This window comes from Ruminococcus sp. J1101004sp1_RTP21198st1_B9_RTP21198_201120 (assembly GCF_040924245.1).
GTDB lineage: Bacteria > Bacillota > Clostridia > Lachnospirales > Lachnospiraceae > Blautia_A > Blautia_A faecis.
Genome location: NZ_JBCOMI010000001.1, coordinates 1 through 57,671, shown reverse-complemented (window position 1 = coordinate 57,671; position 57,671 = coordinate 1). Strand labels below are relative to the sequence as shown.

Below are 57,671 nucleotides of genomic sequence, written 5' to 3'. Positions count from 1 at the left end.
CATTAAGAACATCGGAATTATCCACAACCGTGAATTTGAGCAGGGTGTTCTGAAAATCGAATTTTATGAAGAAGACGCTATGGAAAAGGCCATTGCACTTTTGAAAAAGCGCAATTATATTGTTTATGAGCGATAACCTGCGTACCGACAGTTGTTTATTGGATACATTACAATTAGTTTTTCAGACAAACTCTGTATCAATACAGCAAATATGAAGTAAACGCCATATTGACTCGTCTAATTCTTTATAAGTAATATAGTCGATACCTGTTTTTGCTGTATGAAACTTTATATTTAAGGAACGATTATTATGGAAATAAAAAAACTTACAAATCTCCACGGAGAACTTACAGTCCCAGGCGACAAATCCATCTCCCACCGTGCCGTCATGTTCGGTTCCCTTGCCAAAGGAACCACAAAGATCACCCATTTTCTGGAAGGAGCTGACTGCCTTTCCACCATCTCCTGTTTCCGCAAAATGGGCATTGATATTGAGAATAACAGCGGAGAAATCCTGGTTCATGGAAAAGGACTCCACGGATTATCTGCCCCTGTTGATATTCTGGATGTTGGAAACAGTGGCACAACTACCCGCCTGATTTCCGGTATTCTTGCAGGACAAAATTTTGTATCGGAGCTTACCGGCGATGACTCTATCCAGAGCCGTCCCATGAAACGGATCATGACGCCTCTCCTTTCCATGGGCGCTGATATTGCAAGCATAAAGGGAAATAACTGTGTTCCCCTTCGGATTGCAGGTCATCCTCTGAAGGCCATTCACTATGATTCACCAGTTGCCTCTGCTCAGGTAAAATCCTGTGTACTTCTGGCGGGAATGTATTCTGACGGAATTACCAGCGTCACCGAACCGGTTCTTTCCAGGAACCATACAGAAATCATGTTAAACTACTTTGGAGCTCAGGTAACTTCTGAGGGAACTACCGCTTCCATTGCTCCGGAACCATCTCTTTTTGCCAGAGAAATTACAGTACCTGGGGATATTTCTTCTGCCGCTTATTTCATCGCTGCCGGACTTCTGGTGCCAGGCAGTGAGATTCTTCTGAAGAATGTGGGAATCAATCCCACAAGAGACGGACTGCTTCGTGTGTGCAAAGATATGGGGGCTGACATTACGCTCTTAAATGTAAATATGGAAGGAGAGCCTACCGCTGATCTTCTTGTTCGCACCAGTTCTCTTCACGGTACAACAGTAGGCGGAGAAATCATTCCGACTCTTATCGACGAGATTCCGATGATTGCAGTTATGGCCGCTTTCGCAGAGGGAACCACCGTGATCAAGGATGCAAAAGAACTTAAGGTAAAAGAATCTGATCGTATTCTGGTTATGGCCGAGAACCTTTCCCGCATGGGTGCGGATATTACGCCTACAGATGACGGAATGATCATACATGGCGGCAAACCGCTTCACGGCGCAGAGATTGATTCTTATCTGGACCACAGAGTGGCTATGTCTTTCGCTGTTGCAGGACTGCTCTGTGATGGACCGCTATCTATTAAGGGTGGAGATTGTGTGAAGATTTCTTATCCGGAATTTTATGAGGATCTGTATCGGTTAGGAGAATAATCTGAACCGCAGGAACTTAAATGAGAACAATTTTCGTTACTGTGAACGGAGTGAGAAGTGACCATTTTTCCATTTAGGTTCCTGTTTTTTTGCCTTTTTAGATGTGTATTCCTCTTATTTTATGTTAAATAATAGTCAATGTTAGTTTAGTGTAACTGTCATATTTTGCCAGATTATATGCTTATATTTTCTTTTAAAATATACATATTGCACATTTTGCCATGTATTAATTTCTGTGCAATTTTAAAATTCGTTTTAATCTCATTTCTATATTGATATTCTTTTAACGATTTCGACGAAGTTAAAAAACTTTCCGTTTTCCTCTTTTTTTCTTCAAAAAAATAACGTATAATCCCACTGTAAGTTGAGGAACACTAAAACAAACAAAGCGAAGGTGAACAGCCCAGACAAAAGAGCGGCTGCCACAAGAAAGGAGCCAGAAATAATGAAAATTTTATTTTACGGAACCAAAAATTATGACGAGCAGTTTTTTGAAAAACTTTTACCTGAATTTCCAGATATTAAGATTAAATTTATTGAAGCAAATATCCACGAGGAGACCGCTTCTCTTGCAAACGGTTATGAAGCCATCTGTGCTTTTGTAAATGCAGACCTTGGCGCTCCTGTTATTGAAGAATTACATCAGCAGGGTGTAAAACTAATCCTTATGCGCTGCGCTGGTTACAATAATGTGGATCTTAAGACAGCTCACAAATATGGCATAAAAGTTCTGCGTGTTCCAGGGTATTCTCCGGAGGCTGTTGCAGAGCACGCAATGGCGCTGGCTCTTACAGCTAACCGTCACACTCACAAGGCCTATATCAAATGCCGTGAGAACAACTTTACTTTAAGCGGTCTTATGGGCGTGAACCTTTACAAGAAAACAGCCGGTATTATCGGTACTGGTAAAATTGGTCAGGCTATGGCAAGAATCTGCAAGGGATTTGGAATGCGGGTCATTGCATATGATCTTTTCCCAAACAAGAATCTTGACTTCCTGGAATACGTTTCTCTTGATGAGTTGCTGGCTACCAGTGATCTGATCAGCCTGCACTGCCCGCTTACAGATGAGACGAAGCATATTATCAACGAAAAGACAATTGCCCAGATGAAGGATGGAGTTATCCTTGTAAACACTTCCCGTGGCGGTCTTATCAAGACGGAGGATCTGATTTCCGGTATCCGCGACCATAAGTTCTTTGCGGTTGGACTGGATGTTTATGAGGAGGAATCTGATTATGTATTCGAAGATCTGTCTGAGAGCATCATGCAGACTTCCCTGATCCAGAGACTTCTCTCCTTCCCGAACGTAACCATGACCTCCCATCAGGGATTCTTTACAGAAGAAGCGCTCACTAACATTGCAGAGACAACTATGGAGAATGCGCAGGCTTATATCAATGGAGATGAGCTGAAGAACGAGGTTCTTTCATAATTCATAAATCACTATAGAAAATACGGTGTTTCAATGCATAGGTATTGAAACACCGTTTTGCTATTTAGTGTGTTGAAAGTTGTTCAAGGCGGACGCATTCGGACAATGGTGATTGCTCACTCGCCGGCGCAACGCTCCAGCGAACTAACTGCTAACTGCGACTAAATCGTTCAGGAGAGCCTTCACGATTAAGTCTCCGTAAGCAGTGGATTTCGCCTACGCTAAAACCGCGCCTGAAATGGCTCGCTAGAGCAATCACCATTGCCCGAATACTGTGTACTGGCTGGGACTTATTTGTACGTAGGAACTTTCAACAGGTGGAGAGGGGGAGTGACTGGTTTCCCTATACTGTATCACAAACGAAAGTTTATAAGGATTTTGCCGAAATTAGCGGCTTTTACAATTTCGATGAAGTATTTGCACATTTTTAGGGCTGTTTTGCAAGTAAAAAACTTGACATATTATTTTATGTGCCTTCGATATCCCATTTAGATGGTTGATACTTCGCAGCTTTATTAGTTTTACCTAATCTATCATTGCCAAGAAAGTATCGGGAAACCAATCACTCCCACCACCTCCTTGTTAAAAGTTCCTAAACAGCATCAGTTTCAGCCGACACACAGCATTTGGGCAATGTGTATTACTCCAGCGAGCCATTTCAGGCGCGCTCTTAGCGTAAGCGAAATCCAGCGCTTACGGAGACTTATGCGTGAGGGCTCTCCCGAACGCATTAGTCGCAGTTAGCAGTTAGTTCGCTGTAGCGTTGCGCCGGCGAGTGAGTAATACACATTGTCCAAATGCGTCCGCATTGAAGAACTTTTAATCAACTAAATAGCAATTTATTCTGAATATCTTTCCCTAAGAAGTGCAATTTCTCTTGTCCAACCCTCATCATCATTAGGCGTTTCCAGAATAAAAGGCTTACCCTCCAATGCCGGGTGCCGGATGACACGGACAAGGGCATCAAGACCAATCTGGCCTTCCCCGATTCTGGCGTGGCGGTCTTTGTGACTGCCAAGAGGGTTGAGGCTGTCGTTCAGGTGGATGGCTTTTAAGTGGTCGAGACCGATGATGCGGTCGAATTCAGTTAAGACACCGTCCAGGTCGTTTACAATATCGTAGCCACCATCCCACACATGGCAGGTATCCAGGCAGATTCCAAGTTTATCGCGTTTTTCTACAAGGTCCATGATGGCACGAAGCTCCTCGAAGTGGCTTCCCACCTCTGAACCTTTTCCGGACATGGTTTCCAGAAGGACTGTGGTGGTCTGATCTTCGGTAAGGACAGCATTCAGAACTTCTGCAATCTTTTGGATTCCAACTTCTATTCCTTGTCCTACATGGCTGCCAGGATGGAAATTGTAGTAGTTTCCAGGTGTGGCTTCCATACGTTTCAGATCGTCTGCAAAGGTCTCCCGGGCAAAATCCCGCAGATTTTCTTTGGCCGCGCAGGCATTTAAGGTATAAGGCGCATGGGCTACAATTTTCCCAAACTCATGCTCCTTTGCAATCTCCAAAAATTTTGCCACGTCCGCCGGATCAATAGCCTTGGCATTCCCTCCTCTTGGATTTCTGGTAAAAAATGCAAACGTGTTGCCGCCATTTTTCACAATCTGGCGTCCCATGGCTGCGTAGCCTTTGGATGATGAAGTATGATTTCCTATATATAACATGTCATTTTCCCTTCTTATTTATTATGAAAGTCTCGTACAGCAGCCAAGAATGAACCATGCTTGCACGAGCGAATTCCTGAATATCGAATGGGCCAGGCGATGGCCCTGATTACGAATGCGGTCGGCAGCTGTGGGAGCGCCATAGGCGCGAAACAGCTGACCCTCAAATACACTTCAAGTATTATCCTATATATTTTAGCATTTCCCCCTTCTTTTTCAAGATATTTATTGACGAAAACTCATTTTATTCTTATACTGTTAAAAGGTGTGCTCTTCTGTAAAAAAGACTTTTGTCCCATACTTTTTCACAGAATTCATACATAGAAAAAAGGAAGGAAATCAACATGAAAGAACGTGAAAAGTTTTCATCCCGGCTTGGATTTATTCTCATTTCAGCCGGCTGCGCCATTGGAATCGGCAATGTATGGCGCTTCCCTTATATAACAGGACAGTACGGAGGCGCAGCATTTGTACTGATCTATCTTCTGTTCCTTGTAATTCTTGGACTGCCTATTATGGTTATGGAATTTGCTGTCGGACGCGCAAGCCGCAAGTCCGCTGCCAGAAGCTTCCATCTCCTTGAGCCAAAGGGCACCAAATGGCACATTTACAGCTATGGAGCCATGCTTGGCAACTATATGCTGATGATGTTTTACACCACTGTAGGCGGCTGGATGCTGGCTTACTTCTTTAAAATAGCAAGCGGCACCTTCACAGGTCTTGATACAGAAGCGGTAGGAAACGTATTTAACACCATGCTCTCCAATCCTGGAGAAATGACCTTCTGGATGGTAATCGTAACTGCATTCGGTTTTGGTACCTGCTGCATGGGACTGCAGAAAGGTGTTGAACGTATCACAAAGGTTATGATGGTATGTCTTCTTACTATTATGGTAGTTCTTTGCGTTAAGAGCTGTACGCTTCCAGGTGCCATCGAGGGTATTAAGTTCTATCTTCTCCCGGATTTTGGCCGTCTGAAAGAGAACGGACTGCTTTCCGGTATTTATGCCGCTATGGGACAGGCATTCTTCACCTTGAGCCTTGGGATCGGCGCAATGGCAATCTTTGGAAGTTATATTGACAAAGACCGCAGCCTTATGGGCGAATCCATCCAGATTGGTATTCTGGATACTTTCGTGGCACTAATGGCCGGACTTATTATTTTCCCGGCATGCTTTGCTTACAATGTAAGCCCTACACAGGGTGTTGGACTTGTGTTCGTAACACTGCCGAACATGTTTAACCAGATGATGGGCGGCCGTTTCTGGGGCGCACTGTTCTTTATCTTTATGACATTCGCAGCTCTCTCCACCATCATTGCAGTATTTGAGAATATCTTAAGCTTTGCCATGGATCTGTGGGGCTGGAGCCGTAAGAAGGCAGTTCTGGTAAACGGAATTGCAATCTTTGTTTTATCCATGCCATGCGTACTTGGTTTCAACGTATGGAGCGGATTTCAGCCACTGGGTGCAGGAAGCACCATCCAGGATCTGGAGGACTTCATTATCTCCAATAACCTGCTTCCGCTTGGAAGCCTTGTTTACCTGCTGTTCTGCGTAACCCGCTACGGATGGGGATGGGACAATTTCATCAAAGAAGCGGATACAGGAAACGGCATTAAATTTCCGAAGTGGGCACGTCCATATCTTACCTATGTACTGCCGCTTATTGTACTGTTGATTTTCGTAATGGGTTATTACGACAAGTTCTTCAGATAAATATTATTGTAATGTAAATCAAAGGCAAAAGTTCACAGGGCTATTCACTCAAAACATGACCTATGGATTTTTGCCTCAATGTTTATACGGAACAAACACATCGCCTGTCGGCGACATCATATACAAAAAGCCATATGAGGATAGACGTATGCAAAAGAAAAAGAATTTATACAAAAAATCCAAATATTACCGCCAGCGCCAGAAAAAGATCCGACAGATCTGTATGGCCGCGGGTGGTGTCCTGCTGCTGGTGGTACTGATCCTGATCGTCCGGGGATGTGCAGGAAAGGCAAAGAGTGTAAACTCTTCGAATGTAAACAACGCAACCGACGAAAAGACAACTGGTTCTGCTCTTTCTTCTGACAATGAAAAGAACGATTCTTCATTTGCCGATGGAACTAAGCAGACTGCCGAATCTTCCAGCGACAGCTCAGATTCATCTTCTGATTCCGAAAGCAGCGATACTGTTTCAACAAAATCGAAGCACGACACCCCAGTCACCCTTACTATAAACGTTGTGGGCGACTGTACCCTTGGCACAGATGAAGCCTTCGATTACAGTACCAGCCTGAATGCATATTTTGAAAATTATGGAAAAGAATACTTTTTACAGAATGTAAAGAGCATTTTTGAAGCAGATGACCTGACCATCGCCAACAATGAAGGGACCTTCACAGACAGCAGCAGCCGCGAGGATAAAACCTTCGCATTCAAAGCCCCTGCGTCTTTTGCAGGAATTTACTCCAGCAGTTCTGTGGAAGCAGTAAACACAGCCAACAACCACAGCCATGATTACGGCGAGCAGAGCTTTCAGGATACCATGGACGCCCTGGATGCCCAGGGAATTGTTCATTTTGGCTATGATGAGACGGCCGTAATGGATATAAAAGGGGTAAAAGTAGGTCTTGTGGGAATCTATGAGTTATACGATCATCTTGAGCGTGAACAGCAGCTGAAAGACAACATTGCCAAGGTAAAAGAAGATGGTGCAGAGCTGATCATCGTTATCTTTCACTGGGGAAACGAAAAAGAAACCGTTCCAGACTCCAATCAGACCACACTTGGACATCTTGCCATTGACCTTGGCGCTGACCTGGTGTGCGGACATCATCCTCATGTACTTCAGGGAATTGAAGAATATAAAGGAAAAAATATTGTATACAGCCTTGGAAACTTCTGCTTCGGCGGAAACAGCGCCCCAAGTGACATGGACAGTATGATTTTCCAGCAGACCTTTACCATCTCAAATGACGGCGTAAAAGCAGATAATGTAACAAATATCATCCCATGTTCCATCTCCTCCGCTTACGGCTATAACAATTACCAGCCAACGCCTGCTGAAGGGGATGAAAAGACCAGAATTATGGAAAAAATCCAGGAAAGAAGCTCCTGGATCGGATAGAAGAAAATATGTTATTCAGCCCCCCAGAGCGAAAGCTCCGGGGGGTATTTTTTGATTATAATATCAGCATCGCATCCCCAAATGAAAAGAACCGATACTTCTCCTGCACTGCCACCTCATAGGCATGCAGAATATTCTCTTTTCCAGCCAGTGCAGATACCAGCATAACCAGTGTGGATTCCGGCAGATGGAAGTTGGTGATCAGACCGTCGATCATCTTAAATTTATAGCCTGGATAAATAAAAATCTCTGTCCAGCCGCTTCCAGACTTCAGAACACCATCAGCGCCAGTTGCAGATTCCAGTGTACGGCAGCTGGTAGTTCCAACTGCGATCACACGGCCGCCATTTTTCCTGGTATCGTTGATCAGCTTCGCCTGGTCTTCTTCCACAATGTAGAATTCAGAATGCATGTGATGCTGCTCCACATCATCTACCTTAACCGGACGGAATGTGCCAAGACCTACGTGAAGAGTTACATGGGCAATATTTACCCCTTTGGCTTTCACCTGCTCCAGAAGTTCCTTTGTAAAATGCAGACCTGCTGTAGGCGCTGCTGCAGAACCTTCATTCTTTGCATAAACAGTCTGGTAGCGATTCTTATCCTTTAATTTATGAGTGATATATGGAGGCAGCGGCATCTCTCCCAGCTGATCCAGAATCTCTTCGAAAATACCCTCATAATGGAACTGGATCAGACGATTCCCCTCGTCCACCACGTCAATAATCTCTCCCTTTAAGATACCATCTCCAAAAGTGATCTTAGCACCTGGGCGTGCCTTTTTACCTGGTTTTACCAGGCATTCCCAGATATCGTTCTCTCTTCTTTTCAGAAGAAGGATCTCGATCACTGCGCCAGTCTCTTCCTTGTGACCGTAAAGTCTTGCCGGAATAACCTTGGTATCATTGATAACCAAAGTATCACCTTCATTCAGATAGTCCAGTATATCCCTGAAATGGCGATGCTCAATACTGCCATCTGCCATAGAAAGATGCATAAGTCTGGAAGAACTTCTGTCCTCCAGCGGATCCTGGGCGATCAGCTCCTGAGGGAGCTCATAGTAAAAATCAGATGTTCTCATCTTTGGATTCCTCCTCTTTCCACTGCTTTTTCAGCTGCCGCACAAAATTCCATTCTTTGTTGGTGAGATCTGCCTTTTTCAGCAGATCCGGGCGCCTTCTGGCTGTACGAATGATAGACTGCTCTCTGCGCCACTTCTCTATATTTGCATGATGACCGGACATAAGAACCTCCGGAACCTTTTTACCATGCCACTCTTCCGGGCGGCTGTACTGGGGATATTCCAGAAGATTTCCTGCAAAGGACTCGGTCTCGCCAGACTCCTGATTGCTGAGCACGCCTGGAACCATGCGGGAAATAGAATCCATCATAACCATGGCCGGAAGCTCGCCGCCTGTAAGCACATAATCTCCGATAGACACATAATCCGTCACAATTTCCTCCAGAACACGCTCGTCAATCCCCTCATAGTGACCGCAAAGGAAAACCAGGTCTTCCTCTTTCGCCATGTCTCTTGCCATCTGCTGATTAAACACCTGTCCCTGCGGGGTGAGATAAACCACACGGGGGCGCTTCCCGGCTTTCTCGGCAATCGCTTCATAAGCCAGGTAAACCGGTTCTGCCTGCATCAGCATTCCAGCACCGCCGCCGTAAGTATAATCATCTACTTTCTGGTGCTTGTTAAAAGCATAGTCGCGGATATTTATGGCCTCCACAGAAAGGATTCCTGCATTAATAGCACGCCCTGTAATGCTGGTGTTCATTCCATTCCGGATCATTTCCGGAAAAAGGGTCAAAACATGGAAATTCATTTATAAAAGTCCTTTCATCAAATGTACCGTCATCACATTCTCTTCCAGATCAACGTCAAGGATGCATTCCTTGATTGCCGGGAGAAGTACTTCCTGATGATCTGGAAGCTCTACTACGTAAACATCATTGGCTCCTGTCTCCATAACATCTTTCAGGGTTCCGAAATGGGTGTTGCCCTCCAGAACCACTTCCATGCCAATCAGGTCGCCGATGTAATATTCATCTTCATCCAGTTCCTGGGCTTCTTCTCTGGGAACCCACAGGTCTCTGCCTTTGTACATTTCAATATCATTTATATTATCAATCCCATTAAATTTCAGGATCACAAGATTCTTAAAAAATTTCACGTTACGGATTTCCAGCTTTTTCATCTCTCTGCCGGCATCCAGAATCACGTATTCAAGATCCAGGAAACGCTCCGGATCTGTGGTAGGGAATACTTTTACTTCTCCCCGCACGCCATGAGTGGTGGTAATTACTCCAACCTTTAATAAATCTTCCATTCAAAACTCCTCTACAAAAAACGAATATGTCTGCCGTCCAGGACTTTCATAAGTAAAAACAGGAGCCATGTCTCCACAGCTCCTGCATCCATATATCTTGCTTATCATTGCAGAATATCTACAATCACTTTTTTGCTGCTTTTGGAAGAAGCCGCTTTTACTACGGTACGGATGGCCTTGGCGATTCTGCCCTGACGTCCGATCACCTTACCCATATCAGATGGTCCTACCTTCAGTTCGATAACAACAGCGTCATCCTTTTCTGTTTCGGTAACGACTACTTCGTCCGGATTTTCAACAAGAGATTTTGCAATTACTTCTACTAATTCTTTCATTACACACCTCCCTGATCCCGCCCCGGAGCATATTCAAAAAATGCCCTCATCTGGACGTCACAGAAATACCCCCTGAAAATTGCCGATTACAGTTCACGACTTTCACAGGAAATACTGTGCAGTCTGAACCATTCTGGCAACCTCTAAGATACTCCTTAAATTATTTCTCGATTCCGGCCTGTTTAAGGATCTTAGCAACAACTTCTGTAGGCTGAGCACCGTTTGCAAGCCATTTCTTAGCTGCTTCTTCGTCAACCTTGCATACGCTTGGCTCCTGGTTCGGATCATATGTTCCGATCTCTTCGATACATCTTCCGTCACGTTTGCTGCGGGAATCTGCAACAACGATTCTATAGTAAGGTGCTTTCTTCTGTCCCATTCTTCTTAATCTGATCTTAACTGCCATTTTAATTTTCCTCCAATTTACTTTCTCTTTATTAGTTAATTTAATTATTTTATGTTAAAAAGGGAGCTTAAAGCCGCCTCTTTTACCACCCATTTTGCCGCCGCCCATGAGACCCGGCATCTGCTTCATCATCTTCTTGCTCTGCTCAAACTGCTTCACAAGGCGATTGACTTCTGCAACATCCACACCTGCGCCTCTGGCAATCCTGTTCTTACGGGAAAGGTTCAGGATTCCTGGATTGGAACGCTCCTGTGGGGTCATGGAAAGAATAATGGACTTGGTTCTGTCCATTGCTTTCTCATCGATCATGCTCTCCACATCTTTCATCTTGCTTCCCACACCAGGGAGCATGTTCAGGATACTGGAGATTCCGCCCATCTTATTCATCTGTTCAAGGCTGGTAAGATAGTCATTGAAATCAAAATCCATCTTCTTCAGCTTCTTGGACATCTCCTGGGCTGCTTCCTGATCTACGGCTGCTTCTGCCTTTTCGATCAGGCTCATTACATCTCCCATACCAAGGATACGGGATGCCATTCTCTCCGGATAGAACTGTTCCAGATCGGATAACTTCTCTCCCATACCTACATACAGGATTGGCTTGCCAGTTACGGACTTGATGGAAAGAGCTGCACCACCACGGGTATCACCATCCATCTTGGTCAGGATCACTCCATCGATTCCAACCTTCTCTGCAAAAGTCTGGGCTACATTGACTGCATCCTGTCCGGTCATGGCATCTACTACAAGGACTGTAGCATCTACCTCAATATTAGACTTAATATCAGCAAGCTCCTGCATCATATCCTCATCGACATGAAGACGACCTGCTGTATCAATGATCACTACATTCTGCTGATTCGCCTTGGCATGTGCAACAGCCGCCTTGGCTATGTCTACCGGGCTCTGTTTATCACCCATGGTAAAGACTTCCACGCCTTGTTTCTCACCGTTTACCTGCAGCTGAGTGATCGCTGCGGGTCTGTAAACGTCACAGGCTACCAGAAGAGGTCTCTTACCTTTAGACTTGATCTTACCTGCAAGCTTGGCTGCTGTAGTGGTCTTACCAGCTCCCTGAAGACCTGCCATCATAATGACAGTCAGATCATTGCCAGGCTTGATCGGAAGCTCTGTAGTCTCACTTCCCATAAGATTAACCAGCTCTTCATTTACAATCTTGATGACCATCTGGCCTGGGTTCAGTCCGTTCATAACGTCCTGTCCAACTGCACGTTCCTGTACAGATTTCGTGAACTGTTTCACGACTCTGAAGTTAACGTCCGCTTCAAGGAGTGCCATCTTAACTTCTTTAAGAGCAATCTTAACATCCTCTTCGGTCAGACGGCCTTTGCTTCTCAGCTTCTTGAATACATTCTGAAGTTTATCTGTTAAGCTTTCAAATGCCATGAATTATAACTCCTCTAAAATCACATTGGATATTGCCTCAATATCATCAGCGTGATATCCGGATGCAAGCTCATGTATCTTCTGTACCTGTCCCCGGATATTCACAAACTTCTCCACCAGATGCAGCTTCTCTTCATATCCTTCCAGTGCCTTGTCACAGCGTCTGATCATATCATGTACGCCCTGACGGCTGATATTCAGTTCCTCTGCAACCTCACTTAAAGAATAATCCTCCAGAACTACACTCTCGTAGATCTGCTGCTGTCTCTTCGTAAGAAGCTCTCCGTAAAAATCATAGAGCAAAGTACGTTCTACAAACTTTTCCATTCGTTATCACCTTGGGTATCATACCGTATTTTGTGGTGTGTGTCAAGTGTTTTTTCTTTACATTGTATATACTATTTATATGTCCAAATTTATTATACGCTATTTCTAATTGTCCGCCCTTATGCTATACTATAAAAGCTGCCGAGCCTCCAGCAGAAAGGAGGTGAATCACATGGAAGAAATTTTCACCGCATTTCTTGTTTCCGTTTTAGCAAGTGTAGTTAGCTACTACATATGCAAATGGCTGGACGGTAAACAATAGGCAGCAACAGCCTAAACGGATTAGCTCACCGTAACGAGCAAGAAAGCCCTCAGAGCTGCAACTCTGAGGGCTTTCGTTTCGTCGCATGGAATTTCACCGCATTCCTTAGCTACTATTAGCATATGCCATAACCAACGAAATGTCAACTTAAAATCCACATATTTTACTGAATCAAACTATCATCATCAAAATAATTAATTTTCATAGAAGCCTTTACATCCCTCAGAGTCTCAGCTGCCTTTGCCTCAGCCACCTTACTGCCCTCTCTTAAAATATCATAGACATCCGGAATGCGCTGCTCCCACATTTTACGGCGCTCGCGGATCGGGCCAAGCTCAGCCTGGAGAACGTTGTTCAGGAACTTCTTAACCTTAACATCTCCAAGTCCGCCTCTCTTATAATGGTCTTTCAGCTCGTCCAGGTTCTGATAATCCGGAAGAAATTCCGGGAAGTATTCTGGTTTGCAGAAAGCATCCAGATAAATAAATACCGGATTGCCATCAACATTTCCCGGATCCTGAACACGAAGATGATTCGGATCCGTGAACATGGACATAACCTTCTTCTTAACCTCATCTGCCTCATCGGAAAGATAAATGCAGTTTCCAAGAGATTTACTCATTTTTGCCTTACCGTCAATACCTGGCAGACGCAGGCACGCCTTGTTGGAAGGAAGTACGATCTCCGGCTCTGTAAGCGTCTCACCATATACTGTGTTAAACTTGTGTACGATCTCTTTGCACTGCTCCAGCATAGGAAGCTGATCCTCTCCAACCGGAACTGCTGTTGCGCGGAATGCTGTAATATCAGCTGCCTGGCTGATAGGATAGCAGAAAAATCCAACCGGAATGCTGGCTTCGAAATTACGCATCTGGATCTCAGCTTTCACAGTAGGGTTACGCTGAACACGGGCCACTGTAACCAGATTCATATAATAGAAAGTAAGCTCTGTAAGCTCCGGAACCATGGACTGGATGAAAATTGTGGATTTGTCCGGATCAATCCCGCAAGCCAGATAATCAAGTGCTACCTGGATAATATTCTGACGAACCTTCTCCGGGTGCTCCGCGTTATCAGTAAGCGCCTGGGCATCCGCGATCATAATATAAATCTCGTCATAATTTCCGGAATTCTGAAGCTTTACACGCTCAGATAAAGAGCCCACATAATGTCCCACATGAAGACGTCCTGTAGGGCGGTCTCCTGTTAAAATTACTTTTTTCATAGTTTGCTACTCCTTATATTCACCGCCATGCCGGCCCTTTTGTAAAACCAACACAGTTGTATTTATTTATAATCAATTCAGCAAACACTCCCCATTTTTTACATGAATATACAAAACGCCCAAAGCACATAGACTAACTTTAGTTACTGTTCACTGGTAACATTCCGCGAGGTGTTTTTTGTGAACAAAGTTCACAGAAAACCCGAGAGTTGCGGCGCGAAATCATGCAAAGCATGATTTCTGTGCATCGCGAAGCGTGTTACTGTGAGCGGAGTGAACAGTAACTAACTTTATTCATACCATTTGTGATGTTGCTTCAGTTATTAACTGCAAGGTAGGGAAATGCTTCTGTTTTTCAATTACAGACTTGCGCGAATTACTTTCGGTCTGCATCCGGCAGTCTCCAGTGCTTTCACGATCTGATTCTTATGATCTGTACCAAATGCCTCCAGAGTGATCTTCAGTTCTACAGCTGCATTACGGTTTGTGCTTACAAACTGATTATGATCCAGCTTGATAACATTTCCCTGATTCTCTGCAATAATAGAAGCCACACGTACCAGTTCACCAGGCTTATCCGGGATAAGAACAGACACTGTAAAGATTCTGTCTCGCTGGATCAGACCATGCTGTACTACAGAAGACATGGTAATCACATCCATATTTCCACCACTTAAAATGGACACAACCTTTTTATTCTTGAAATCAAGATGACGAAGTGCAGCCACTGTCAGAAGTCCTGAATTCTCAACAATCATCTTGTGATTCTCTACCATATCCAGGAAAGCAACGATCAGCTCATCATCCTCAACCGTGATGATTTCATCCAGATTCTCCTGGATATATGGGAAAATATGAGAGCCCGGAGTCTGAACTGCAGTACCATCTGCAATGGTGTTTACATGGGGCAGTGTAACAACCTCCCCTTTCTCAAGAGAAGCCTTCATGCAGGCTGCACCTGCCGGCTCTACACCAATTACTTTAATATGAGGATTAAGAAGCTTGGCAAGTGTGGATACACCTGTTGCAAGTCCGCCTCCACCGATTGGCACCAGAATATAATCTACAAGAGGAAGCTCCTGAATGATCTCCATGGCAATGGTTCCCTGTCCGGTAGCAACTGCAGGATCGTCAAAAGGATGAATAAAGGTATAGCCCTTTTCTTCAGCAAGCTCCAGCGCATAAGCACAGGCCTCATCGTAAACATCACCATGAAGAATAACCTCTGCGCCATAACCTTTTGTACGCTCTACTTTAATAAGCGGTGTAGTGGTCGGCATTACGATCACGGCCTTCACACCGTATTTGTGTGCTGCATATGCCACACCCTGTGCATGGTTTCCAGCGGAAGCTGTGATCAGGCCTTTGCCCCTCTCTTCATCGGAAAGAGTACTGATCTTATAATAAGCTCCACGCACCTTATACGCACCTGTTCTCTGCATGTTCTCTGGTTTGAAGAAAACCTTGTTTCCAGTGAGTTCAGAGAAATAACTGCTCTTCACCAGCTTGGTCTCCTGGGTTACCTGCTTAACTATTTCTGCCGCTTCTTCAAAACTCTCTAATGTAAGCATTTTTATTTTTCCTCCTGTAGTCTGTGGGGTTAGTTTTCATCCGGACGAATATCAAACAACGCATCCACAAAAGAATTTGCATCGAATTTCTGTAAATCGTCAATGCTCTCACCAACGCCGATATATTTCACCGGGATATCAAGCTCAGACTGGATTGCCACCGCAATACCACCCTTGGCTGTACCATCAAGCTTGGTAAGAATGATACCGGTTACATTTGCCACCTCTGCAAACTGTCTTGCCTGCACAAGTGCGTTCTGTCCTGTCGTTCCATCCAGAACCACCAGAGTTTCCAGATACGCTTCCGGATATTCCTTCTCCAGAATGCGGTAAATCTTGCGAAGCTCTTCCATAAGATTCTTCTTATTATGAAGTCTTCCTGCGGTATCACAGATCAGAACGTCTGCATTGCGGGCCTTGGCTGCTGCCACTGCATCATAGACAACTGATGCCGGGTCTGCTCCATCCTGGCCGCCAATGATCTCCACTCCTGCCCGGTTCGCCCACTGGGTCAGCTGTTCCCCTGCTGCTGCACGGAAAGTGTCCGCAGCACCAAGAATAACCTTTTTGCCCTGGTCCTTCAGCTTGCCGGCAAGTTTTCCAACGGAAGTTGTTTTTCCAACACCATTGACACCAATCACAAGAATAACGGATTTACGGTTTTCAAACTCGTACTCTGTGCTGTCTACCGTCATCTGCTCCTTGATGGTATCAATAAGAAGCTGCTTGCACTCCTTGGGATCCCTGATATTTCGGATTTCCACCTGGTCTTTTAATTTGTCCAGAATGGCTGTGGTAGCATTGATTCCAATGTCACCCATGATCAGGATTTCTTCCAGTTCCTCATAAAAATCATCATCTATTGTTGAATAGCCGGTGAAAAGAGAATCAAATCCTGCCACGATGTTGTCTCTTGTTTTTGTCAGGCCACTGACAAGTCTTTTAAAAAAGCCTTTCTTTTCCTCTGCCATTTCCTCTCCTCCTTTTACTGCGTAAGCTGGTTTTCCACAAGATCAACGGAAACCAGCGTGGAGACTCCTTTCTCCTGCATGGTAATACCATAAAGCCTGTCTGCGGCATTCATAGTACCACGCCTGTGTGTTATTATAATGAATTGCGTGTTCTTCGTCAACTTCTGAAGATAGCCTGCGAAACGACCTACATTCGAATCGTCAAGTGCCGCCTCGATCTCATCAAGAAGACAGAATGGCGACGGCTTCAGGTTCTGGATTGCAAACAAAAGAGCAATTGCAGTAAGTGCCTTCTCTCCACCGGAAAGCTGCATCATATTCTGAAGCTTTTTGCCCGGCGGCTGGGAAATAATGCGAATTCCTGCTTCCAGAATATCCACGTCTTCCTCAAGCTCCAGAGTGCCCTTACCGCCTCCAAACAATTCCTTGAAAGCCTTGTCAAACTCTCTCTGGATATCCTGGAATTTCTCCGTAAACTGTTTACGCATTCCCTCATCCAGTTCCTGGATAATGTTCTCCAGCTGCGCTTCTGCGGTTTTCAGATCCTCATACTGTCCGGAAAGGAAAGCATGACGCTCTGAAATCTCCTTATATTCCTCAATTGCATTTACATTAACGTTACCAAGCTTACGGATTTCATCCTTCACCTGGGCAATTTCTTTCTTCATGGCTTTCAGATCGTTCAGCTCTTCTTTTTTGTACTGAAGGGCATTGTTCGGGGTGATCTCATACTCATTCCACATATAGGAAATCTGAGATTCCCTGTGCTCTTCCAGCTTCTCGATCTGACTTTTCAGACGGTAACACTCTTTGTCCAGAAGTGAAATCCTGCCGGACAGCTGATCCCGCTTCTCAAAAAATGCCTTATGGCTGGCATTTTTTTCATCCTTCACACTCTGCCAGCTCTCCATCTGAGCCTTCGCCTTGGTTTCATCCTCTTCCAAAGTCCGGATCACTGCCTCCAGGTTCTCTACAGACTGGCGCTTTCTCTCATTCTCTTCGCCGCCAAGCTCCAGCGTTTCATGAATATCTGCTTCCTCCTGGCGAAGAGCTTCCATCTCATGGGTCAGACGGCCCAGAGTCTCTGCTGCGAAGCTTTCTTTCTGCTGGGCTGTACTTGCTTCCAGACGAAGAGCCTCCAGTTTCCTGGAAACCTCCTGCTCAGAAGCCCTCCAGGTCTCTAATTCTTCCTGTTTATTCTGGATAAAAGTCTCCAGTTCTTTCTCATCCTGCTCAGAAGCCTTCAATTCTTCGGCAATCCTGCTGTGATCAGCCTCTGCCTCCTCGATCTGACGGCGGATTTCCATCTGCTCTCTCTGAATCTCTCCGTAGCCAGCCTGGATTTCCTTTGTTTTGGCTTCTACCTGGTTAATGTTCATCTTCGCCGTGTTCTGGGCAACATACTGCTGACGCAGTTTTTCCTGCAGATCTGCAATGGTGTCACGCATAACATTGCGCTTGCTTCGATTATCATTAATAGCCGTCTGCATGTCATCCATGTCTTTTCGAAGAGCCTTCACACTGGATTCCAGTTCTTCGATCTCACGGCGGCGGCCAAGAAGGTTGCTGTTATTCTTAAAAGAACCACCTGACATAGAACCGCCCGGACTGAAGGATTCACCCTCCACAGTTACCATGCGAAGACTGTGCCGGTACTTTCGCGCAATGGCAATGGCATTGTCAATGTGATCCACCACAAGCACACGACCCAGAAGATAAGTAGCAAGTCCGGCATACTCCGGACCTGTAGTTACCAGTTCACTGGCAAGCCCGATCACTCCCGGCTCCTGCAGCGCATCCCTCTGGGTAAAACCACTTCTAGTATTGATACTGTTAAGTGGAAGGAACGTAGCACGGCCGAAACGGTTTTTCTTCAGAAATTCGATCATATGCTTGGCAGTCTGTTCATTGTCTGTGACAATGTTCTGAATACTTCCGCCAAGAGCCGTCTCAATGGCGATCTCATACTCCTTATTTACCTGGATCAGATCCGCTACAACACCCTTAATTCCCGGTACCCGGTCCTTCTGTTCCATTACACGGCGGATACTGTTTCCGTATCCGTCATAGCGCTCTGTAATATTTTTCAAAGATTCCAGCCTGGAAGCCTCACGGTGATATGCACTCTGGCCGATTTCCATCTGGCCGTTCTGTTTCTTTAATTCATCTGTAATTTTATGTACTTCATTATCCAGGCGCTGACACTCTGCATTCATGTCCTGGATAAGTGTGGTAATTCCCTGAAACTTCTCCTTTGCCCTCTCCAGCTCACTCTGCTGCTGGGCTTCCTCTGTTTTCAAATGAAGCTGTCTCTGACTGATTCCCGCTTTACGGATATCGATCTGCTCCATCATGGTATCGAAACGCTGGGCTTTTCCCTTGGTAGTGGCACGGGTATTGAGAAGCTCGATAATCTCGTTCTTGCCATTCTCCACTGCCTGGGAGCACTCTTCGATCTGTGCCTGAATATTGGAAATCCGGTCCTCTTCTGCCTCCTGGCGCTTCCTTGCTTCCAGAAGAGCTGCATGGAGCTGGGATTTCTCCGCCTCCTGACTCTCCAGAGACTCCTGGCGTTCCTTCAGGTCCGCCTCAATGGACTGCAGACGGCTCTTGTAATGCTCTTCACTCTGCACTCCGGACAAAATCTGTTCCCGAAGTACCTTGGTCTCGCCATCCAGCTGCTGCCTGCGGATTGCCTTATTCTGCGTCTCTTCACGCAGCTGATCCATCTGGGAATTCAACTGTTCCAGTTCCTCTTCAAGACGGTCATATTCCACTTTTGTCTGCTCGTAGGCCTTCTGATTCTCCTCCAGCTCCTCAGCGGCCCTGGTATTCTTGGTATCCAGCTCTTTTAATTCACGGCTGGTCTCCTCGTTTTCCAGAAGAAAACTGTTCACATCCAATTCCCGCAAAGTGTCTCTTTTGGCAAGATAAATTCTGGCTGTCTCGGACTGGCGCTCCAAAGGACTCAATTGTCTGGTAAGCTCACTTAAAATATCGGTAACACGCACCAGATTTCCCTGTTCGTCCTGCAGCTTCTTAATGGTAGTTGCCTTTCTTCGCTTAAACTTTACGATTCCGGCAGCTTCGTCAAAAAGCTCACGGCGCTCTTCCGGCTTACCGCTTAAGATCTTATCGATCTGTCCCTGCCCGATGATGGAATAGCCCTCTTTCCCAATACCGGTATCGTAAAACATCTCATTAATATCCTTCAGACGACAGGCACTTCCATTAATAAGATATTCACTTTCACCGGAACGGTAAAGTCTTCGGGTAACCGTAACCTCATTAAAATCAACCGGAAGCTTGTGATCGCTGTTATCCAGAGTAATGGCAACAGAAGCAAAGCTAAGGGGCTTTCTGGTCTCCGTGCCGGAAAAAATAACATCCTGCATGTTTCCGCCTCGAAGCTGCTTGGCGCTCTGTTCTCCAAGGACCCAGCGGACCGCATCACCTACGTTGCTTTTCCCACTGCCGTTGGGGCCAACGATTCCCGTAATTCCATTATGAAATTCGAAATTGATTTTCTGTGCAAAGGACTTAAACCCGTGCACTTCAATATTTTTTAAATACATGTATTCGAATCCTTGTTATTATTTTCTCATCTTCCGGATAGCCTGGTAAGCAGCTTCCTGCTCGGCAGCTTTCTTGGTATGTCCTACTCCGGTACCCATCACATGACCGCTGACAAGCACATCCACGGTAAAGCTTTTATTGTGATCCGGGCCTTCTTCTTTTATCAGATGGTACTCCACAAGATGGGTTCCCTTCTCCTGTACGATTTCCTGCAGGATGGTCTTGCTATCATAAAAGAGCTGTTTGTTCTCAAGATCGTTCAGAATGAATTTCAGAACAAACTCCTTTGCGCTAGCAAAACCACCGTCCAGATAGATAGCTCCAAGCAGAGCCTCTGTTGCATCGGAAACAATAGAGTCACGGTTTCTTCCACCAGTCATGTCCTCACCTTTTCCAAGGAGCAGATACTGCGGCAGTCCAAAATCTCTTGCACAATAAGCAAGACTGGGTTCGCAAACCAGGCTGGCTCTCTTCTTGGTCAATTCGCCCTCTGGAATCTGGGTGAACTTCTTATAGAGAAAATCACTGCTGATCAGCTCCAGAACTGCATCTCCAAGAAACTCCAGACGCTCGTTGCAGCCTGCCTTACCAAGCTTCTTCTCGTTTGCATAGGAACTATGTGTCAGTGCAAGGATCAGAAGGTTCCTGTTCCTGAACTCATAACCGATCCGGTTCTCCAATGCTTTTAACTTTTTTTCCATGATAAACTTCCTTCCCTCTGACTAGCTGGCAGACCCCCGGCAGGTCTTTGCCGAAGAGTCTGCTGCAATGCATGGATGATCATGCTTTTTCTGGTGTCTCTTCCACCATATGGGCAGCGATTTTCTCATTGATCTTCTGCTGTCTGAACTGAACACACTGAAAAATAGCGTGGCGGATTTCAACCGCCCTGGCACTGCCGTGTGTCTTCACAACCAGTCCCTTAAGACCCAGAAGAGGAGCTCCGCCGTACTCACTTGCATCAAATGCCTTCATGGTTTCTTTGACGGCCGGTTTCACCAGAAGAGCTCCAACCTTGCTGCGGGTGTCTTTCATAAGGCCGGTTTTAAGCATCTTCATAAAGGTACTTCCAAGTCCTTCATAAAGCTTCAGGATCACGTTCCCGACAAAAGCCTCGCAGACAATCACATCTGCATAACCAGCCGGAATATCCCTTGCTTCAATACTTCCAATAAAATTGATCCCCGGGCATTCCTTCAAAAGAGGGAACGTCTCTTTCACAAGGGCATTTCCCTTCTCCTCCTCTGCACCAATGTTTACAATGGCAACACGAGGGTTCTTGATTCCAACCACGTCTTCCATATAGATGGAACCCATCTTCGCAAACTGTACCAGATGCTCTGGTCTGGCATCTACGTTCGCACCGCAGTCAATAAGAAGTGACACACCATTCTGGGTGGGAATCAAGGGTGCCAGCGGCGGACGCTGTACTCCTTTGCTTCTTCCTACGATCACCTGACCACCTACTAAAATAGCGCCTGAGCTTCCAGAGGAAACAAATGCTTCTGCTTCCTGCTTCTTCACAAGATTCAGTCCTACCACAATGGAAGAATCTTTCTTCTTACGGATTGCCAGAACCGGAGGCTCTGCTGTCTCGATCACCTCTGTGGTATTCACGATCTGGATTCTTTCCTTGGGGTAATTCTGAAATTTACTCAGCTCTTTCTCAATTACATCCTGCCTGCCGGTAAGGATCACATCAATGTCTTCCCTCTCGGCAACAGCCTCTACAGCTGCTTTCACTGGTTCTGCCGGAGCGTTGTCTCCGCCCATGGCATCTACTACAACTCTAACTGTCTCTGCCATATTTTTCTCCTCTTCGGATATTCTTCAATACTGTAATCTGGTAATGTGAAAACATCCATTATAAACGGGATACGCAAAACACAGCCCTGTTCAACAGCTCCGCCATACCAGAGCATGTTTGAAAAAGGCTACAAGGTACACTATCCCGAATAATACTATTCTACTTTATCTGCCCCCTCTTAGTCAATAGGGAATCAAAGAAAGGTTTCGGACCCAAAGACTGTGGTTGACGAAGCTTCCAATCTCCGCTATACTCTCACTGGGAGCAGATAGGTGCCGGTGTGCCTCCTGGTCTTCAAAACCAGTGTGGGGCGCTAATCCCGTCCCGGATGGGTTCGATTCCCATATGTTCCCGCCAAAAACGTACCCAACTTTCCATTCTTACTCTTCTCATTGAGACCGGTCTGCCTGCTGCAAGTTTCGTTTTAACACTCTTCCTCCATTTTCCATAACTGTAATCCGCTCTCTGTCAAACCTCTCCAGCAGTATGATCGCACATTTACGGGATATTCCCAGACGGTCACGAAATTCTCCAGTCTGGATCATACCCTTTTCTTCATATAACAGATACGCCATATCCAGAGCTTTCTGCCGCATTTCCCAGTGCATATAATGCTTCTCGTCAAACCGTACAAGAACACCGTCCCGCACCATGGCAAAGAACACTTCTGAAAAATCCCGCTCACCGGAAAATACTTTCTTCACTTCATCTGTCAGCGGAGGCATAAAGCCCGATTTCAGATATAATTCCTGCAGCTGCAAAAAGACAGAATTCCCACATATTTCTTCTGTTATTTTTCCTGAAGCATGTGCTTTTTTTCTTTCCTTTCCGGTACATGCACAATGAACAACAGCATCTGCATTCTGTCTTTTTTTCCTTTTTACCCCATTGGGATTCAGCACAACTCCACCGCCGATGGTTTCTACTGGCGAATAAAATCTTATAACAAAATGATCCCCTGCTTTCATTGCCGTCATCTGCTCCATCCGAAGCTGGACTACGGCCTCTTCACCGGGCTTCAGCACTACTCTGTCAAACAGAATTATTTTACACACCAGTTCTGCTGCCCCATGATAAAGATGAACACGGGTACCGCTTTTTAAAGTACGCTGTCCTGACTTCAACAGCTGCAGCCGTACATCTGCTATCATGGTACCTTCCATACTTCCTGCTGCTGCCAGAATTTCTCCCCGGGAGATCTGCTCTTTTCCAATCCCCGGAAGGTTCACTGCCACCCGCTGTCCCGGAACAGCTTCGGATACTTCCTGACCATGCACCTGAATCCCTCGAATTTTTACCCTTTCAGTTCTGGGATAAAGCATGGCGTCATAATTCAAGCCTAAACTGCCATCAAGCAGCGTCCCGGTCACTACAGTTCCAAAACCCTTTAGAGAAAACACACGATCTATGGGCAGGCGAAACGCAGATGCTTTTGTCCCCATTCTGCCTGTGCAGCTGTCACCTTCTTTTTGGGAAGGCTTCTGATTTCCCGTGTTTTTTCCGGCTGTGCACAGTTTCCACAACACCCTGCGCAGTTCCTCAATCCCACGCCCATCCACAGCACTGGTCACTACCACATCCGCATTTTCCAGAAACGTTCCCTCTGCAAATTCCCTGATTTCCTGGTCAAGTCCCTTTTTCCATTCCAGGTCACCTTTGGTGAGCACAAGCACACCCTTTTGAATACCAAGCAGGGAAAGTATTGCCAGATGTTCCCTGGTCTGAGGCATAACTCCCTCATCTACTGCGATCACTACCATGGCAATATCAATTCCGCCAGCTCCAGCCAGCATATTCTTTATAAACCTTTCATGGCCTGGCACGTCAATAATCCCAGCTTCCCTGCCATCCGGAAATTTCAGAAACGCAAAACCATTTTCAATTGTAATCCCCCGCCTTTTTTCCTCTGCCAGGCGATCCGTATCCGTGCCTGTCAGCGCCTTGACCAGCCAGGTTTTACCATGATCAATATGTCCGGCAGTACCTATGATCCTGTGCCTTTTTTCTTCCATATCTTTTTCACGCCCCATTTTGTTCGAACACTCCCACTATTTCATTTCCAAATAAACAGCGCGAAGAAGCCACTTCTCCGCGCCATGTTTATGTTTATAACAATATTGTCTTTTTTCTGTTGTTTAGAAATATAATTCAGCTATTTAATAACATTATTCTACAGTAACAGATTTCGCCAGGTTTCTCGGCTTGTCCACATCCAGGCCCTTCGCTACGCTGACATAATATCCCATCAACTGCAGCGGAACAATTGCAAGGCTGGTTGTGAAATACTTCTCCGTCTTGGGAACATATACGGAGAAATCAGCGGTATCCTCAATACTGTAATTGCCATAGCTGGTCAGTCCCATCAGATAAGCACCACGGCTCTTTACCTCAACCATATTGCTCAGTGTCTTCTCAAAAAGATCCTTCTGGGTCATCACACCGATCACCAGAGTACCATCCTCTACAAGGCTGATTGTTCCGTGCTTCAGCTCCCCTGCTGCGTAAGCCTCAGAATGAATGTAACTGATCTCCTTCATCTTCAGGCTTCCTTCCATGCTGATAGCATAGTCAATTCCGCGTCCGATGAAGAAAATATCATGGGCATTTGCATACTTGCTTGCAAACCACTGGATACGCTCTTTATCATCCAGAACACGGCTGATCTTGTCCGGCAGGGTCTCCATCTCAGCAAGCAGACGGGTCACTTTTCCCTCCTCAAGCTTTCCCTGGACAAAAGCACTCTGGATAGCCAGCAGATACATGACGATCAGCTGGGTGCTGTAAGCCTTGGTGGTGGCAACAGAAATCTCAGGTCCTGCATAAGTATATAACGTATAATCGCTCTCTCTTGCAATGCTGGAGCCTACAACATTGACTACACTAAGTACCGGAACATTTCTATCCTTGGCAAGACGAAGGGCAGCCAGGCTGTCTGCAGTCTCTCCAGACTGGGAAATAATAACCACCATGGAATCCTCCACAAGGATCGGATCACGGTAACGGAACTCAGAAGCCACATCCACCTCAACCGGGATCTTCGCCATGGATTCGATCACATATTTGCCAACCATACCAACATGGTAAGCAGAACCGCAGGCGATGATATAGATTCTCTTAAGAGAAGCCAGCTTCTCATCTGTAAGCCCTGTCTCAGAAAAATCAATGTGTCCCTCTTTTACATAAGCGCCAATGGTGTCCTGAACAGCCTTCGGCTGCTCATGGATCTCTTTCAGCATAAAGTGCTCATAGCCGCCCTTCTCAGCAGCAGCTGCATCCCACTGGATCTCCACAACGTCTTTCTCAATCTCTTCACGGTCGATATTGTAGAAATGGATCTCATCACGGGAAAGCTCCGCAATTTCAAGATTGCCGATATAATAAACTCTTCTGGTCTGATCCAGGATCGCAGGAACATCAGAAGCGATAAGGCTTCCGTTCTCGCTCTTTCCAATGATCAGCGGACTGTCCTTGCGGGCTGCAAACAGTTTGCCCGGATAGTCCTTGAAAATAACACCAAATGCATAAGAACCGCGGATACGGAGCATTGCTCTGGAGATTGCTTCCAACGGAGTTCCGGTTTTCTTATAGTAGTAATCTACCAGCTTCACAGCCACTTCTGTATCTGTCTGTGAATAGAACGTATAACCGGAACGAAAAAGCTTCGCCTTCAGCTCCTGATAATTCTCGATAATTCCATTATGAACAAGTACTACGGACTTATCATCTGTACAATGAGGATGGGCATTTGTCTCAGAAGGCTCTCCATGAGTCGCCCAGCGGGTATGACCGATACCGCAGGTACCCGGTACGGCTGAACCGCCGTCTGTCTTCTCGATCAAAGTTTTCAGACGCCCTTTCGCCTTTACGATTGCGATCTTATCAGTTGCCTCGTTTCGAACTGCGATACCTGCTGAATCATAGCCTCTGTATTCCAGCTTGGAAAGGCCTGTCAGCAAAATCGGTGCCGCCTGTTCATCTCCTACATAACCAACAATTCCACACATAAAATTTCCTCCTCAGTCTCAGTCTTAATCATTCTCCTCGTTTTTCTCCTGGCCAGCTGTCTTCTGCCATGCCTCAACCCCTTCTGTATTTTCCTTCTGGAAAAGGATTTTGAAGGTAAGCATCAAAAGCTTCAGATCCAGCTTCAGAGAATAGGTCTCAATATAGGTGAGATCCAGTTTCAGCTTATCATAAGGTGTCGTGTTGTATTTACCATAAACCTGGGCATAACCGGTAAGTCCGGCCTTCACTTTCAGGCGGTAATCAAATTCAGGGATCCTCTCGCTATACAGTGCAGCAATTTCCGGCCGCTCCGGTCTTGGGCCTACCAGAGACATATCACCTTTCAGGATATTAAAAATCTGTGGCAGCTCATCGAAATGGATCCGGCGGATAAGCTTCCCGACCGGTGTGATCCTGTCATCCTCTTTCTTCGCCAGCTGGGCACCCTTCACTTCAGAGTCCATTTTCATGCTTCTGAATTTCAGGATCATAAAGATCTGCTTATCCTTCGTAAGACGCGGCTGCTTATAAAAAACAGGACCGCCATCATAAAGCTTAATAGCAAGTGCGATCAGAATCATAAACGGAGATGCGATCACCAGCCCTGCCAGGGAAAATATAATATCCACAATTCTTTTGAAAAACAGCTGCTCTGCTGTCAGACGCAGGTTTCTGGAAAGAAGAAGCGTGGTATCAAATAAATGAATATCGTCTGCATTCCGGAGCATAATATCAGAAAGCTTCGGAATAGAATAACAGCGGATATCCTTCTCAAAGCAGTATTTCAGGAGAAGATTTCGTTCGTGGGACGGGATATCCCCGATCACAACTGCTTTATATCCGTTGATCTTCTCCTTGATCACGTCAAGGCCAAGGGAAAGGGATGCCATCTCTTTAATGGCATATTTATCCTCTCTGGTCTCAAACTTATTCCTTAAATCTCCCGGATTACGTCCGCCATAAATCATCAGCATCTGTCTGGGCGGATACAGTCTGGTGTACACATAACGCATACCAACCACCCATATGACAACGATCACCAGGTCAATCCCCATCATAGCCAGCATAGGTGTCAGATGCTCTCCCAGACGCCAGCGGCCGATCAGGCACAACTGTAAATAGGTAATAAAATTCACGCAGCACACAGACAGGATCTGGGAATAGATTACTTCAAATACCCGCAGATAACCCACCTTAAAACCACCGTAAATTTTATAAAAGAAGTATATCATCAGCACATACAGGCCAATGACTACCTGATTGCCTCTGTCAAAGCGTCTGCCGATGACCTCCTTGTGGGCATAAAATTTATACCAGATATAGGCGAAAAGCAATGTTTCAATAGCTATGATCACCGCAGACGCCAAAAACATGATCAGTCTCTTATATCGTTCGCGATTTTCCATTTTTTCCTCCAGTAAATTTCCTCTGAAATCTATACGTTGTATAAGTATAGCACAAAAAATCCCAGAGGAAAACGATTTTTTTCGTCACCTTATTTTGCCCAAAAATGACAGAGCAGGTTGATATCCAGACCAAACCGTGATAAAATCAGTACATATTGTGGTAAAGCAATATAGTATTTATACAATATGATATTTTATAATGTGAAGTAAATAACAGATTCTGAGTTTTGTCAATATGTAATTTTCAGAGTGATGGTTTACAGGTACTGTTCACTGGTAATGTTCTGCAAGATATTTTGGGGAGCATTACCAGTGAACAGCTGCGAAGTATACCTCGGTCTGCAGAAAGGAATCAATGCGTCATAATCAAATTTCCAGACAGAATAAAAATAAAAAAATAAAATATCTCGCCATAGGACTTGCCGCCGGCGTTCTTGGCATAGGCTCAGCTGCAGGTGTTCTCACTTCTGCCAACAGCCATGCTGTGACCCGGAGCGCATCCTCTTCCACACAGGATACTGACCAGATTACTTATAAAGGTGTTACCTATGTTCCGAAAGGGAATCTTGAGACTTACCTTTTCGCCGGAATTGATTCTCCGGATAAGGTAACCGAGATCAAGGAATACGACGGCACCGGTCAGTGTGATGTGCTGCTTGTGCTTGTCCGCGACAGAAGCACAGACACCTGCAAGTTTCTCACCATCGACCGGAACACCATGACTCCGGTGAAGAGCCTTGCAGATGACGGCTCTTACATAGATACCACAGAATGCCAGATTTCCCTGGCACACGCCATGAGCCTGGATCATGAGACCCGTGCAGAGAATACTGTGGATGCAGTTTCCACGCTCCTTGGCGGTCACAAGATTGACGGCTTTGCAATGGTAAACATGAGCGCCATTGAAGTGGTAAATGATATGGTTGGCGGTGTCACCGTCACCATCGAGGATGATTTCCCGGACAGTGACACACTGATCAAGGGACAGACCGTAACTCTGCACGGTAAGGACGCTGAGCGCTTCATCCGTGAGCGCAAGACCGTTGCCGACGGACTGAACGAGAACCGGATGAGCCGTCAGGCCCAGTACGAGGAAGCTTTCAAGCCTGTTTTCCAGGCGAAATGCAGTGAAGATAAGACGTTCCCGCTGGATCTTTATCATGCACTTGAGGACTACATGACTACCAACATCAGTGCCAAGAAGTTTTCCCGTCTTGCCCTTCTTCTTTCCGATGAGAAAGAGGAGGAGAAAGTATCCATAGAAGGAACTGCCGACTTCGACGAGGATGGCTGGCAGACTTTCACTCCTGATCCGAACAGCCTTCAGGAAGCGATCCTTTCGCTTTTTTATAAGGAAAAGAAATAATTTTCCTGTTAGAAAATAAATCGTAGAAGAGAAGATTCTAAACAGCTACAATAAACAAAATTAAGGAGACCCGACATGAACGAAGAACTCACAAACGACGAGGTGGAAATCGACCTTGTGGATCTAGGCAACGTCTTGTTAGACAAATGGCGTTATCTGCTGATCAGTCTTATTGCAGGCGCTGTACTTCTGGGTGCGTATTCCCTTTTCTTTATCGCACCTACCTATGAATCCACAGCCAAGCTTTACGTAGTATCTGCCTCAGACGATTCTGTAGTCAATTTAAGTGACCTGAATCTTGGTACTTCCCTGACTGCAGACTATGAACAGCTGATGCTCAGCTATCCGGTACTAAACCGTGTTATTGACCGTCTGAATCTGGATTCTACATCCGATGAACTGGCTAAAGCTTTTTCACTGAACAACCCAAGCGATACCCGTATTCTGGAGATCACCGCTACTTCTACCGATCCGCAGATGGCTATGGATCTGGCTGAAACTATGGCTGAGGAAGCCATTGATTATCTCCCGGATACCATGAGCACACTTGCTCCGAATCTGGCACAGCCTGCCAAACTTCCTGAGAGTAAAGTGGCTCCAAGCTATACCAAGTTCACCATAATCGGTGCCCTGCTTGGACTTCTCATCTGTGCAGCATTCTTTATTGTAAAATATCTGATGGATGACACCATTCATACTGCAGATGATATGGAAAAATATTTTGGGCTGGTACCTCTTACCACTATCCCTGACAGCGATCAGGTAATCGATCTGGATGAGGAGCAGCACCGCAGACGCGGCAGAAAGAGAGGTCGTACGAAATAATGAACCAGCTTAATGTAAACCTTCCGGAGCTGCCCTATGCAGTTTCCGAAGCGATGAACCGACTTCGTATTAATATTAAATTCTGCGGTAAAAATACCCGCAAGATCCTTTTGACCAGCTGCCAGCCTAATGAAGGTAAGAGTACCATTTCCTCCTACCTGTGGAAAATGCTTGCAGAAGCAGGATTTCCTACTGTTCTGGTAGACGTTGACCTTCGTAAATCCGTTATGAAAACACGTTTTCAGATGGACTACGACGATGACACTACTATGGGACTGAACCACTATCTTTCCGGTATGGCAGAATATGAGGACGTTATATACAGTACCAATATTCCAAACGGCTATATGGTTCCGTGTACACAGCTCCTTGAGAATCCTTCCGCTCTTCTGGAAGATGTTCGTTTCAAAGAGCTTCTGAATACCCTTTCAGAGAATTATCGTTTTGTTATTATAGATTCCCCGCCGCTTGGCAGTGTATCAGATGGAGCGCTTATCGCTTCTCTGTGCGACGGCGCAGTTCTGGTTGTACGTGCTGGTACCACACCGCGTACTCTGATCAAGCAGTCTCTTTATGAGATCCAGCAGTCTGGCTGCAAGCTCCTCGGTACAGTTCTGAACCGTGCCGATGTAAAGGGACGTGCTTATGGCAAGTATGGCTATGGAAAATACGGTTATGGTTATGGATACGGCTATGGTTATGAGCCTAAGGATAAAAAAAACAGCTCTGACTCCGCTGCTGCAGATAAGAATTCTACCGGAAAATAACCGTTTGTACTATTTTTACCGGCTGTGAACTTTATTCACAGTAATCCAACTTCCGGATAAACGGGTCTGCGTGGGGAGACCGTTTATTAAATACATTAAATTAAGAAATAGAGGGTGTTACCAATGAAATCATTCAAAAAAGTAGCTGTGACTATCCTGGCTGCAGTAATGATGCTTCTCATCAGCACTACTGTTTTTGCAGCAGATTCACCTGTAAAAACATCTTTCAATGCTTCTCTTACCAAGAAAACTGTAACTTACACTGGTAAGAAACAGCAGCCAAAGGTTGTAGTTAAGAATGAAGCTGGAAAAACAATCAAAGCTAAATACTACACAGTAAAAGTTAAAACATGTAAGAATGCCGGAACATACAAAGTTACCATCATCGGTAAAGGAAAATATGCCGGATATACACAGACTCTTACTTACAAGATCAAAGCTAAAACTCAGAAGGTAACCTTAAAGTCTGCTGATAAATATACTGTAAAGGCTTCTGCAGTTAAGAAGAGCAGCAAGACTCTTAAGAAAGCTATCAAAGTAACTAAGAAAACTGGTAAAGTTTCTTACACAACAAACAACTCCAAGATCAAAGTTAACAAAAACGGTAAGATCGTAGTTGCTAAGGGAACCAAGAAAGGTACCTATCAGGTAAAAGTTACTGTTAAAGCTAAAAACTACAAGACAGTAAACAAATACATCACCGTTACAGTTAAATAATTCTGGTGTATAATAAAAAACAGCTCTCTGACCACGCAGGGAGCTGTTTTTTTATTGTTACTGATTTTCGCCTCACATATTATTCTCAGCTCAGGCGGCTGACCTTCTGGCGATACTCTTCCAGGTTGTCTTCGTCAATATAGCCGATACTCAACAAATATAAATTAAGCGCTTGTGTAAAATCCACCGCAGTTTCGGCACCGTTTAAAGCAAAATCCAGATCTATAATCTTCTTCTCCTCTTCCTCCGTGCAGTCTACAATCTGAAATTGAACAGAGCATTGCTCTATGTCATAATTCATCGCAAGCAATATTTCCTTATCACCCTTGCAAACAGACAATTCAATTTCACGTTCCACCACCTGTTTCAAATCCAGTCCATAATTTAATATACCGCTATTTTTTACATATTTGATATCATCGGCCTGTAAAATCAGCTGAAGTACGTCCTGTATTGTTTCCATCATTTTCTCTCACATCTTTTCTTTATTTCCACAGCTGTTTGCTGCTTCAAATTTCTATTCTCATAATAGCACGGAAACAGGAGCTTCACAAGTTTTATCTGTCTGTTTTTATCTAAAAATTTCGAGATTTTTTGCTCTGTATTTGTCACATTCCAGATATACTGTGCAGGTACTGCATGCAACTATACATTTCAACTCCATGGATTGGTGTAATTACCCTGTCCTTAAAGCGCTTCGGAATAGAAAAACGAAACTCGCCCACAAGAGCCGGGCAGTGGTAATTTTACCAAATCATACTCCCCGCCAGGGATATTTTCTGCCCACGCATCGCTACAAATAAGCAGCCGCTTCCAAATAAAGTCCAGTATAAATAGAAAAAAAACAAAATTCTCTATATACGCCACTACCGCCCAACGAGTACTGGGCGGTAGCAAAGTAATTAATTGATTTCGTACTCTTCGAAGTTTTTTGATGAAAGGCAAAATCGTCAAGAGCGCACTTTAGGTCGTCGATATGGCTCAATTTCTCCATATCTTTGGAATACTTGTGAGGTATATAGTAATGAATCCGTTACAACAACCATAGCTGGCGACCACCCTATGTCTACAGTATCATCAATAACTATATCGTCAGAAATATCCTTATATTCCGCCAGTATAAGATCAATTGCATTTTGTTCATCGTTTTCTTTCTTTACCTGAACATTCATGTATTTCAAGAGTGTTATTATTAGTTTCAAATCATCTTTCTTTATAACCGGAGCTCCTATTTTACATTGCAACAGATCTTTTTCAAACATATTCATGTTACCAGAAACATGCTTTTCATTTCCGTTACCATACTTTCGGGGACAATTAAATTGAAAAGTTCTTTTATTCCTTCTCCGAGATAAGTTTATAAGCGGTCTCTTACTACTTAAAAACTCTGGAATTGTATATAGAAAATCCACATTGCCAATTGCATTCTCTAAAAAAAATATTCCGTACGCACTTATACTTTTATAAGCAAAATTAAAATTAAGTATATTAGAAGGAACAGGATATTTTTTAGAAATAGCCTGTACGAGAGGTCTATCTTTTAATAATTCCCATTGAAATACATTTAATACAATACTCGGATGATGTCGAAAAATATTCTTTTCATATTTAGCCTGCAATGTGCAAATTCTTAATTCTTTTTTACTTCTATCATATGTAAAAATTTGTAAATCCCCTAATTCAACTCTTTTAGACTGTCCATGTAAAATATTTGAATTATAACTCACATAATATTGAGCATGAATCTGTTTCACAAATGTGCACTTTATCGCCGTCTGATTGAGATACCTTGCCATTAATCTGAAAAGATATATTTCATTCACTTTTTGACCTTTGGGTCTATTTTTCAGCATAGCATTAAATGTATTTTTCATCATAGTTTCTCCTCGCTATGTTTACTTGAAATCCTCTAACTCCGATAATGATAAAATACTGTAAATCCAGGAATTTTAATATTTCTGAAATTTCTCAATCACACACTCATGCAGTTTCGTCTTCTTATCGTAATTAATACCTGCCAGCAGCAAATCCCCATGATAATCTTTTAGCACCTCACTATACTGCTGTCTCTTAATCTGGGCAATTGCTCCGGAAGCATTTTTATTCCATTTAAGTTCAATTATGGCTGCAGGTTTGTCCAGATGAAGCTTTCTGGGAAGAAAGCAAATATCTGCAAACCCTTTCCCGCTTGGCAGTTCTCGAATAACTGTATAGTACTCTCTTGCAAAATAAAATGCCAGATTGATCGTACAGCTCAAAGAATTCTCATCATTATACTGTAAGATAGATACTTCCTGATGCACTTTATCGATTCCCTTTGCCACTGTATCACTGTCCATTCTCCACAAAGCTTCCAGCAGCTTTCTAGAATTTTCTACAGAGTCAATAACCTCAGGCCACTCCATAGTGCTGATTGCATTTATATATTCCTGAGATACTTCTTTATTGGGAATATAGACAGTTTTATCCGGCCAATGATAGCTCAAATAGCCAAGGTGGACCAGAAGGGTCAATACATCATCTTTTCCCTGAAAAGTCGCCATATCATTCGAAAAAGTTCCCGTGTTAATCTGTACCTTATCGCCTCCAAGCATTTTTATGACAGAATCTTTTAGGCCATCATAATTCAATCTAATATAAGTTTTAAGTGCTTCATAGGTTTCTGTCTGATTCCAGTAATTATCAAACACCCCACTGAGCATTGCATCCACTACAGATTTCGGGCTATACATGGAATAAATCTTTTTCTGATTCTCTTCTACTGTTATCAGTTCGTAGCCATCATACCAGGCCTTTGTTTCCTCAAAGCTTCTCTTGTACCGGGCACACAACATTTTTACTTCATCTTCTGTAAAACCAAAGAATTCAGCCATCTCACGGGGATTTGTCATAGAATACTCTGTGAACATATTCAAAGCGGAATGAGAACCATATTTTTTTATGGGCAAAATTCCTGTCATATATGCCAGCGCAACATAATCCTGATCCTTCAGCCACACTCTCAAAAAATCAAGATACTTCTTCTGTGCCTCTCTATCCTTCTTGTATTCCCGGAAAAGACAATCCCACTCATCGATCAAAATCACAAAAGGGCATTTTGTTTTTGCAAAAATATCCTTCATCACCTGTATCAAATCTTCAGAATCCCGAAAGTGCAGATTTCCATAAGCATCTAACAAATCAAACAGTAAATACCGCTTCAATCGTCCCAGCATCTCATCTACACTGTTGGTAACGCTCAGGAATTCCTGCATATTGATTTTGATAACATCATATTGGTTTAAATGGTCTCTATATGTGATTGCTCTGCTGATCCGCAAACCGCCAAACAAATCATCGCTATTTTCTTCTTTCTCATAATATGAAGCAAGCATATTAGCCGCCATAGACTTTCCAAATCGTCTCGGGCGGCTGACACATACATATCTCTGCTCTGTACAGATCAATTCATTTGTTCTGGCTATCAATTCACTCTTATCCACATAAATCTTGGACCTCAGACTATTGCGAAAAGAAGCACTTCCAGGATTCAGATAACTTCCCATATTACACACACTCCTGATAAAAAGTTCCACAGTATCAATTGCTTTTGCTTGAAATAATGATACCATGGAACTGCAAAAAAATCTATAAAATATGTGCTTTTAAACCATTAGCGTATACGTCTCGTTTTTATATCTTTTTAATCAATTCCATACTCTTCCAAAAGTTTCTGGCGAAAAGCAGAATCGTCAAGGGCACGCTTTAGGTCGTCGATGCGGTTATCGCACAACAGGAATTTGGTAAGTTTCTGTTCACGCTCCAAAGCCTCTTTTCCTTCCGCCAGCCCAGCAGCACGTCCCTCTGCCAATCCAGCGATTCGCCCCTTTTCCTCAATCCCTTGAATCGCTTTACAAACATTCACCTTTTCTTCCTCAACTTCTTTTTCAATCTTCATTCCAGTCATCTCCTCCATTACACGAACAGCCTTCCTGTCCATAGTTTCAAATGCAGTATTCTCCTCCACAAGCTGGCTCAGCTTCTCCGTATCTTTTGAATACTTAATAAACTGCATTACCTCACGAAAATTAGAAGTAAAAAGCTCCAACTCCTCTTCACTCATCTCCCCTGGTGCAATCAGATTAATCCGATAGTCAGGAACCAATGACAATATGCTTTCGTCCTGTACAATTAACATCTCATGCAGCGACCTGGGTGCATCCCAACTATCAGCCCCGAAATACACTACTACTGTTATAATTGGAAGCAGCCTGTCTTCTCTGTAAAAGCCTGAAAGAAACTCTGCGGAATCTGGTTTCTTCTCTTTAGGATCTTTCTCCTTCCGCGCTTTTTTATGAGAAGCCTCTACTTTCTGCACCTGCGCTGCATATTCCAGCGAATCGTAAACCATATTTTTCACTGGCATTGCATAATGAACATTGGACTGGTTCTCCACTCCCAGAAGCAGATACACCGCATTTTCATCTTCCATAGCACACAGGATTTTAAACACATCTCTGTATTTCTGATATGGCACCTCCGCCCCGTCAGCTCCATATGGAATAATTACATTCGCCGTATCCAGTTCCTTCAAATTCTTAGGGTCAATGACCTTTTCTCCTTTGTAAATCATATGGTTGAACACGTCCGCAAAAACTTCTGTGTCCTCCATGTACTCTTTTGTGATGATATCCTTTCTTCCCATGGATTTCACCACCTTCTATGATTTGTTTTTCAGAAGAGCTTATGTAGGTTTGAAACTCTTATGATGTATATAGGATAGCATACTGTTTCCTTTTCTGGAAGGAAAATATATTGGAAAAGTATGAAATTTATTTAATAAGTTTTTTAGAAAACTTTTAGGAATTTCACTCTGCATTTATGGGGACAGACCCCTTTTGTTCTGATCACGGTTTCCTTTTTGCGTATCTGGGGGAACTGCAAGCAGGGCTTTCATATCTTTATCCTGAATGATCTGTTTTTCTTTTTTTGCTTCCTTTATAAAGGGTACATGAGATGCAGATAACGCTATCGACTGAAGAAAAATATCCATATTAGCCGCATACCACAAATAAGCCCGCAGTGTTGCAAGAGAAATGGTCTCCTCATCCATTTTCTTCCCGTTTCCGTTGATCAGCTTGATCGCATACTCACAATGTAATAATCTCTTCTAACGGCGTCTTCTGGAATGCCAATATATCCAGCTGTTATACTACAAAGATCTCGAAAATCCTCTTCATTCTCATGCAGTCTCATATATTTCCTCCATGGTTGGAATTGCATAAACAGACATTGATGATAAAAATTGTTTTAATGAGTTATTAACATTTAGATACTCCAAAAAGGATTCCAAAAAAGCAATTGTTGCCTTTTTATATTTCATATGCTCCAGGACATAGACCGCAGCTTTATCAGAATAAGACTGTGCAAACTTCTCCATATAAGTAATCAGCGCTTTTTTGTTTACATCTTCTATCTTAGAATAATTTTGAAGAATCTCCAGAGTTTCAATTACTGCTACGCGCTCTTCATTCAGATCACAAGAGATATTTTTTACAACCACATTCTGAATTGTTTTCCTTTTCCCTGGCACATGATTTGAAAAAACTTCCGTCTGCTTACTTATTTGTGTAGTAAGTCCTTTCTCGTTATACAGTTTATAGCCTACAACCAATCCCTTCTGATTCCCAATGTAATGAGTAACAATATCCTGCTCTCTGATCGGAACAATTCCAAATCTGGATTTCTTCGGCTTATAATATAACCCTTTAGTCAAATGGACAAGTGAACCACTTTGGCAGAAGCGTTCAAGTGTTTTATAAAATGCTGCTTCTGTCATGTCATCTGCCAAGAAAGTATATATACGGCTTGCTTCAATTACAGTATTCTCTTTAATATTGCAAAGAAACAATTCTATCCGCTCTCTACTATTCATCACTCCTGCTCCTTCTAATTATTTTATTTAAATAATAAACAGACATAGATCGAATGTCAAGTAGATTTTGTTTTTACTCGACATTCAGATGCTGCAAACTTATAACAATTTAATCGCTAAATATTCTATACGAAATTATTATATTATAACTTATCTTATACACACCACCACCGCCCGGCACACGCCAGGCGGCAACATCCACGGCATCCAGCCCTTATCCGGCCACATACCCATTTTCTTTAATTACATTCACAACCATATCCACATACTTCTGGCAGATTTCTTCACTCTCCGCTTCCACCATAACACGTACAACCGGCTCTGTTCCGGACTCACGGACGAGAATTCTTCCGGTATCGCCCAGTTCCTCAGTAACCTTCTTCACAGCTGCCTGCACATCTGCGTCATCTTGCGCTGCCTTCTTGTCGGTCACTCTCACATTGGTGAGCACCTGGGGATAAACGGTGAAGCCTTCTGAAAGTTCGCTGAGCTTTTTCTTTCTAGCCATCATAACTTCCATAATCTTCAGACTGGTAAGGATTCCGTCCCCAGTGCTGGCGTATTTGCTGAAAATAATATGTCCGCTCTGCTCACCGCCGATACGGCAGCCGTTTTTCATCATGTACTCATATACATATTTGTCTCCCACGGCTGTTTTCGCGTAGTCGATTCCAAGCTCATCAAAGGCCTTGTACAGACCGAAGTTGGACATGACGGTGGTGACAACGGTGTTAGTCAGCAGCTTGCCGCGCTCTTTCATGTACTTTCCGTAGATGTAGAGAATGTGGTCGCCAGTAATCACATTGCCCTTCTCGTCCACGCAGAGACAGCGGTCTGCATCGCCGTCATAGGCAAAACCAACGTCCATTCCGTTCTCCACCACGTATTTCTGCAGTCCCCCGATATGGGTAGAACCGGCATTGTTGTTGATGTTGGTGCCATCCGGCTGGGCATTGATCACGTAGGTTTTGGCACCGAGAGCGTCAAAAACAGCCTTGGCAATGTTCCAGGAGCTTCCGTTGGCACAGTCCAGCGCCACCTTCACGCCGCGGAAGGAATAGACACCCAGAGAGATCAGATACCCTATGTAACGGTTTCTTCCGGAAACATAGTCTACTGTACAGCCGATTTTTTCCTTCTTTGCAAAAGGAATCTCCTCCCATTTTTGTCCGAAAACTTCCAGACTTCCATCCAGATAGGCTTCCACAAGGGAAATGGTCTCCTCGTCCATCTTCTCCCCGTTTCCGTTAATCAGCTTGATTCCATTGTCGAAATATGGATTATGGCTTGCGGAAATCATAATACCGCAGTCAAATTCATCCACTCTTGCCACATAAGCCACAGAAGGTGTGGTCGTGACATGGAGAAGATATGCATCCGCACCGGAAGCCACCAGTCCGCCAACCAGTGTATACTCGAACATATAGCTGGAACGGCGGGTATCCTTTCCTATTATGATACGTGCCGGAGTGTCATCACCGTTCTGACGTTTCAGTTCTCCGTAATACCAGCCGAGAAAACGGCCTACTTTATATGCATGATCTGCTGTCAGGTTTTCGTTTGCCTCTCCGCGGAAGCCATCTGTACCAAAATATTTTCCCATTTTTATAACCTCATCCTGTTGTTTTTCCCCCGAAAAACATCTGCCGTTTCTGCTCACCGCACTCATAAGACTGCTGCAAATTTACTCTACTGTAACGCTCTTTGCCAGATTTCTCGGCTTATCCACGTCAAGTCCCTTTGCCACGCTGACGTAATATCCCATAAGCTGTAACGGAATCACCGCAAGGCTTGTGGCAAAGCACTCCTCTGTCTTTGGAACATAAACGGTAAAGGAAGCAGTATCTTCAATATTATAATTTCCATAGGTCGTCAGCCCCATGAGATAAGCTCCGCGGCTTTTGCACTCTACCATATTGGAAATGGTTTTCTCATAAAGCTCAGACTGGGTGAGCACGCCGATCACAAGAGTGCCGTCCTCAATGAGACTGATGGTGCCATGCTTCAGCTCTCCTGCTGCGTAAGCTTCAGAATGGATGTAACTGATCTCTTTCATTTTCAGGCTGCCTTCCAGGCTGATGGCATAATCAAGTCCACGTCCGATGAAAAACACATCCCTGGCATTGGCCTGTTTGGCAGCAAACCACTGGATCCGTTCCTTGTCGTCCAGGATCTTCTGGATTTGCTCAGGAAGACACTGAAGCTGGGAGATAAGATCCTGATAGCGCCCCTGGGAAATACATCCGCGCACCAGCGCAAACTGAACGGCAAGACAATAGCCGGCGATCAGCTGAGTGCTGTAGGCTTTCGTTGTGGCAACTGCGATCTCCGGACCGGCAAGGGTATAAAATACATTATCTGCCTCCCGGGCAATGGAGCTTCCCACCACATTGACAATTCCAAGGGTTTTCAGCCCCTTCTTTTTCGCAAGACGGAGAGCTGCAAGGCTGTCTGCAGTCTCGCCGGACTGGCTGATCACGATCACCAGACCGTTGGGATCCAGAGGCATGCTGCGGTAACGGAACTCAGATGCCAGATCCACACGTACCGGCAGCTGCGCCAGATCCTCCAGCACATACTGACATGCCACGCCTACATGATAAGCAGAACCACATGCCACAATATATATCTGGGAAAAAGACTGAAGCTCTTCTTCAGTAAGTCCCACAGAAGACAGGTCGATAGCACCATCCTTTAATACGGAATTCAACGTATCCTGAACGGCTTTTGGCTGCTCATGGATCTCCTTCAGCATGAAATGCTCGTAGCCTGCTTTTTCAGCTGCTTCTGCATCCCATTTGATCTGCGTTGGCTTTTTCTCAATCTCATCTCCATCCAGATTATAAAAGGTAACGGTTCCATTTGCCAGACGTGCCATCTCCAGATTTCCAATGTAATAAACATTGCGGGTATATTTCAGAATCGCCGGAACATCAGAAGCCACATAGCAGTCTCCGTTCTCCACGCCGATGATCATAGGACTGTCCTTACGGGCAACGTAAATCTCTCCCGGATAATCCTGGAACATGATCGCCAGGGCATAGGAACCGCGGATACGGACCATGGCATGGTTGATGGCATCCACCGGAGTATGCTCGTATTTCTTGTAATAGTAATCAATGAGCTTCACTGCCACTTCGGTATCTGTGGAAGAATAGAACTCATAACCCTTACGAAGAAGCTTATTCTTCAGTTCCTGGTAATTCTCAATAATACCATTGTGAACACCAACCACATTTCCATCATCAGAGGTATGTGGATGGGCATTGGTCTCAGAAGGTTCCCCGTGGGTGGCCCAGCGGGTGTGACCGATTCCACAGGTACCAGCCAGGGCATGGCCATGGTCAGTTTTCTCCGCCAACGCTTTCAGGCGGCCTTTCGCCTTTACAATTTTCGTCTTATTCTCCCCGTCACGAACGGCAAGACCGGCTGAGTCATAGCCACGATATTCCAGTTTCGATAAACCATCAAGAAGGATGGGCGCGGCCTGGGAATGGCCGGTGTAGGATACGATACCACACATAGAATATTTTCTCCTCTATAACATTTTAATTGATTTCATACTCTTTCAAAACTTTCTGGCGAAAATCCGAATCATCAGGCATTCGCTTTAGGTCATCAATACGGTTGTCTCTTAGCAGGAATTTGGTAAATTTTTATTCCTGTTCTAAACCCTTTTTCATTCCGCTAACCCAACGATTCTTCCCCTTTCCTCGATACCCTAAAGTGTTTCACGAATCTTCACCTTTTCTTCCTCGGCTTCCTTTTCTATCTTCATTCCAATCATCTCCTCTATCAACTCTTTTATGATGACATCCTTTCTTCCCATGGATTTTATCACCTTCTACGATTTGTTTTTCAGAAAAGTTTATGTAGGTTTAAAACTCTTACGATATATATGATAGCATACTGTGTCCTTTTTGGGAAAAATATAAAAATTATTTAATACACTGAAAAGCTTTTAGAAAATTCATATTGCCTGTATAGGGACGACTATCAATTACGTCTAATAATTGTTATTCACATTCTTTTAATATTTTTATTGTATGTTCAACACCTTCATTCGCATTAAACATCGGAACCCATCCAAGATTTTCTAATTTTTTACTACTTAAAACTTGTTTGGCAATAGGCGTCCTATTTGCGATATCTAATACTGACGGATCAGCAAAAATCACTTTTTTATTTACTGCCTTGGCTATAATTTCTGCTAATTTAGCAATAGTAATACGCACATTTGGATTTGCAATATTGTACGGTGCTCCTGATTTTCCATTAATAAGAACCGTTATAAGTCCAGATGCACAATCTGCAATATAATTATAACTTCTTAATTGATTACCAGCACTTTTCATTATTATATCTTCATTATTTAATGCATTCCTTATAAATTGAGCATTTGCCCGACTATCGGTTTCCGTAATCCCAGGACCATAAGTATGACACGGTCTTACAACAACGGTTTCAAGTTCATACTGACTACTGTACGATGCACACAAATTTTCAACAGCTCGTTTACTTTGCGGATAACACGATCTTGGCGAAGTAATATCTATGGCTCCTAAATACTCCTCTTTAAATTCATCAAGAGATAAATCTCCATTTCCATACACTTCCCCAGATGAAACAAATAAAAATCTCTTTCCACCATGCGCCTTAGTATACTCAAGTAAATTATAGGTTCCTTCAATGTTACCTATAATTGTTCCAACAGGATCACTATTAAATGCAAGTGGATGCGCATTTCCAGCAGCATGTATTACATAATCCACTTCATAATCAAATATAATAGCTTTTAGCACATCATATTTAAAAATTTTAAGATTATTATCTTTCCAGCTTTCATATCGTTTGTGCATTTTTTCAAGATTTCTCCCTGCTACACACACAGTAATGCAAGCATTATTTGTTTGATTATATCTTAACAACATATCTGCAACAAATGAGCCTATTGTCCCAGTTGCCCCTGTAACCAAAATTGTAGTCCCTTTAAGTTGTTCAATTCCAACCGTATGCTGTATTGCGAGATCTAAGTCATTTAAATATGTAATACTATCTTGTAATGCCATTCCTTCACCTCTATTTTAACCAGTCGGATCTTTTTGCTATAAGAAGGGCCTTAAAAATATCTATATCTTCAACTGTAGTCAATTTAATATTTTTTTCAGATCCAACAGAAAAATACACCTTTTCTCCTAGCTCAATCATTAAAGTGCAAGAAGCAACAGAATTTGTTATTCCAGCGGCGAGAGCCCTTCTATGCAAGTCACAAATATCCCCTACATGGAACCCCTGCGGTGTTTGCGTTCTTTTCAAAAAATCTCTAGGGTAACTGCCTGTTGAGTTCTCTCCATTTTCAGTTTTTAACATAGCCTCAGCGCAAGGAATAACTGTAGTTGCATTTCCTTTTTCTTTTGTAATCCTTATGCAGTCTGAAATAATATCCGCAGAAATCATTGGACGAATAGCATCATGAATTAATACTATATCATCGGATTTAAAATGCCGCTCCAATTCATACACCCCATTACGAATAGAATCCTGCCCATTTTTCCCACCAGAAACTATATATTGTAATTTTGTAATATTAAACTGGTTTGCATATGCCTGCAATACCGACTGCCATCCATCAATGCAAACCACTGCTATTGAATCAATTTCTGGGTGTCGCTGAAATGCTTCTAGAGTATATACAATAACCGGTCGCTCATTCACCGTAAGAAATTGTTTAGGTATACTTTGTCCCATTCGATTGCCAGATCCTCCAGCAATTAGTAATGCAATATTTGCCATTTGCTTATCCTCCGTATATCAAAAAGTTATTTTATAAGCTACATGTAATTCTCTCTTTTCTAAAGGTGGAATCTCCATGTAATCTCCATATAAATTTTTTAAATAATGATCATAATTTGCTGGTGCTTTAAAACGGTAACCGCAAAAATCAACTTTAATAATATCTTCAAACATTTCTTTTTCAAATACTTCTCTTTCATAGCTAATTGCAGACGGAACACCATAGAAACCAGTTTCTTTACTTTTATTAGCTATTTTATCCACTAATTTAAGATAAAATTTCAAACCACCTAAATGACAAAAAAGAAAACCAATTCTTCTTCTCAATTTATAATACTTTCTCAATTCTATGTTCTCTTTTGACTTTTGTAAAATTGGTGGTGATGGATACAAATAATCCACACAAACACTTGCACCTTTATAGGAAAAGTCATAAATTTTTCCTAGGATCTTCCTCTTAAGTCTTGATACAGGCATATTTTCAATAATAAAAACATCAATAAACAGCATAGAAAAGCTCTCCACTCCTGCATTTGATATTTCAATATATTGAGTATTAACTTTAAATATCTTAGGATTTTTACAAAAATATTTGTCCGTCAAAGGTTGTACTAAAATATATTTTTTATCCAATTCAGCAACATGCTCAAGAAACTTTTCATACTGTTTTCGAGTCATCATTATATCAACATCATCATCCCATGGAATAAATCCTTTATGCCTAATGGCACCTAATAGAGTTCCTCCAGATAACATATAATCTATATTATATTTATCAAATACTTTACAAACATCGACTAACATTGTTAAAAGAGAATTCTGTAATTTTTTCAAATCACAATCACTTAAAGCATATTCTGGAAAACACGATGAATATAAACCTTTACTTGATTTCATACCATATACCACTCACTTCTTGTATTTTATTATTTTTACTCTAACGACTTTATTTCAATTATAATATTTTCACATAAAAACTTTGGAATAGCACATATTATAAAAATCAATTTAATAAAATTCTACGCTTCTTATTATTGCATTTTACAAACGTTCTCTATTATTTCAGCAACCTTTTCTGAAGCCTTACCATTCTCAAAACTTCCAATTTTAGCATAAAATGCATTAACATTTTCTATATATTGTTCATATTTAAACTCGGCAATTTTATGAAATAACTCATCTTCATTTATTGCAAATTCAAAAGGTAATTCTTCCATATTAAAAAACAATTCTCTTTCTTGCGTTATAAATTCATAATAATCATTACACAAAAGAAAAACCGGTTTGTATCCTAATGCAGCTTCAAATGCCGAACTTGAATAATCAGTAATCAAAGCATCTGTTATTAACAATAGTTCCTGCATATCTGGATAATCTGAAACATTTATAATATTTTCTCCAATTTGAATATTTTTATATAAAGATGCAATATTAGGATGAAGTCTAAAAAGCAGTTTACACTTCCTACCAGTCTTTTTCTCAAATGCTGAAATCCATTTTTCATAATTATTATTAAAAACATCAAATGAAATAGTTTGTCTAAACGTAGGTGCATACATAATAATAAATTCGTTTGACAAATTAATTTTTTTCCTTATACAGAGTTTTAATTCATCATTATCAAGAAAAAAAATATCGTTACGCGGTGATCCAACTTCTAATACTTTTCCACAGTACCAAAATGATCTTTGAAGCATTTCTGTACACCATTGAGATCCGGATAATAGTATGTCTATCATTTTAGAATCATTTAAACTTGCAAGTCTATACTCTTCAGTCAAACCAGGGGCTTCTTTTTCTATTTTCTTGAAACCAATAGCTCCATGCCAGGTCTGTATATAATATTGTTTTTTCCTTTTTGTTATATAGGGAGATTTTCTGCAATTATCAATCCAAATTTTTGCTGTACTTAAATGATATAAAGATGCAATAGAATTAATTTTCACTACGTGAATTTCTTCAGGCATTTTTTCATTTTTATCTTCAACCAACCAATATATCTTATATGTTTCTTTTCTTTTTCTTAAATTCTCAATAATATACTTAGGGTTATCTCCATACCCCTTTCCTCTAAAATTAGATACAACTATTTTTTTTCTATCAATAGGAAATATTCTAAAACATTTCATAAAAGAATAATATAACAGCTGTTTTTTTCCTAGTTTTACTTTATTCATTTGACTTTCCTTTAATTATAATTTTTTTTATATACTGAAATGCACTTATTTTAAAGATTATAGATTCCATAGCATATATGAATCCGCCACAAATAACTTGTATAAACAACAAAATTACATCACTTTTTATAACAGCCCTAAAAGGTGCTATTGCTATACACATAATTACAGTCGCAGCTAAAGACGGTAGAATATCACTAATTTGCTGCTTGTATGTATAATTTAATTCCTTTTTTAGCGGCATAGCATTTGCTATCGAACTATAAAAAGAATATAGTACCATCGTAACGGCTATGGCGATTGGGCTAATTTTTATTCCTATAATTAACAAAATTAAATATATTGGCTTTTTTATTAATTCAAGTTTCAAAACAATATCGCTTCTTCCTATTGCTTTAATTGACTGTAAACTAATATTCCCAATTAAGCCTATACCAGATGAAACAGCCAATAATTGTAAAAAAGGAATAGCTTGTTTCCACTTTTCCGTCAATAAGACATTTACCAGTGGTTTTGCAATAACCACTAACCCTCCAATCAACGGAAATATTATATATAGCATAACACTTAAGGATTTTCTTAAAGTTAATTTTACCTTTTCTAAATCATCACTCTTATTTGCCAAATCCGGAAATAGGACTGACATCATAGCAGTACTTATATTATCCATCACCAAAGACGAAAAACTTTTTCCTCTATTGTAATAAGCCAAATCACTAGTTGTATAAACTTTTCCAATAATCAAAGACCTCAATTGTTCAAAAAATGTACCAGATAAATCAGCTAAAAGGATCTTCCAACCATACTGCATTAATTTTTTCGCTGATGCAATTGAAAAAACAAGTCTAGGACGCCATTTGATAGTAAATGACAACACAATTGTATCAACAATTGTATTAGACATATACTGAATAATCAGCGCCCATGCCCCCATTCCCAAATAAGCAGCTACAATTCCTAGTACACCTGAAAGTAAAGTCCCCCATAACGTTGAAAAAAAGAACTTTCTAAACAACATGTTTCTTGACACATATGCATGCTGTACAGAATTAAATGCACTTATAGGAATGCGCAATGAAAAAACTCTTAATATACCAGAAAGCGCAGGCATTCCAAAAAAGGCAGCTATATATGGTGCTGAAAAAAATAAAATAACATAAATAATAATAGAAACAAATAAACTACAATAAAATATGGTCGAAAAATCAACATCTGTAGCATCTCTCTTTTGAATTAAGGATGTTGAAAATCCGGATGTAACAAAAACGTCTGCAAAAGCAATAAATACCAAAATTAATGATACCACACCATAATCTTCTGGTACCAATATACGCGCTAATACAATTGAAACAATAAAAGAAACAATTTGAGCTAAAAATCTTTCTCCAAATTTCCATATAAAACTAGTTGTTAATATACTTCTTTCTTTTTTCATATATACAAATCCTTGCTATTTATTTATCCATTTACTTTTTTGTTTAATAAGCATTTTCTTTTTTTCTACTTGACTTAACCCTGTTATGTCAAAAACATTATCTCTAATATTACTTTTATATTCCTCAATTTTTTTCACAACACGAGCTGGATTTCCAGCAATTATAGATCCATTAGGAACACTTTTTGTTACTACACTCCCCGCACCAACAATACAATCATCTCCAATATTCACTCCTGGAAGTATTAATGCTCTAGCACCTATAAATGTATTATTACCAATTCTAACCATTCCAAATATATCTGTACAATCTGGAATAACTTTTATAACGGAGTTATCATGAGTTAAAATTTGTACATCATTTGATATTGTTACATTATTACCAATATATATTAAATACGATTCTGATGTGGTAATATCTGAATATATTCTACAATTCTTTCCTACAATCGCTCCACATTTTCTAAAATAACTGTTTATGTATTCACAGCTTTTTTCTCCTGATAGATGTAATATTTTACACACTATTTTTTTTCTCAAATAACCTATTTTCACTTGAGGATCTCCTTCTTTTACTTAAAACTTTTAATAATCTACAATATATTCGACTTAATATCCAGCATTTCTTTTTACACAGTTCCCACAAAATTCTATTTTGAATTATAATTGTTGTAGAATTTATCATGCCATTATTAATATTAACTATTTTTGATGAAGTGTTCTTTTTATATTTCATGTCTGAATTACTGTCCCACAAGTCCCTTAACAAGCTAGACATTTTAATCGTATATTCTAAATTAGCTATTTCGAGACAATTTTCTGTATCCCATTCAACATTTTGAAGATACTGCTTTAATATCATATAAACCTTAGTAATGTCTTCCACTTGTTTTTCATTAAACCCATGCGACATACTTTGCTCTAATACTCTATAATTATAAATAACCTTATCAGAAACAATTATTTTTTTTGCTAAAGCATAAATTTGAATAGATTGTAATAAATCTTCCCCAAGTCGTATATCTTTTAGCTTTTCGTAGTCAAAGTTGTCTTTTATCAATAGTTCTCTTTTTATAACTTTCGACCATAAATGATTATACTCGTAATTTCCAATAAATTTTTCAAAAAAAAGCTGTTTATCTTTAAGTGAAGTATAAATTTCAGTTTCTAATATTTTCGATGGCTTATAGTCTTCTTCCCCATACCAGAAATTGAATCGAAAAACCACAACATCCGGATTATCTTTCAAAAGTACATTAATATTATCAAATGCATTTTTCTCATAGCAATCATCAGCATCAAGAAATAAAATATATTCTCCACACGATAACTCAATTCCCTTTCTTCTCGCTAAAATCAAGCCTTTATTTTCCCAACTAAAAACTCGTACATGTGAGTTTGTCTCCTCATAATTTTTACAAATATCCAATGTACCATCTGTTGAACCATCATTAACAATTATCAATTCGTAACTATCATAATTTTGATTTAAAACAGATTGAATACATTCAGCTAAATATTTTTCAGCATTATATGCTGATATCAAAATACTAATTTTGGGTTTGTCCATACTATCACCTTATCCAAATATATTATCCAATATATATTTTTTATTTCCCCTTTCACGCATAGAACCATTTATAAGCATGTAAATCATCGCAAGAGGAACAAATAATACATACGAATAATTTGCCTCTATCATCATGCATGCAAATAGAACCCCACAATATGATAATACCAAATAAATTTCTCTACATTTTCTCACTAACATAACTAACGGATAAATTAAAATGCCCAAAAACGGAAGTGACCCTAAAATTCCTAATTGGGCTAAATATACGATATAAGTGTTATGTATTGTATAATTCATTACGCCACCACCAATTTCATTTACCAAACTTTTAGGTGCTCTCATTCCATTCCCCCAGATAGGTGAATTTCCAAATACTCTCAATCCATACGCCCAATCTATGTATCTTTTGTGTTCACTTCCCATATAATCCGTTTTAAGCAATCTAGTAAAAGTGTCTTCAGGTAATAAATATACTATTGCAAATACCGCTACCATTATAATAAGGATTTTAGTAAAAGATATTTTCTTGTCTTTAAGAATAAGAAAAAGCATTATCGCAGCTACCGGTAAAAACGTTCCTCTAGAACCAAGCAACAATATACCAATAATATTAATACCCGTAGCTCCCATATACCAAATTTTGTTTTTCTTTTTTCCCTTTATTGCTCCATAAAAAGCTAAAAGTGTTGGTAGAAGTAAATAAAGTGAGGTAAAATTTACATCATAATATTCTTTTGAATTAAAAAATAATGCTAATCTAAATATTCCATATTGTGCATACGGTGTACGATGTTGCACTATAATTAATAAACTCATGATAACCGCAGATACAATATAAGAATCAATTAAAAATTTCATATTTCTTTGACTAAATTGCATTTCCGACATACATAATAAAAACAATAGCAAGAAGCTAACAAAAAGAATATAATAAGGTTCCGCTTGCTTGTCTAAAACATACTTAGAAATCATTAAACTTATCCATGAAAAAAGAATCAATATTTGAGATATTGTTAACTTATAATCTTTAATTACCCATGTATATAGTAAAATAAATATTCCAGAGCAAATAATAACTATTAAGCCCATCTTATAGTTATTAATGTTAAAATAGCTTTCATTGTTTCTAAACATAAAAACTAATAACAACGCAACCATATATGAAAATAACGAATATAAGCCCGTACTAATTTTAATTTTTTTTCTCATTGATCTATCCTTTTACTCATCAAAAAACTTGCGCAACTCCCACATCTTTTAGCATTTTTATCATTGTACTTATCCCCATTCTATCAACATATTCTACTGAATATCTTTCCTTAATCATTTTATTGATTATTTTTGAATAACCATTAAAATAATATTCGTGCTTCAGCATTCTCAGAAATAACATTAATTTTAAAATAGGTATGCAAAAAATAGGATAGCACATTTTTCTTACAACGTAATTATTTGCAATAATATTTACATCACGCTCATCGCCATACACTCGTGCTACATTACTAGGTAAATGATGAATTTCAACATTCTCCAAATATATCATTTTCTTTTTATACTTTCTTATTCTATATGCAACATAATATTCTTCAGAACCAAATCGTAACGTACCAGGATATAATTTACTGCTTTCAAAAAAATCACGTTTCAAAACATGCCCCGCTCCAATGTATGATAGAGCTAATAATTCATTATTTTCTTCGTATATAAAGCCTTTTAAAAACCTGTCATTTTGAGGTTCATATATCTTTAATGCTGCAGCTACTGCATCATGTTTTTCCATTTCAGAATATACTTTCGCAAAAAAATCTTTTGTTATTACCACAGCATCATCATCTAAACAAACAATATATTCTCCTGTACACATTTCAAATGCTTTATTTCTTCCATTTGAAATACCTAAATTTTCACTAGAATAATAATATTTATATTTTATATTATTTTCACCAAAAAATTTTTCTACTGCTTCTTGTGTACCATCACTTGAATTATTATCTACAATAACAAATTCCATTTCTTCAATCTTATTACACACACAAGATTCTAAAGCTCTGAGTATTTCTCGTTTTCGATTATATGTAATTATCATTACGGATATTTTCATTTAATTATCACTCCTTATTACTTCTAAGCAATTTTTCATATACAAATTCTCGAACAGAATTTGGTAAAATTGAAAAAATCAACTGAACCAACAATGTATAATAATAATCCCATTTTGAAATATACCCTGTCTGTAATATTATTTTTCTACCATTTTTATATTTTTTAAAATACTTTAATCCTCCTCTTCTTTTAAACATATCAGCACCAGTTCTTACATACACTAAATAATCATCAATATTTTTAAACGTTGCACCATGTAATATCATATTCGTCCATAATAGACTATCTTCCATAAGCAGGGCATGTTGATAATTCCCAGCCTCCAAAACTTTAGACTTTTTAAACATTACCGTAACATGATTTACAGCATCTCTTCTTTTTTGGTATTCTTTTATTTCACTATCCACCAATGGGACCTTTCTAATAGATACAACCTTTTCTTTTGAATCACAAAACTCTTTAATATATCCCCCACAAACATCTAATAATGAATCTTTGGCAAACTCTCTCAATTGTAACTCACATCTATTGGGTATAGAAATATCATCCGAATCCATTCTTGCAATTAACTCATGACTACAATTTTTAATTCCTTCTGCAAGTGCTAAGCCTAATCCAACATTTTTCTCCAAACATACAAATTTAAAAAGTCTCTGATACTTTGTTTTATATTTTGTCAAAACATCTTCCAATTCTGCAGTCAACTTTCCATCTTTCACAATTACTATCTCACTCGGTTGAACCGTTTGATGTACCATGCTTTCTAAACATTCTATCAAATACTCTGCTTTTTCCTTATAATATACAGATATCAAAACACTATATTCCATATAATTTCCCACCTATTTCATTAATAATGAATGTAAAAATACATAAGCTTTTGTCAAGCCAAGACATCTATATTTTATAGTTTTCAAAAAAAAGCGATGTCTAAAATCCCAAGTTTTAATATAAGAGTTCAAATACCATTTATTATGTTCTCTTTCAAATTTACGAACCGTATCTTTTATCACTTTCGTATTTACTTTTGCCTTTATACCAATCACCACAGCAGAATACAATACATTTTTTATGCCTATAAATTGTAAAGCCTCCTGATATTCTTTATTCCAAGATTTCTCTATTAACTGCTGACATTTAAGCAAATCCCAAAAGCTATTCGCAGAAACGCTAACAGATGCAGATCCATTTCGAACACAATATACATATAACGCGTTATCTATATGTGTAATAATTTTTGCCTTTGCCAATAGCAATGGGATAATAGCCATATCCTCCCCATTTCTTAATGATGGAATTGGTAAATCTTCAAATAAATTTCTTCTTAATAGTAAATAACATAGCGAAGTTCTAGATAACGCTATATAGTCAGATTTAGTATTATATATTTTAAAAATATTAGTGTAGCTATTATTTCTAAATGACCCATTTTGCAATCTCAGCTTGCTATTACACATTACTACATCAGCGTTTTGTTCCACCGCTTTATTATATAAGCAATATAAAAAATTCTCCTCATAATAATCATCACTATCACAAAAAGCAAGATACTCTGAATCAGACGCTTTAATTCCCACATTTCTTGCTTCTCCAGGACCAACATTCTGCTTCATTTTAATAACTTTTATTTTCAGCTTCGAGTTTTGCTTTATCTCGTATAAAATATTAAGAGAATTATCTGTTGAAAAATCATCTACAACAATTACATCAAATTCTCTAAAAGTTTGTTTTTCTAAACCTTCAAAACATTTCTTTATATATTTTTCCGCATTATAGCATGGAATTATAACACTTATTTTACTCATGACTTTTCTCTTTTCCTAGTACTGCACATAATGTTTTTATCATGACGTGAACATCAATAACAAAACAGAAATTTTTGATACTTTGCAAATTATATTTCATCTTCTCCGGTAACACTTTTTCGATATATGCCCGATCCACATCATCTGCTAAATCCAAAAGTTCTGCCTCATCTTTGTATCGAATACTAGCTTCACTAGTTATCCCTGCTGGAAGTAAAAGTGTGGCCAACATTTCATTACTATACTTTTCAACATACTTAGTTGCCTCAGGTCTTGTACCCACAAAGCTCATATCTCCACTTAGTACATCAAAAACCTGCGGCAACTCATCTAACCGATAATCTCGAATTTTTGATCCTACTTTGGTGATTCTTGAATCACCACCTACTGTTACAGCAGATCCAATCTTATCGGCATTATTGACCATAGTACGGAATTTGTGTATTCTAAATTTCTTGCCGTATCTGGTCACACGCTCCTGGCGATAAAAAACAGGCCCTTTTGAATCCATTTTTATCATCACTGCGATAACCAGCATAGGTATAGCCAGGAGAATCAACAGGATAACCCCCACTACAATATCAAAAATCCGTTTCAGAACCAGACTTCCTTTCTTTCGTGATAAAATATCATAATAAACTTTTACTTCATCACATTTCATAAATTCAGGAAGATCATCCCATTTTTTCAAAATCATTGACTGTTTCTCCTAATTATTTTCCAATATAGTTCTTTACAATCTCACAATAATTTTCAATTACATATTCCACTTCTTCGTCGGTCAATTTAGTGTGAAGTGGCAGTGTAATTTCATTTTCAAATCTCTTATAAGAGTTTGGATAATCTTTAATATCAAACCCAAGATTCTTGTATGCAGTCATCATTGGCAATGGCTTATAATGTACATTACATGCAATTCCTTTTTCCGCCATTTTTACAATAATCTCATGTCTCTGTTCCAGAGTAATTCCTGGAATTCTTGTAATATAAAGATGACCTGATGACTGATGTTCATCTGCATAGTGATTCAGGACTTCAATTCCTAATGGCTTAAATGCATCATCATATCTTTCAATAATTTCTTTTCTTCTGGCAAGTAAGCCTTTATAACGCTTCATCTGTGCAAGACCAATCCCTGCAACAACATCTGTCATATTGCATTTATACCATGGACCGACGATATCATATTCCCATGCACCAAGCTGAGTCTTAGCAAGAGCATCTTTTGACTGTCCGTGAAGGGAAAGCAATTGATATTTATGATATAATCCTTCATTATCAATTCCCTCAATATCTTTCCACGTAGCAGCTCCGCCTTCTGCAGTTGTAAAATTTTTCACTGCATGAAAACTAAAGTTACTAAAATCAGCAATACTTCCAACCTTTTTGCCATGCCACTCTGCTCCAAACGCATGAGCTGCATCAGTCATTACAATAATTCTTCCTATTGCTTTTTGAATATCGTTTGACGGATGGAACAGATGTTTCTTACTTTCAACTATAGAAAAGATTCTGTCATAATCGCATGGTACACCACCAAGATCAATAGGAATAATTACCTTAGTTTTTTCTGTAATTGCATCTGCAAGTTTCTCATAGTCCATTTCAAGAGAATCTTTTTGTGTATCGATTAATACAAGTTTTGCACCTACATGGCATACTACAGATGCACTTGCTGTATAGGTATAAGCGCAGGTAATTACTTCATCACCTTCTCCTACTCCTAAAACTCTCAGTGTCATTTCCGCACAAGCTGTCTGTGAATTCAAACATACTGCTCTGTTAACGCCACAAAAATCAGCAACTTCACGCTCTAATTCTTTTGTTTTCGGTCCGGTAGTAATCCAACCGGAACGAAGTGCTTCTGCAACCTGTTCAACCTCTGCATCTGTAATATCTGGTGGTGAAAATGGTATTTTCATTGTTCTCTGCCTCTCTTAAAATTTAATAATATATGTTCAAATGAATTAATGATTATTTTCAGTTGCTTTATTGAATAATTTCTTATATGTCTCCCCATGCAGTTTCAAATCATCCTTCGCCGCATGATAAGTCGGCACAATTTCTTCCACATAGCTTCTAATATCTGGATCATTTCCATATGCCACAACAGCCAGATTCTCAAGCTGATGTAAGAACTCATCCGTATCAAACGGAATCGGCTTCCCAATATGAATCAGATCATTATCCGTCTTCGTCAACCCTTCCTCTGCCATCAGCTTCTCTTCATAAAGCTTCTCCCCAGGTCTCAGCCCTGTGTATTCCACTTTAATATCCACATCCGGTGTCATTCCTGACATCTTGATCAGGTTTCTTGCCAGTGTATCAATCTTCACCGGAGCTCCCATATCCAGCACAAAGATTTCTCCGCCTTTTGCATAGGTTCCAGCCTGAAGCACCAGACTTACCGCTTCCGGAATGGTCATAAAGTAACGGATAATGTCCGGATGGGTAACCGTTACCGGACCGCCTTTGGCAATCTGTTTCTTAAACAGCGGAATAACAGATCCATTACTTCCCAGCACATTTCCAAAGCGCACTGCCACAAATTCAGTCCTGTATTTTCTCTCACCATTTGCCTCTGGATTTTCACAAGTCGCTGCCACCTCTGCAAGTGCTTCCTCGCTGTCCTCATAGTGGCTTCCCAGTAATGGGAGCAGATCTTCTCTTCCGGTTCTGCTGATCTTATCCATGGTCTGAATAACCATCTCGCAGAGACGCTTGCTGGCTCCCATAATGTTGGTTGGATTTACAGCTTTGTCTGTACTGATCAGTACGAAACGCTGGCAGCCATTTTTCAAAGCTGCATGAGCTGTTTTATAGGTTCCCATTACATTGTTCTTGATTGCCTCACAGGGGCTTGTCTCCATAAGAGGTACATGCTTATGGGCAGCTGCATGATAAACAATATCTGGTTTGTATGTTTCAAATACATTGTTGATCTTTCTGGTATCGCGCACGGAGCCGATCAGTACCACCAGATCCAGATGGGGATATTTGGAACGAAGCTCCTGTTCAATGTCGTAGGCATTGTTCTCATAGACATCGAAGATCACCAGTCGTTTCGGAGCGTGGGCTGCGATCTGACGGCAAAGCTCACTTCCGATGGAACCGCCGCCACCAGTTACCAGAATGGTTTTTCCACTAATGTAACGGAAAATTTCATCCATATTTACTTTGATCGGATCTCTTCCAAGAAGGTCTTCCACTGCCACATCTTTCATTTTGCTGAGGGACACTTCTCCGGTGACGAACTGATACACACCTGGAAGAATCTTCATTTCACATTTGGTTTCTTTACAGATGTTCAGGATATCTCTTCGCTCTGCTGCACTTGCGCTTGGAATTGCCAAAAGGATCTGGTCGATTTTATATTTCTTTGCGCTTGCAAGAATATCATCACGACCGCCTACAATGGGCACACTCTCCATATAGCGTCCCCATTTGTTGGGGTTATCATCAATAATACAGCAGACCTTTCCCTTTGGCTCCTTGGCACGTTCCACGTCGCGGAGAATGATCTGTCCTGCCTGGCCGGCACCGATCAGCATAATGTGATGCAGCGGACCTTCCTCTTCCTTCTGTTTCCGTGTTCTTTCCAGAAGAACAAATCGATATGAAAAACGGATTCCTGTAATCAGGCAAAATTGAATAATGGTTCCGAAGAGATAATAGGACATTGGCATTCTCTGAATGACAAATGTGATTCCAATTATCTGGAACAGGAATGTAATTACAGTAGATAAGCAAATTCTTAACAGCTCACTGTAGCTTGCGAAGCGCCATACGCTGTTATAGAGGCGCAATGCCCAAAAGACAAAAACAGAGAATACTGTATACCATGGTGCAAATTTCAGATAGGCAGACAAATATTCTCCGGGTATTGCGGAGTATGTACAATCAAAGCGGAACCACAGTCCGAGAAAGTATGCGGCGTTTACGGCGATCACATCATAAATCATCAGGTAAAGTGCGATTACCTGCCAATGCTCCAACTTTCTTTTTTTGCGTTCGGTTTTTTGTTTTTTCGTTGTCATTTCTTAATCATATGGACGGAGTTACCCCCCCCCAGTCCTTTCCTCCCATTTTTTCATAACTTTGACCACTTACCAGATAGCTTCCTGTCTGGTGCTTCGGCGACTCCCAGGATATCTTGGGGAAGTCCGGAACCCGCACCGGCGGTGGTCTGCCGAAAAGCCTGCGTCACTGGCGCAGCCTCTTTGCCCGGTTACCCGGTTTTATAGATAAGAGCGTTCGTAACGCTGCTTATTATCCTTTTTCTCTTTGTTGTCAATAATTATTTTGTTCTGCTTACGCGAAAAAAACTGTCCTGGCATTTCCTGCCAAGATTTCTGGCGTCATTTAGGAAGCGGTTTCCCTGATGACCATTTTCACAGAGGAATTCATTTCCCTTCCGGCGAACCCTGCCGCCGCAGATGGCGCATTTGTCCTTCAGTCCGTCTGTTCTGGTTTCCAGTACCAGAATTCCTTCTGCCCAGGCTTTATACTGCAGGTTGGTCCGGATCTTGCTGCTTAAGTGAAGCGGGGAAAAATTGCCGCTTTTTACCATTGCCATCCGGGTGAAGTTCTGGTCGTAATCGGGGAGGACAATGATTCCTGCCTGATTCTCTTTGCAGAAGTTCAGGATCTCACGGCTGACCTGGTGGGCGTAGTGCTCAGACAGGTTCTTCAGGTGCATGTAGTACTTCCGGTTGGGCTGAGGACTATTGTCTCCCACTGTGTTTGGTCTGGATTTCTGTATTCTGGTCGCCAGCAGCTTGCAGCGGTGACGGTACGCATCTCCGCCCCGGCAGGTGTGTACAGCCAGCTGATTTCCCTGCTCATCCAGAATGCAGCACACTGCGAAGGTGTCTGTGTTTGTAAAGCGGACACTGCACAGGTTCGTGCCTTCTGCCATTCGTTCTTTGGCAGTGCGGGCGTCGCTGTTCTCCTGTTTCACCGGGATATTCAGCAGGTAGCGCCTGCCCTCTTTTACCAGGGTGGGCGACATTAGCTGACCATCTTGGGGAAAGGGGCGTCCTTTCAGATTGCAGTCTGTCCAGATCCATTTCTCACCGTTCCACAGCTTCAGGCAGATGGATCTGTCGGTGAGGTCGGAATACATTCCTTTGAAAAAAGTAACCTTGGCTTCCAGCTTCTCAGGGAATCCGGATTGAAGCTCCTGGGTGCTTTTTACTGTGGCAGATGCTTTGTTGATGGCTGCGCGTCTCAGGTAGACAGGTACTTTCCCCATTGGTAAGGGGTTGGTGGGCTGTCTGCCGTCCCGACCGGCCAGGGTCAGGAGCTCCAGACTGCGCTGGATATCGAAGAGGCTGCTGTTCCACAGTTCTTCATGCTGTCTCAGAAGGTGGTAGTAAAATTCCACCACATTCTGAAAATATTCTTCTGTCCTGTCCAGCCATATAGGCTCCGGACAAACCAGGCGCATGCGCCAGGTTCGGATGCTGTATCCTGTTTTCATAAATTTTGTCTGTGATTTCTGCTAGTTTCTTTCGTAATATTCCAGTAATGCGACGGTCATCCAAGCAGACTTTCTGCTTTCTTTCCCATCGTCGTTTTACATTCTATCGCGAATAAAAGGGAAAGTCAACCAATTATAGTGACTATATGCTTTTTTATGAACCATTTATGATAATGTCCTAATATACCACAAAGGAAAATGTCCCAATGTAGTATAATGCTTCCATCAACAGATGGAGGTAACGATTATCAGAAAGGTAGAATTATC

49 protein-coding genes and 1 tRNA gene (1 of these 50 running past the window's edge) are annotated in these 57,671 nt (G+C 41.4%); 10 read left to right on the top strand and 40 right to left on the bottom strand.

What is annotated here, in order from left to right; genetic code table 11:
• From AB5618_RS00250 to AB5618_RS00240, 3 genes are all read left to right on the top strand, one after another.
• Nucleotides 1-136: the 3' portion of a prephenate dehydrogenase gene (locus AB5618_RS00250; RefSeq protein ID WP_173717731.1), read on the top strand. Its footprint begins 974 nt before the window's first position; only the last 136 of its 1,110 coding nucleotides appear in the window; the start codon falls outside the window, past its left edge; its stop codon occupies nucleotides 134-136.
• A gap of 174 nt (nucleotides 137-310) precedes the next feature.
• Nucleotides 311-1,585 carry a 3-phosphoshikimate 1-carboxyvinyltransferase gene (gene aroA / locus AB5618_RS00245; RefSeq protein ID WP_368366417.1) on the top strand — a complete coding sequence of 425 codons (1,275 nt, stop codon included), beginning with the start codon at nucleotides 311-313 and terminating at the stop codon, nucleotides 1,583-1,585.
• Between the two features lie 445 nt (nucleotides 1,586-2,030).
• On the top strand, nucleotides 2,031-3,020 hold the full coding sequence (locus AB5618_RS00240; RefSeq protein ID WP_148461961.1) for a 2-hydroxyacid dehydrogenase: 990 nt from the start codon (nucleotides 2,031-2,033) through the stop codon (nucleotides 3,018-3,020).
• An 839-nt stretch (nucleotides 3,021-3,859) separates the two neighbouring features.
• Here the strand turns inward: AB5618_RS00240 and AB5618_RS00235 are convergent.
• Entirely contained in the window at nucleotides 3,860-4,693 is an 834-nt protein-coding gene (locus AB5618_RS00235) for a deoxyribonuclease IV (protein WP_148461960.1), read from the bottom strand.
• Between the two features lie 344 nt (nucleotides 4,694-5,037).
• Between AB5618_RS00235 and AB5618_RS00230 the strand changes: the two genes are divergently transcribed.
• Together AB5618_RS00230 and AB5618_RS00225 are read left to right on the top strand one after the other, a co-directional pair.
• Entirely contained in the window at nucleotides 5,038-6,411 is a 1,374-nt protein-coding gene (locus AB5618_RS00230) for a sodium-dependent transporter (RefSeq protein WP_148461959.1), read from the top strand.
• 148 nt (nucleotides 6,412-6,559) lie between these two features.
• Nucleotides 6,560-7,813, top strand: a complete 1,254-nt coding sequence (locus AB5618_RS00225; protein ID WP_148461958.1) for a CapA family protein — start codon at nucleotides 6,560-6,562, stop codon at nucleotides 7,811-7,813.
• Between the two features lie 55 nt (nucleotides 7,814-7,868).
• Here the strand turns inward: AB5618_RS00225 and queA are convergent, their stop codons facing one another.
• From queA to plsX, 13 genes are all read right to left on the bottom strand, one after another.
• The gene (gene queA, locus AB5618_RS00220; RefSeq protein ID WP_148461957.1) at nucleotides 7,869-8,894 is read right to left on the bottom strand and encodes a tRNA preQ1(34) S-adenosylmethionine ribosyltransferase-isomerase QueA; all 1,026 of its coding nucleotides are present in this window, start codon (nucleotides 8,892-8,894) and stop codon (nucleotides 7,869-7,871) included.
• Nucleotides 8,881-9,645, bottom strand: a complete 765-nt coding sequence (trmD, locus tag AB5618_RS00215; protein ID WP_118578851.1) for a tRNA (guanosine(37)-N1)-methyltransferase TrmD — start codon at nucleotides 9,643-9,645, stop codon at nucleotides 8,881-8,883. The genes queA and trmD overlap by 14 nt, the downstream gene beginning before the upstream one ends.
• The gene (gene rimM, locus AB5618_RS00210) at nucleotides 9,646-10,149 is read right to left on the bottom strand and encodes a ribosome maturation factor RimM (protein ID WP_148461956.1); all 504 of its coding nucleotides are present in this window, start codon (nucleotides 10,147-10,149) and stop codon (nucleotides 9,646-9,648) included.
• A 104-nt stretch (nucleotides 10,150-10,253) separates the two neighbouring features.
• A complete protein-coding gene (locus AB5618_RS00205; protein WP_021926512.1) occupies nucleotides 10,254-10,484 on the bottom strand; it encodes a KH domain-containing protein in 231 nt (76 codons plus the stop codon).
• A 160-nt stretch (nucleotides 10,485-10,644) separates the two neighbouring features.
• On the bottom strand, nucleotides 10,645-10,890 hold the full coding sequence (rpsP, locus tag AB5618_RS00200) for a 30S ribosomal protein S16 (RefSeq protein ID WP_117852013.1): 246 nt from the start codon (nucleotides 10,888-10,890) through the stop codon (nucleotides 10,645-10,647).
• 54 nt (nucleotides 10,891-10,944) lie between these two features.
• A complete protein-coding gene (gene ffh / locus AB5618_RS00195) occupies nucleotides 10,945-12,297 on the bottom strand; it encodes a signal recognition particle protein (RefSeq protein ID WP_148461955.1) in 1,353 nt (450 codons plus the stop codon).
• A gap of 3 nt (nucleotides 12,298-12,300) precedes the next feature.
• A complete protein-coding gene (ylxM, locus tag AB5618_RS00190) occupies nucleotides 12,301-12,624 on the bottom strand; it encodes a YlxM family DNA-binding protein (RefSeq protein WP_118578857.1) in 324 nt (107 codons plus the stop codon).
• Between the two features lie 425 nt (nucleotides 12,625-13,049).
• Entirely contained in the window at nucleotides 13,050-14,111 is a 1,062-nt protein-coding gene (gene trpS, locus AB5618_RS00185) for a tryptophan--tRNA ligase (RefSeq protein ID WP_148461954.1), read from the bottom strand.
• Nucleotides 14,112-14,470: 359 nt separating this feature from the next.
• The gene (gene ilvA / locus AB5618_RS00180; RefSeq protein WP_118578861.1) at nucleotides 14,471-15,682 is read right to left on the bottom strand and encodes a threonine ammonia-lyase; all 1,212 of its coding nucleotides are present in this window, start codon (nucleotides 15,680-15,682) and stop codon (nucleotides 14,471-14,473) included.
• A gap of 29 nt (nucleotides 15,683-15,711) precedes the next feature.
• Entirely contained in the window at nucleotides 15,712-16,653 is a 942-nt protein-coding gene (gene ftsY / locus AB5618_RS00175) for a signal recognition particle-docking protein FtsY (protein WP_173717145.1), read from the bottom strand.
• Nucleotides 16,654-16,667: 14 nt separating this feature from the next.
• Nucleotides 16,668-20,228 (bottom strand): chromosome segregation protein SMC, encoded by a 3,561-nt coding sequence (gene smc / locus AB5618_RS00170; RefSeq protein WP_173736257.1) that lies wholly within the window; start codon nucleotides 20,226-20,228, stop codon nucleotides 16,668-16,670.
• 18 nt (nucleotides 20,229-20,246) lie between these two features.
• Complete coding sequence (gene rnc, locus AB5618_RS00165; RefSeq protein WP_118578867.1) at nucleotides 20,247-20,930, bottom strand: ribonuclease III; 684 nt, start codon at nucleotides 20,928-20,930, stop codon at nucleotides 20,247-20,249.
• A gap of 79 nt (nucleotides 20,931-21,009) precedes the next feature.
• Nucleotides 21,010-22,035: a phosphate acyltransferase PlsX gene (gene plsX / locus AB5618_RS00160; RefSeq protein ID WP_118578869.1), complete on the bottom strand. Its 1,026-nt coding sequence runs from the start codon at nucleotides 22,033-22,035 to the stop codon at nucleotides 21,010-21,012.
• Nucleotides 22,036-22,296: 261 nt separating this feature from the next.
• On the opposite strand from plsX, the gene AB5618_RS00155 reads away from it, so the two are divergent.
• Nucleotides 22,297-22,393 (top strand) — tRNA-Sec (locus AB5618_RS00155).
• Nucleotides 22,394-22,425: 32 nt separating this feature from the next.
• Here AB5618_RS00155 and selB read toward each other — a convergent pair.
• From selB to AB5618_RS00140, 3 genes are all read right to left on the bottom strand, one after another.
• Nucleotides 22,426-24,066: a selenocysteine-specific translation elongation factor gene (gene selB, locus AB5618_RS00150; protein ID WP_173717722.1), complete on the bottom strand. Its 1,641-nt coding sequence runs from the start codon at nucleotides 24,064-24,066 to the stop codon at nucleotides 22,426-22,428.
• 135 nt (nucleotides 24,067-24,201) lie between these two features.
• Entirely contained in the window at nucleotides 24,202-26,040 is a 1,839-nt protein-coding gene (glmS, locus tag AB5618_RS00145) for a glutamine--fructose-6-phosphate transaminase (isomerizing) (protein WP_173736258.1), read from the bottom strand.
• Between the two features lie 24 nt (nucleotides 26,041-26,064).
• Nucleotides 26,065-27,447 carry an exopolysaccharide biosynthesis polyprenyl glycosylphosphotransferase gene (locus AB5618_RS00140; protein WP_173717720.1) on the bottom strand — a complete coding sequence of 461 codons (1,383 nt, stop codon included), beginning with the start codon at nucleotides 27,445-27,447 and terminating at the stop codon, nucleotides 26,065-26,067.
• 355 nt (nucleotides 27,448-27,802) lie between these two features.
• Here AB5618_RS00140 and AB5618_RS00135 point away from each other — a divergent pair, with 355 nt between their 5' ends.
• From AB5618_RS00135 to AB5618_RS00120, 4 genes are all read left to right on the top strand, one after another.
• A complete protein-coding gene (locus AB5618_RS00135) occupies nucleotides 27,803-28,813 on the top strand; it encodes an LCP family protein (protein WP_173717719.1) in 1,011 nt (336 codons plus the stop codon).
• Nucleotides 28,814-28,888: 75 nt separating this feature from the next.
• Nucleotides 28,889-29,638, top strand: a complete 750-nt coding sequence (locus AB5618_RS00130) for a YveK family protein (RefSeq protein ID WP_173717718.1) — start codon at nucleotides 28,889-28,891, stop codon at nucleotides 29,636-29,638.
• The gene (locus tag AB5618_RS00125; RefSeq protein WP_173717717.1) at nucleotides 29,638-30,405 is read left to right on the top strand and encodes a CpsD/CapB family tyrosine-protein kinase; all 768 of its coding nucleotides are present in this window, start codon (nucleotides 29,638-29,640) and stop codon (nucleotides 30,403-30,405) included. The genes AB5618_RS00130 and AB5618_RS00125 overlap by 1 nt, the downstream gene beginning before the upstream one ends.
• 123 nt (nucleotides 30,406-30,528) lie before the next feature.
• Nucleotides 30,529-31,122, top strand: coding sequence for a hypothetical protein (locus AB5618_RS00120; RefSeq protein ID WP_173717716.1), 594 nt, complete (start codon nucleotides 30,529-30,531; stop codon nucleotides 31,120-31,122).
• A gap of 85 nt (nucleotides 31,123-31,207) precedes the next feature.
• Here AB5618_RS00120 and AB5618_RS00115 read toward each other — a convergent pair whose 3' ends face one another.
• The 23 genes from AB5618_RS00115 to AB5618_RS00005 form a co-directional block, all read right to left on the bottom strand.
• A complete protein-coding gene (locus tag AB5618_RS00115) occupies nucleotides 31,208-31,588 on the bottom strand; it encodes a hypothetical protein (RefSeq protein WP_173717715.1) in 381 nt (126 codons plus the stop codon).
• Between the two features lie 484 nt (nucleotides 31,589-32,072).
• Nucleotides 32,073-32,999, bottom strand: a complete 927-nt coding sequence (locus AB5618_RS00110) for a hypothetical protein (RefSeq protein WP_148463704.1) — start codon at nucleotides 32,997-32,999, stop codon at nucleotides 32,073-32,075.
• A gap of 72 nt (nucleotides 33,000-33,071) precedes the next feature.
• The gene (locus AB5618_RS00105) at nucleotides 33,072-34,667 is read right to left on the bottom strand and encodes an AAA family ATPase (RefSeq protein ID WP_148463703.1); all 1,596 of its coding nucleotides are present in this window, start codon (nucleotides 34,665-34,667) and stop codon (nucleotides 33,072-33,074) included.
• A gap of 137 nt (nucleotides 34,668-34,804) precedes the next feature.
• Nucleotides 34,805-35,806: an Rpn family recombination-promoting nuclease/putative transposase gene (locus tag AB5618_RS00100; protein WP_148463702.1), complete on the bottom strand. Its 1,002-nt coding sequence runs from the start codon at nucleotides 35,804-35,806 to the stop codon at nucleotides 34,805-34,807.
• 174 nt (nucleotides 35,807-35,980) lie between these two features.
• Entirely contained in the window at nucleotides 35,981-36,214 is a 234-nt protein-coding gene (locus AB5618_RS00095; protein WP_173736695.1) for a hypothetical protein, read from the bottom strand.
• Between the two features lie 129 nt (nucleotides 36,215-36,343).
• Entirely contained in the window at nucleotides 36,344-37,036 is a 693-nt protein-coding gene (locus tag AB5618_RS00090) for a hypothetical protein (protein WP_148463701.1), read from the bottom strand.
• A gap of 214 nt (nucleotides 37,037-37,250) precedes the next feature.
• A complete protein-coding gene (gene glmM, locus AB5618_RS00085) occupies nucleotides 37,251-38,639 on the bottom strand; it encodes a phosphoglucosamine mutase (RefSeq protein WP_368366416.1) in 1,389 nt (462 codons plus the stop codon).
• A gap of 81 nt (nucleotides 38,640-38,720) precedes the next feature.
• Nucleotides 38,721-40,559 (bottom strand): glutamine--fructose-6-phosphate transaminase (isomerizing), encoded by a 1,839-nt coding sequence (gene glmS, locus AB5618_RS00080; protein ID WP_226815797.1) that lies wholly within the window; start codon nucleotides 40,557-40,559, stop codon nucleotides 38,721-38,723.
• A gap of 493 nt (nucleotides 40,560-41,052) precedes the next feature.
• Nucleotides 41,053-42,105 carry an NAD(P)-dependent oxidoreductase gene (locus tag AB5618_RS00075; RefSeq protein WP_173736428.1) on the bottom strand — a complete coding sequence of 351 codons (1,053 nt, stop codon included), beginning with the start codon at nucleotides 42,103-42,105 and terminating at the stop codon, nucleotides 41,053-41,055.
• 10 nt (nucleotides 42,106-42,115) lie between these two features.
• Nucleotides 42,116-42,829, bottom strand: coding sequence for a 2-C-methyl-D-erythritol 4-phosphate cytidylyltransferase (locus AB5618_RS00070; protein ID WP_173736429.1), 714 nt, complete (start codon nucleotides 42,827-42,829; stop codon nucleotides 42,116-42,118).
• Between the two features lie 18 nt (nucleotides 42,830-42,847).
• A complete protein-coding gene (locus AB5618_RS00065) occupies nucleotides 42,848-43,726 on the bottom strand; it encodes a phosphorylcholine transferase LicD (RefSeq protein ID WP_173736430.1) in 879 nt (292 codons plus the stop codon).
• Nucleotides 43,727-43,860: 134 nt separating this feature from the next.
• The gene (locus AB5618_RS00060; RefSeq protein ID WP_173736431.1) at nucleotides 43,861-45,006 is read right to left on the bottom strand and encodes a CDP-glycerol glycerophosphotransferase family protein; all 1,146 of its coding nucleotides are present in this window, start codon (nucleotides 45,004-45,006) and stop codon (nucleotides 43,861-43,863) included.
• The gene (locus AB5618_RS00055; RefSeq protein WP_173736432.1) at nucleotides 44,999-46,441 is read right to left on the bottom strand and encodes a lipopolysaccharide biosynthesis protein; all 1,443 of its coding nucleotides are present in this window, start codon (nucleotides 46,439-46,441) and stop codon (nucleotides 44,999-45,001) included. Before AB5618_RS00055 ends, AB5618_RS00060 begins: the two co-directional genes overlap by 8 nt.
• Nucleotides 46,442-46,456: 15 nt before the next feature.
• Entirely contained in the window at nucleotides 46,457-46,996 is a 540-nt protein-coding gene (locus AB5618_RS00050; protein WP_313718711.1) for an acyltransferase, read from the bottom strand.
• Nucleotides 46,959-48,011 carry a glycosyltransferase family A protein gene (locus AB5618_RS00045; protein ID WP_173736433.1) on the bottom strand — a complete coding sequence of 351 codons (1,053 nt, stop codon included), beginning with the start codon at nucleotides 48,009-48,011 and terminating at the stop codon, nucleotides 46,959-46,961. Before AB5618_RS00045 ends, AB5618_RS00050 begins: the two co-directional genes overlap by 38 nt.
• Nucleotides 48,012-48,020: 9 nt before the next feature.
• A complete protein-coding gene (locus tag AB5618_RS00040; RefSeq protein ID WP_173736434.1) occupies nucleotides 48,021-49,223 on the bottom strand; it encodes an O-antigen ligase in 1,203 nt (400 codons plus the stop codon).
• 19 nt (nucleotides 49,224-49,242) lie between these two features.
• Entirely contained in the window at nucleotides 49,243-50,115 is an 873-nt protein-coding gene (locus AB5618_RS00035; protein ID WP_173736435.1) for a glycosyltransferase family 2 protein, read from the bottom strand.
• 7 nt (nucleotides 50,116-50,122) lie between these two features.
• Nucleotides 50,123-50,947, bottom strand: coding sequence for a glycosyltransferase (locus AB5618_RS00030; RefSeq protein WP_173736436.1), 825 nt, complete (start codon nucleotides 50,945-50,947; stop codon nucleotides 50,123-50,125).
• Nucleotides 50,948-50,959: 12 nt separating this feature from the next.
• Nucleotides 50,960-51,922: a glycosyltransferase family 2 protein gene (locus AB5618_RS00025; RefSeq protein ID WP_173736437.1), complete on the bottom strand. Its 963-nt coding sequence runs from the start codon at nucleotides 51,920-51,922 to the stop codon at nucleotides 50,960-50,962.
• Complete coding sequence (locus AB5618_RS00020; RefSeq protein WP_368366429.1) at nucleotides 51,915-52,613, bottom strand: sugar transferase; 699 nt, start codon at nucleotides 52,611-52,613, stop codon at nucleotides 51,915-51,917. Before AB5618_RS00020 ends, AB5618_RS00025 begins: the two co-directional genes overlap by 8 nt.
• Nucleotides 52,614-52,635: 22 nt before the next feature.
• Complete coding sequence (locus AB5618_RS00015) at nucleotides 52,636-53,844, bottom strand: DegT/DnrJ/EryC1/StrS aminotransferase family protein (RefSeq protein WP_173736439.1); 1,209 nt, start codon at nucleotides 53,842-53,844, stop codon at nucleotides 52,636-52,638.
• Nucleotides 53,845-53,889: 45 nt separating this feature from the next.
• Complete coding sequence (locus tag AB5618_RS00010; protein WP_173736440.1) at nucleotides 53,890-55,959, bottom strand: nucleoside-diphosphate sugar epimerase/dehydratase; 2,070 nt, start codon at nucleotides 55,957-55,959, stop codon at nucleotides 53,890-53,892.
• 260 nt (nucleotides 55,960-56,219) lie between these two features.
• Nucleotides 56,220-57,404 carry a transposase gene (locus tag AB5618_RS00005; RefSeq protein ID WP_173736441.1) on the bottom strand — a complete coding sequence of 395 codons (1,185 nt, stop codon included), beginning with the start codon at nucleotides 57,402-57,404 and terminating at the stop codon, nucleotides 56,220-56,222.
• Nucleotides 57,405-57,671: the final 267 nt, after the last annotated feature.

Bases quoted from the DNA above. Each gene is read 5' to 3' on its own strand.
- rnc (WP_118578867.1), bottom strand. From the start codon at position 20,930: ATGGAAAAAAAGTTAAAAGCATTGGAGAACCGGATCGGTTATGAGTTC.
- AB5618_RS00105 (WP_148463703.1), bottom strand. From the start codon at position 34,667: ATGGGAAGTTATCTGAATCCTGGAAGTGCTTCTTTTCGCAATAGTCTG.
- AB5618_RS00125 (WP_173717717.1), top strand. From the start codon at position 29,638: ATGAACCAGCTTAATGTAAACCTTCCGGAGCTGCCCTATGCAGTTTCC.
- AB5618_RS00075 (WP_173736428.1), bottom strand. From the start codon at position 42,105: ATGGCATTACAAGATAGTATTACATATTTAAATGACTTAGATCTCGCA.
- AB5618_RS00005 (WP_173736441.1), bottom strand. From the start codon at position 57,404: ATGAAAACAGGATACAGCATCCGAACCTGGCGCATGCGCCTGGTTTGT.
- queA (WP_148461957.1), bottom strand. From the start codon at position 8,894: ATGAGAACATCTGATTTTTACTATGAGCTCCCTCAGGAGCTGATCGCC.
- AB5618_RS00090 (WP_148463701.1), bottom strand. From the start codon at position 37,036: ATGAATAGTAGAGAGCGGATAGAATTGTTTCTTTGCAATATTAAAGAG.
- plsX (WP_118578869.1), bottom strand. From the start codon at position 22,035: ATGGCAGAGACAGTTAGAGTTGTAGTAGATGCCATGGGCGGAGACAAC.
- AB5618_RS00205 (WP_021926512.1), bottom strand. From the start codon at position 10,484: ATGAAAGAATTAGTAGAAGTAATTGCAAAATCTCTTGTTGAAAATCCG.
- ffh (WP_148461955.1), bottom strand. From the start codon at position 12,297: ATGGCATTTGAAAGCTTAACAGATAAACTTCAGAATGTATTCAAGAAG.
- AB5618_RS00035 (WP_173736435.1), bottom strand. From the start codon at position 50,115: ATGAAAATATCCGTAATGATAATTACATATAATCGAAAACGAGAAATA.
- AB5618_RS00140 (WP_173717720.1), bottom strand. From the start codon at position 27,447: ATGGAAAATCGCGAACGATATAAGAGACTGATCATGTTTTTGGCGTCT.
- AB5618_RS00070 (WP_173736429.1), bottom strand. From the start codon at position 42,829: ATGGCAAATATTGCATTACTAATTGCTGGAGGATCTGGCAATCGAATG.
- AB5618_RS00030 (WP_173736436.1), bottom strand. From the start codon at position 50,947: ATGGAATATAGTGTTTTGATATCTGTATATTATAAGGAAAAAGCAGAG.
- ylxM (WP_118578857.1), bottom strand. From the start codon at position 12,624: ATGGAAAAGTTTGTAGAACGTACTTTGCTCTATGATTTTTACGGAGAG.
- AB5618_RS00230 (WP_148461959.1), top strand. From the start codon at position 5,038: ATGAAAGAACGTGAAAAGTTTTCATCCCGGCTTGGATTTATTCTCATT.
- glmS (WP_173736258.1), bottom strand. From the start codon at position 26,040: ATGTGTGGAATTGTTGGTTATGTAGGAGATGAACAGGCGGCACCGATT.
- AB5618_RS00025 (WP_173736437.1), bottom strand. From the start codon at position 51,922: ATGAGTAAAATAAGTGTTATAATTCCATGCTATAATGCGGAAAAATAT.
- glmM (WP_368366416.1), bottom strand. From the start codon at position 38,639: ATGGGAAAATATTTTGGTACAGATGGCTTCCGCGGAGAGGCAAACGAA.
- AB5618_RS00040 (WP_173736434.1), bottom strand. From the start codon at position 49,223: ATGAGAAAAAAAATTAAAATTAGTACGGGCTTATATTCGTTATTTTCA.
- rimM (WP_148461956.1), bottom strand. From the start codon at position 10,149: ATGGAAGATTTATTAAAGGTTGGAGTAATTACCACCACTCATGGCGTG.
- AB5618_RS00130 (WP_173717718.1), top strand. From the start codon at position 28,889: ATGAACGAAGAACTCACAAACGACGAGGTGGAAATCGACCTTGTGGAT.
- AB5618_RS00120 (WP_173717716.1), top strand. From the start codon at position 30,529: ATGAAATCATTCAAAAAAGTAGCTGTGACTATCCTGGCTGCAGTAATG.
- selB (WP_173717722.1), bottom strand. From the start codon at position 24,066: ATGGGGCGTGAAAAAGATATGGAAGAAAAAAGGCACAGGATCATAGGT.
- AB5618_RS00095 (WP_173736695.1), bottom strand. From the start codon at position 36,214: ATGGATGAGGAGACCATTTCTCTTGCAACACTGCGGGCTTATTTGTGG.
- AB5618_RS00065 (WP_173736430.1), bottom strand. From the start codon at position 43,726: ATGAAATCAAGTAAAGGTTTATATTCATCGTGTTTTCCAGAATATGCT.
- AB5618_RS00110 (WP_148463704.1), bottom strand. From the start codon at position 32,999: ATGATGAAAAATACATTTAATGCTATGCTGAAAAATAGACCCAAAGGT.
- AB5618_RS00135 (WP_173717719.1), top strand. From the start codon at position 27,803: ATGCGTCATAATCAAATTTCCAGACAGAATAAAAATAAAAAAATAAAA.
- AB5618_RS00045 (WP_173736433.1), bottom strand. From the start codon at position 48,011: ATGGACAAACCCAAAATTAGTATTTTGATATCAGCATATAATGCTGAA.
- trmD (WP_118578851.1), bottom strand. From the start codon at position 9,645: ATGAATTTCCATGTTTTGACCCTTTTTCCGGAAATGATCCGGAATGGA.
- rpsP (WP_117852013.1), bottom strand. From the start codon at position 10,890: ATGGCAGTTAAGATCAGATTAAGAAGAATGGGACAGAAGAAAGCACCT.
- AB5618_RS00015 (WP_173736439.1), bottom strand. From the start codon at position 53,844: ATGAAAATACCATTTTCACCACCAGATATTACAGATGCAGAGGTTGAA.
- AB5618_RS00240 (WP_148461961.1), top strand. From the start codon at position 2,031: ATGAAAATTTTATTTTACGGAACCAAAAATTATGACGAGCAGTTTTTT.
- smc (WP_173736257.1), bottom strand. From the start codon at position 20,228: ATGTATTTAAAAAATATTGAAGTGCACGGGTTTAAGTCCTTTGCACAG.
- trpS (WP_148461954.1), bottom strand. From the start codon at position 14,111: ATGAAAAAAGTAATTTTAACAGGAGACCGCCCTACAGGACGTCTTCAT.
- AB5618_RS00115 (WP_173717715.1), bottom strand. From the start codon at position 31,588: ATGATGGAAACAATACAGGACGTACTTCAGCTGATTTTACAGGCCGAT.
- ftsY (WP_173717145.1), bottom strand. From the start codon at position 16,653: ATGGCAGAGGAAAAGAAAGGCTTTTTTAAAAGACTTGTCAGTGGCCTG.
- AB5618_RS00225 (WP_148461958.1), top strand. From the start codon at position 6,560: ATGCAAAAGAAAAAGAATTTATACAAAAAATCCAAATATTACCGCCAG.
- AB5618_RS00235 (WP_148461960.1), bottom strand. From the start codon at position 4,693: ATGTTATATATAGGAAATCATACTTCATCATCCAAAGGCTACGCAGCC.
- AB5618_RS00010 (WP_173736440.1), bottom strand. From the start codon at position 55,959: ATGACAACGAAAAAACAAAAAACCGAACGCAAAAAAAGAAAGTTGGAG.
- AB5618_RS00100 (WP_148463702.1), bottom strand. From the start codon at position 35,806: ATGGGAAGAAAGGATATCATCACAAAAGAGTACATGGAGGACACAGAA.
- aroA (WP_368366417.1), top strand. From the start codon at position 311: ATGGAAATAAAAAAACTTACAAATCTCCACGGAGAACTTACAGTCCCA.
- AB5618_RS00055 (WP_173736432.1), bottom strand. From the start codon at position 46,441: ATGAAAAAAGAAAGAAGTATATTAACAACTAGTTTTATATGGAAATTT.
- AB5618_RS00060 (WP_173736431.1), bottom strand. From the start codon at position 45,006: ATGAATAAAGTAAAACTAGGAAAAAAACAGCTGTTATATTATTCTTTT.
- ilvA (WP_118578861.1), bottom strand. From the start codon at position 15,682: ATGCTTACATTAGAGAGTTTTGAAGAAGCGGCAGAAATAGTTAAGCAG.
- glmS (WP_226815797.1), bottom strand. From the start codon at position 40,559: ATGTGTGGTATCGTATCCTACACCGGCCATTCCCAGGCCGCGCCCATC.